We start from the raw sequence: 56905 nt of genomic DNA, 5'->3' as shown, positions 1-56905 counted from the left end.
GGTTCAGCAGATCCGTCGCTGATGCGTCGTCCGCAATTTCGGGCATCGGCCTATCGGATCAGGCTTGTGATATCAGGCCTGAACAATTCTGATAAAGCGTAGCCTTATGAGGTTTTTCAGAATTATGCTTTAGAGTATTTCACAGTCAAATGGAATTATCTCATAGTGCCATTATTGCCTGCACAGTCTTCACAAGCCATTAATTCCGGACTGTTTTCTTGTTAAATTGCGCAATTTACAGACATAATTACCAATTATGACAGGCGTCAGTCACGGGCATTTTCAAGCCGATAAATATGTTTTAAAGTTTCATTCAGCTTAAAGATTTACTTTCCGGGCAATATGCGTTTTTACAAATGCAGATTATGTTCCGATTTTTTTTACAGGATACCGGTTTCAAGCGCCCGTTACGGCCTGAAAACCGTGTTGAAAAACAAGCCGATTATGCAATTTGTCTGATTATGCGTTTATGAAACGCTGCAGAAATTGCATGATTCTTATAAGGACGATTAAATATGATGGATTGGCTGAGCGGGCTGGTGGGCGAAAATACAGCTCATATAATCAGCTTTATCGGGCTTTTTGCACTGTTTCTGGCAGGTGTTTTTGTTGTTTTTGCTGCTATCAAGCGCATGACAGCCGGAACCTATGTGACCAAAAACCATGATGCGGCTCCGCGCCTGACCGTAACTGATGCCGCCGCCGTTGACGGCCAGCGCCGCCTCGTTCTGGTGCGCCGCGATGATGTGGAGCACCTGATCCTGATCGGCGGACCATCCGATATTGTGATTGAGCAAAATATTACCCGCCATCAACGCAATCAGCCTGAACAGGCAGCGCCCCGCGCCCGTCCGCAGGAAGAACTGGCACCGGCTACTCCGGTTACTGCAGCAATCGTTGCTGCACCTGCTGCCCCGCAAATATCTGCGGCGATTGCAACACCGGAGCTCAATATTGCTCCGGCTGATATTATCTCAGCCGTACCGGCCTATAAGCCGGAAGCAGAAGCCGCACCTGCACAACAGCCGCGCCCTGCGGCTACCGCTGCTGCACAAACACCTGTTGCCGCGCCAAGCCAGCCATTGCAAACCCATGCGCAGCAGGTAGCGGCTGCCGCCCGCCAGCAACAGCAGCGTCAGGCTCCGGCTGCACGACCGGCAGAAACAGCACCAAAGCTGCATCCGGTTTATCCGCTGGGTCAGGTCTCTCGTGGTGTGGTTGCAGCAACATCCGGTCTGGCCGCAGCAAGCAATGCAGCGCAGCAGGAGCTGATTGCTGCTGCCAAGCGCGATAATCGCAGCGCCTCACCTTCGCTCGATGATGTGCGTCCGGGTCCTGATGCAAAAACGGCAGAAGGCACACCTCTGGTCTTGCAACGGGCAACTCCGCAAATCGCACGCCCTGCACAGCAGGAACCATCCTTCAGCGCCGCGCCTGCTCCGGCTGCCAAGCCTATAGCGCAGCCGAATTTTGAGCTTGACCTTGAAAGCGCGGTCGCAGATGCCCTGTCAGACAAAGATTTGTCATCTGACAACGAAATTTCCTTTGAAGATTTGCTCTCGTCCGAAATGGAACAGCATTTTGCAGGCACGGAAAAAGCAGAGCCTGCTGAAAAACCGCAATCGAGTTTGCCAGCCGGAATGCTTGATATTTCCCCGCGCAAATAAGCTCCGAAAAACAGATAATAAAAAAACGCAGCGCCCTCCAGCACTGCGTTTTTTAATTTCTCGCGAGTATGTGCGAAGCACAAAACCCTATAATTTAGTCGTCGCGATAAACTTTTTCACGACGCTCGTGACGTTCCTGCGCTTCGATCGACAAAGTAGCAATCGGACGGGCATCCAGTCGCTTAAGGTTGATCGGGTCGCCGGTTTCCTCACAAAAACCATAGGTTCCTTCATCAATACGAAGCAAAGCCGCATCAATTTTGGAGATTAGCTTACGCTGGCGGTCACGGGCACGCAGCTCGATAGACCGATCCGTTTCTGATGAGGCCCTGTCAGCCAGATCAGGATGATTAGCATTTTCACGCTGCAATGCTTCCAGCGTTTCGCGTGCTTCACGCAAAATGTCATTCTTCCAAGCGATTAGCTTGGCACGGAAATATGACTTCTGCCGTTCATTCATGAACGGTTCGTCATCCGTGGGCTTGTAGTTAAGGTCGATTAATTCACTCATTTTGAATCACCCCACACCTAGGAGACGAAGCGCCTTATAGGTCTATAAGCGACACGATACAACCTGAAAAAACAGCAGTTCAAGTATTTTCAACCTGCACCTGAAAAAATAGCCGCATTATCCTAAAGTCATATAAGCAGATATCTGCAAAATTTAAAATCGAAGATACCGCATCAACTTAAGTAAAACAAAATTTTCACATGTGACTATTTTAAAATATCAATGTATAAAAATAAAAACCTAAAAATTAACGATATAATTACTCAATATTATATCCTGACTTACAGAATTTTCGTTATCGCAAACACCGGATAAATTTCTTTTTTGATATATTTCCCTCTCAATCCGGCAATAACTTCAAAAACAATACGCTGCTGACATAACAAACAAGTTACCCGAAATCCGCTTTCGGCCCTTATTTTTAGCCTGTTCAGCACCCTATCTTTTCAGTGCAAAACCTGCAAAATTGCTCCCATGCGCACAATTTTATTCCTTCGCCATGCCCAAGCCGTTCTGCCTGACAGCAGCGGAAAAGATTTTGACCGGCGCCTGAATGCGGCCGGTGAGACCGATGCTGAAAATCAGGCAAAGCGCCTGATCAATGCAGGTATTCTGCCCGATTTTATCCTCTGTTCTCCGGCAGCACGCACGAGACAGACGGCAGATATTTTCAAAACTACCCTCGCTAATGCACTCCCCGCACATCCGGTCACGTTACACGAAGCACCCTCGCTCTATCGTGCAAATGCCGCCGGATACATTCAGGAAATCCGCAGTCAGATACCGGATACATCCCGATGCGCCCTGATAGTCGGACACAATCCGAGTATTGAAGATTGCGCATTACTGTTTGCGCGTAGCAGCCATCAGTTTGAGCAGCGGATCGGCTATGGTTTCCCTACTGCCGGACTGGCCGAAATTAAAACACAGGCAGATTTTTCAGCCTTCTCTCCTGAAAATGCACAACTGACAGCCCTTTATCTTCCGCATGAAGATTAAGGTCTTACCGGCTGTTTATAAAACATAATTGTCCGTGATAATGCGGATATAAATCAGCATAATAGTTTAACACCCTGCAATTACGGATTTCACATCCTATATTCAGGGAACTGCGTTAAACACCAGAGCGTATTGCGCTTAGCGAATATCAACAGTCTTTACGGGGGCATCTTTGGCCAGACTGACCACTTTAACAGATGAAGCCAAAATTGCTTTTGATACATTGATGGAGCGCACCGGCAGCTTGGTAACACCGTCACTGCGCCTTGGTGTGACAGGTCTTTCCCGTGCCGGTAAAACCGTTTTCATCACCTCACTGGTGCATAATCTGGTACAGGGCGGACGCCTGCCCTTGTTTGATGCCTATGCATCCGGCCGTATTGCCCGCGCCTATCTCCAGCCGCAGCCGGATGATGCCGTCCCGCGTTTCCAATATGAAGATCATCTGGCGGCATTGGTAAAAGACCGTATCTGGCCGGATTCCACCCGTGCGATTTCCGAATTACGCTTGACAATTGAATATCAGTCGGCTTCCTCATGGGGGCGCATGCTCTCTGCGGGCAAGTTGTCGATTGATATTGTCGATTATCCGGGAGAATGGCTGCTCGACCTGCCCCTGCTCGGCAAAAGCTACGCCGAATTTTGTCGCGATTCCTTTGCGCTCGCCAATGAGACAGCACATCTCGGCTTTGCCGGAGACTGGTTGCGGGAAGCTGCAACGGCTGATGCGCTGGCTCCTGCTGATGAAATGACGGCGCAACGGCTGGCACGCAGTTTCACCGATTATCTGCGCGCAGGTAAATCCGATGAACAAGCATTATCCACCCTGCCACCGGGACGTTTTCTGATGCCCGGCGATCTGGAAGGCTCTCCGGCTCTCACCTTTGCACCCTTGCCTGATCTGCCTGAAGGCAGTTTCAAAACCGGCTCGCTGGCGGCGATGATGGAGCGGCGCTATGAATCCTACAAAACCCATGTGGTGAAACCATTCTTCCGCGAGCATATTGCCCGTCTTGACCGGCAGATTGTATTGGTTGATGCGATGCAGGCGATTAATGCCGGTGGTGCTGCTGTACGCGATCTGGAGCGGGCATTGACCGAAATCCTCGCCTGTTTCCGTGCAGGACGCTCCAATATTTTCACCGGTCTGATCCAGAAGCGTATCGGCCGTATTCTTATTGCGGCCACCAAAGCCGATCATCTGCATCATGAAAGCCATAACCGGCTTGAAGCCATCGTGCGCAGACTGGTTGACCGCGCCGCCAAGAATGCGGACATGTCCGGCGCTGAGATTGATGTTCTGGCCATGGCCGCGGTGCGCGCCACCCGCGAAGCGACAGTCAACCAGAATGGTGATACATTACCGGTCATCGTCGGCACTCCGCTGAAGGGCGAAGTGATCGACGGTGAAGTCTTTGACGGCGAAACGGAAACTGCGATTTTTCCGGGTGATCTGCCGCACAATGTGCAGGCAATTTTTGACCAGCCGGAATTATCGCCACGCGACCGTGCGCATGAAGCACCGATCCGCTTCGTCCGTTTCAGGCCACCGGCGATTAAAGCGGATCTGGATGGTATTCATCTCTCGCTTCCGCATATCCGCCTTGACCGCGCCATGCAGTTTTTGCTCGGCGACCGGCTGGCATAAGGAGCAGTCATGTCGGATAAGCCAAGAAAACCCACGAGCTTTAGCGTTGAGTCGCAGGCCGGCATCAGCCAGCAACAGACAGGGGACAGCCAGCCGCAGGCACCACGCAAACCGGTCGCCATCCGCGACCTGTCTGCGGTCACGGCAGAACCGGTAGATATATTCGAGCAGGAGGCGATTGATGCCGGTGCGCAACTGACCCCGCCGCCTGCAAGTCTCCTCAAGCGGCGTTTTACTCTGCGCAGCGTGTTCTTCACCGCACTGGGTCTGTTAATCAGCTTTGCCGTCGGCATCTGGACTGAGGATCTGATCCGCGCCATGTTCAGCCGTGCCGACTGGCTCGGCTGGCTCACATTCGGCGTCGCGCTCATCGCGCTCGCTTCTCTGATTGCACTGGTCGTGCGCGAAGGACTGGCATTACGCCGCCTCTCCGCAGTACAGGAACTGCGTTTTGCAGCAGCAGAGGCCACCGAGCGCAATGATGCGGAGAAAGCCCGTAAAGTAACAGACAGGTTGCTGGAAGTGGCGGCCAGCCTGCCACAGACCGCACGCGGACGCACAACATTAGAAGCACTGCGTGGTGATATTATCGACGGACGCGATCTTATCCGCATTACTGAGCGGGAAATTCTGCATCCGCTGGATCGTGAAGCGCGGATGCTGATCCTCAACGCCGCGAAACGCGTTTCTATCGTCACAGCCGTCAGCCCGCGCGCTTTAGTGGATATTGCCTATGTGATCTTCGAATCATCACGGCTGATCCGCCGCCTCTCCGAGCTTTATGGCTGCCGTCCGGGTTCTTTAGGCTTTTTGCGGCTTGCCCGCAGTGTGATTGCCCATCTGGCGATTACCGGCACCATCGCCATGGGTGACAGCGTGGTTCAGCAATTGCTGGGTCAGGGTCTCGCCTCGCGCCTCTCTGCCAAACTCGGTGAAGGTGTGATAAACGGCATGATGACCGCACGGATCGGCATTTCCGCCATGGATATTGTGCGCCCGCTGCCGTTTGATGCGGAAAAACGCCCGAATATCAGTGACTTTGTCAGCGATATCGTAAAAGCCACAACTCAGAAAAAACCACTCTGAAACCTGTTTATCCCTTGTTTTAATCGTGCTAAGCATGTCGCAGCTAAATGGGTTCATTTAGCGTTTGCGAACATGCGACAATTAAAAAACTCTAGAGCGAACACCATGAATTTCCTTAAATTCAACACGCTCTAGAAACCAGCTGTTAACCATTCCGGCCGATTATAAGGGCTGGTTTTGGTATCTTGTTTGACAGCATTTCGCGCCCTGAAAAGTGATGATGCAGGTCCTGCAAAGAACTGAAAAGCCGCCCTCAAACTATCCGGAACAGAGTTCTGTTATGATTACACGTGCCACTGCCGCCTGCCTTATTTTATTCGCTTCTGCGGCCAGCACTGTTTCTGCGCACGCATCGGATAAAGACGAAGCTTTCTTCCGCAATGTCGAAGGTCAGTGGAGCGGCCCCGGTGAAGTTGTTGCCGGTAAATACAAGGGCACGAAATTCGTCTGCAACCTCTCCGGCACCACGCCGGATGGCAACATTGGCATGACACTCGACGGCACCTGCCGCGTCGGCGTCTTCTCGCAGCCGATGAAAGCAACTGTAGTGCGCACCGGCAAAAGCTATAGCGGCACTTTCAATGACGGCGCAGAAGGCAAAGGCCTGAATGTGACATCCGGTTCGGTCAACGGTAACCGCGTAGTGCTGTCACTGGCACGCAAACAGCTCAACGGCGCGATGCTGGCACGCGTCACCGACCAAAACACCATGAATGTTACCGTGTCGGTCAAAGTTGAAGATACAATGGTGCCGGTTGTCGGCATGAGCCTGAAACGCGTTGACGGCGGCACCGTCAGCAGCATTGCACGCAACTAGAACCCTGCCCCGACAGTTTCGCTCTCGGGGCATTTTTATATCAGGAACTCACTTCACAATCGCCAGCGTAAAACCGTCCCAGCCTTTGGAACCTACGGTTTGCAAAGCTGTTGCCTCAAGGCGTGGCTCGGCCGCCATCATATCAAAAAACCGCCGGACACCGATCACATTGGCATCCTCCGACTGCTGATCAGTCACAGCACCGTTGCGCACGACATTATCGCCGATAATAATTGTTCCTTTGTGGGAAAGTTTCAGCGCCCATTCCAGATAGACCGGATTATTCGGCTTGTCAGCATCAATAAAAATCAGATCAAACGGCGCGCGATCCTGCAATTGCGGCAAGGTTTCCGCTGCCGCACCAATCAGAATTTCTATCTTTTCCGCAACACCGGCGTCATCAATATTCTGCTGTGCGATTTCGGCATGTCTTGCGGAATATTCCAGCGTCACAACCTTACCGCCCTCAGGCAGCGCCCTCGCCAGCCAGATTGTGCTGTAGCCACCGAGAGTGCCGATCTCCAGCACATGTCTGGCATTGCACATTTGTGCAAACAGATTAAGCAGCTTTCCCTGATTGGCCGCCACATCATGGTTCGGCAGCCCTGCATCCGCATTGCGCTGCAACACGGCATCCATGACCGCATCTTCCGCAATCAGCTTCTCAGCCATATAGGCATCAACCTGTTGCCACTGATCTTCTGACTGGTACATAATCACTCCTGAATTTTGAGCAGTTTGATACCATGCCGAAAAGACAGCAGAATGACAGTAACGGGATTTTACAGCCCCGTATCCTGCCACCAGCGATGGCCATAGCTCAGGCGCTGTATCTCACTACTGTCAACTTTTTGCAGAAGGTCAGAGACAATCTCGCCGCGAATTTTCAACTCGGGAGCAATTGTTGCCAGTGGCACCAGCACAAAAGCACGCTGCTCAATGCGCGGATGCGGCAAAATCAGATCCGGCATCTCCAGCGCAAAAACGCTTTCATAAGCCAGCATATCAATATCAATCGTGCGCGGTCCCCAGCGCTCACTGCGCACACGCTTCAACCGCCGCTCAATCGTCTGGGTCACTTCCAGCAATTCCGGCGGTGTTAATATTGTCGAGATTTCAGCACAGGCATTATAGAACCAGTCCTGATCGGTATTTCCCCAAGGCGGTGTACGGAAAACCGGCGAAACGGTTATAACCCTGACATCCTGCCGTTCATCCAGCAGTTGCAGCGCCTGTGCCATTGTCTGCACAACATTTCCGATATTACCGCCCAGACACAGCCAGGCTTTGTGAACCTCGCGTGCTTTCATCTATGCGGCCACCCGACCGTCACTTCAACATAATCCAGCACACCGGCAACCGGCGCATTCGGTTTACGCACGGTAATCTCTGCATGTTGAATTTGCGGAAATGCATCGCACAGTGCTTTGGCTACATCCAGTGCCAAAGCCTCAATCAGATAGCGGCGGGTGCCCGTAATAATCTTCTCGATCATGGAGAAGACAATACCGTAATGCACTGTTTTATCAATATCATCATTATCCAGCGAGTCGCCCGGATCAACCGTCAGCGCGGCATCCACATAGAAACGCTGGCCGAGCTTTTCTTCTTCTTCAAAAACGCCGTGATGCGCAAAAAACGCGCAATTTTTCATACGGATCGTGTACAAAAAGCCCTCATTTCTTTACTTTTTCGTTATGAAACAGCTGTTCATAACCAAAGTTCATCATCGTCTGCCATTCATTCGTCAGCAGACTATACCGCAATTCTGAAAAACCGGTTCACGCTTTTTTTGTAAGAGCTGCGGCATTTAAAACCGCATCCGCCATCATCAGCGCATCACGGTTCAGTGCAACATTATGCACCCGAAAAATATCCGCACCGCTGAGACGCAGCATAACACTGGTTGCCGCTGTTGCCGCATCTCTTTCAGCGGCAATTTCACGACCGCTAACGGCACCGGTGAAACGCTTGCGGGAGGTGCCGACCAGCCATGGTAGGCCAAAACTCTGCAACTGTTCAAATCGTGCCATCAGCTCCACATTCTGCTGCGTGTCTTTGGCAAATCCAAAGCCCGGATCAAGCATGATCTGCCGCCGATCAACACCCGCAGCAGACGCGATTTCCAGAGAGCGCTCTAAAAACACATGCTGATCTTCAATCACATCAGCGGCAACATCTCTGTCCCGTCCGGTATGCATAATCACCAGTCCGGCACCGGTTTCAGCCGCAAGATTGGCAATATCAGGCTCTTTCTGTAATCCCCAGACATCATTCACAATATGCGCGCCAGCTGCGACCGCCAATTTTGCAGTCTGCGCCCGATAGGTATCGACAGAGATCAGACATCCCGTTTCCCGCGCCAGCGCTTCAATCACCGGCAATACGCGATCCTGTTCTTCCTGCGCAGTCACAGTCGCCGCATCAGGACGGGTCGACTCGCCGCCCACATCAATAATCACCGCACCGGCATGCAGCATGGCACGGGCAGAACTCAGCGCTGCATCGAGAGTCTTATGACTGCCGCCATCGGAAAAAGAATCCGGCGTAATATTGAGAATTCCCATAATTACTGACTGAACACCCGTTTCAAGAACGCGTCCGTGCGCCAGCCGCCATTCTCTTTTTATAGGGAAACTCTTAATCATATTCGGAATTAACCTTTTAAAATTGCTTTGCTTTCCAAACCAGCCATAAGTTCTTTACACATTTCATGGACTGATAAAAGCCAATGGCTGATAACAGCAGAATGCAGCAGAAGACAATTCTGCCGTAATTTGTGCTACAACCGGTAATTTCTGAGTGCTCATTCCGTGAGCGCCCGCAATAAAGGAACAGACAATGTCCGGCAAATTTCTCGCGCTTACCCTCACCGGTCTGGTTCTGTTATCCGGCACGCTCGCCTCTACAACGGCAGATGCGGCCTCAGTGACACGGAAATATCGCTATTTTCCGGTTTATGGCACGACAGCAGAGCAGCTGGACAAATCTCTGGCTAAGAACGGTCCGAAACTCAATAATGGTGGTGAAAGCCATCCGGGCGCGACAAAGATCGCTTTTGATGCCCGTGTAAAATACCGTTCCGACGGCAAATATTGCCGTGTCTCTGATGTGCGCGCCAATGTGACCGCCACTATTTCACTGCCAAGCTGGCAGAGCCGTCGCCGTGCCAGTGCCGACACAAGAATGGTCTGGGATGTGCTGGTGAAAGATATCCGCCGTCACGAAGAAAGCCATATCATCATCGCCCGCTCCCATGCTTCGGAACTTGAGCGGCAGATCCGCTCCATGCGTAATGAGCGTGACTGCGCAAAATTGCGCGCCAATGTCGACAAGATCACTGACCGGATTTTTGCCAAGCACGACAAAGCGCAGCAATATTTTGACCGCGTGGAAACCATTAATTTTGAATCGCGGTTTGAAAATCTGATTACCAAAAGCCTTGAGAAACGCCTGCGGCAACAGAAGAAATCCTGAAATTATCAGGTAATAAAAAAGCCCTGCATCACAAATGCAGGGCTTTTTTTATTTTAACTCACATTCAAGCGCCGACGTAAAAAAGTGTCAGGCCGTGGCGAAAATGGTGATTTTTGAGAACCGGCGCGGAGCGTACTTAAAGTACGTGAGCACCGGAAGCGTAAAAAATTGCCATTTGCAGACCGGCATGGCACTTTTTCATTAGCTAACGCCGAGCTTCTTCTGCAGGCTCGTCGACGAAGTCGTGTATTGGAACACAACGCGTTCACCCGGGCTGACGATGCGCTTGGCAGCCTGCGTCATCAGTGCGGCCTCATGGAAACCGGAGAGAATGAGCTTCAGCTTGCCCGGATACCAGTTGATATCGCCAATGGCAAAAATGCCAGGCTCGGAAGTTTCAAACTTCTCGGTATCAACGGTGATCAGGTTCTCGTGCAGGTTCAGACCCCAGTCAGCAATCGGACCGAGTTTCATGGTCAGACCGAAGAATGGCAGCATACGTGTTGCCGGCAAAACAGTTTCGCCGTCAGCACCTTTGATCTTCACAGCGGAGAGATCACCATCTTCACCTTCAAGACCGGATACCTGACCGACTTCAAAGCGAATCTTACCGGCATCAACCAGTTCGAACATTTTCTTCACGCTGTCCGGTGCCGCGCGGAACTCCGGACGACGATGCACAACGGTCATGCTTTTTACGATCGGCTGCAGGTTCAGCGCCCAGTCCAGCGCACTGTCACCGCCACCAACGATTACTACATCCTGATCGCGGAAGGCTTCCACACGGCGCACAGCGTAATAAACGCTCTTGCCTTCATAGGCTTCAATGCCAGGTACCGGTGGACGCTTCGGCTGGAAGGAACCGCCACCGGCAGCAATCACCACAACCTTGGTCTCAAAGACTTCGCCTTCGTCGGTTTCCACATGGAAAGAACCGTCTTCCAGACGCTCAAGCTTGGTCACCATACGGTTGAAATGGAACTGCGGCGAAAACGGCTTGATCTGTTCCATCAGCTTGTCGGTCAGCATCTGACCGGAGATTTCCGGCCATGCCGGAATGTCATAAATCGGCTTTTCAGGATAAAGCTCGGCACACTGGCCGCCCGGACGATCCAGAATATCAATCAGATGGCATTTCAGGTCATACAAACCCAGTTCAAAAACAGCAAACAGCCCGACAGGACCGGCACCGATAATGACAACATCTGTGCGGATAACTTCGCTCATATCTTCAATCTCACTGAATCATAACAGCTGCGCCAGCCATTACGATCTGTCACATTAATCTTATGCTCTGCCAGCTGTCACACAGAACATGCTCTGTAAGTGCTGCCCGCGGGAGAGTGGGGCAACATCAATACCGGAAACCCGCTGATCTCCGGCGATCCTGTGCAATGCATCTGAAAAACTCAGATGAAACAGCACCGGACAAAATTCAACACGAGTTCTATAGTCAAGTTTAATTCAAATGCCTATAGTTTTTGCCGAAATTGATTTCATTAAAAGCATTTTCAGCAAAAGTGGAAACCGGTTTTGCGTAGAACAATGCGTAAAAGCAAAGAATTAGAGCGGTTCCACCGTTTCATCATGACTGGGACCGCTCTAATACCTGATCTTTTTACAGGCATGTTACGGCACTCATTCTAATGCCTGACAAAAAAACAGAGATACAGACACAAAACTGTGTTTAAACCTCTGAATGCGGAATGATATTGCGCCAAAACAAATAAATAAAAAGCGGTCTGCCTTTTATGCAGACCGCTTTAGGAACCGTTACAAATTGTCCGGACAGGTCAGCCCTGACGCTCAGGCACCTGAACAACCAGACCTTCAAGCTCGTCGCGCACGATAATCTGGCAGGACAGACGCGAATTGCCGCGCACATCATAGGCAAAATCCAGCATATCTTCTTCCATCGGCTCAGGACCGCCAACCACATCTGTCCAGTCTTCATCGACATAAACATGGCAGGTTGCGCAAGCGCAGGCACCGCCGCATTCCGCATCAATACCCGGAATACCGTTGCGTATGGCATTTTCCATAACAGTGGAGCCGTTTTCAGCTTCAACTTCATTCCGCATCGCGCCGTCAGCAGAAACAAATGTGATCTTGGTCATGTAGTCATCCTGTAAAATGCCGGCAAAATCATCCGGTGCAGTGCAAACCGCAGCCGATAAAGCTGACACTCTGTAAAAATGTTCGTTGCAGGGCAGATACGTGCTGCAGCCAAGGAGTTCAAGCTGTAAACAGCACCTCCCTGCCCGTCTGCGTCAATTCGATCACTCAGGCACATTCCGAAAGCTGTGAAGCGGTGCTCGGCTGAGGCAAATAGTAAAACAAAAAGACGGAGCCTTTTGTCACTATATATGTTAATCATTTCCGAAAGATTGAGCGCTGTTTCACCGGTGCAGAAGCACTAATTTCTTGCCGGACTATGGCAAAATATGCCACAATTCAGGGCATATTATATTCATATCTGATGTCTGCTTAAAGATTTCCACAATTAGATAACGCTTAAAAAAGCCCGCATTTGCTTTGTTTTCAATGCCCCTACGAGTGCCGCGTTAACCTTATCTTTAAACATTTCATCAACCGCAATTTCCGTAGTTCCCATATGGCTCCGGAAGTTTTAACCTATAGACTGCGCAACGTGTCTTTGTATCTGCCGTTAAGAATTGAGCGGCAGCAATTCAGAGCATGGTTTTTGCGTTAAGTATGAGTACGGGGTAAAACGGCTATGGCACAAAATACAAAAGCGCAAAAGCTTGAGCTTGATATGGAACAGGCCCTCTCTGACGGGCTGGATCTGGATTTCAGCGACGACTTTGAGCTGGATTTGAATTTTGACGCACCTGAAGCAGAATTCTCGCTTGATGATCTGGAAAGCCAGATTTCACGCGCAGCAGAAGAACTGGCACTGGAACAGAACGGCGCTTCAACAATAGCCGCCGCTGCTGCAGGCACTGCCGTTGCCGCTGCCGCCGTGAAAGGCAAAGCTGAGACGCTGGCACAGCCAGAGCCGGAAAAGCCTGTTAAAGAGAAAAAAGCAGAAAAAACCGTTCTGCCTGCCGCACCGGTCACACCGGCTGCGCCTCCTGTTGTTACAGCCTCTGCCAATACCCCGGGCAGCGTGACTGTTTTACAGGCCGCAAACCAGCCGGAAGCCACAGCCCCCGTTCACAGTGTCAAATCTGAAGCAGTATCCGCACGCAGCGATGCAGAAATGCAGGCTGAAACTGTGCTGGCAGATCCTGTAGCTGCACGCCCTTCAGCCTCACAGGCCGCACCTGCTGCCGCAGCCTCCCCGTTTACACCGGCCAATGACGATCTGCGCAACGATAACTTGTTGCTGCGCCGCACCAATGGCCGCAATGCAAATGTGTTCTGGACAACCACAGCCATCAGCGCCCTCTGGACAGCAGGCGGTCTTACCCTTGCCCATGCGCTGAGCCCGCAGGGTCTCACCTCTTTCTCGGCAATCAAAGATTTCTTCGGCACTCCGGCCGGTATCGGCGTTGCAGCCGGTATTGCCGTGCCGGTTGTGATGTTCTGGGGCTTTGCCCAGATGGTACGCCGTGCACAGGAACTGCAATCCGCTGCCCGTCAGATGACTGCCGCCGCCATGCGCCTCGCTTCGCCTGAAGCCGCAGCCGGTGACCGCGTTTCCACGCTCGGTCAGGCCGTGCGCCGTGAAGTAGCAGCAATGAATGAAGGTATCGAGCGCACACTCGCCCGTGCTGTTGAACTGGAAACTCTGGTTCAGACCGAAGTGCATCAGCTTGAGCGCGCTTACAGCGATAATGAAGTGCGCATCCGCGCATTGATTGCCGAACTTGGCAATGAGCGTGAAGCGGTCATCAGCCATGCAGAACGCGTACGCTCCTCGATCTCCGGTGCCCATGAGCACCTCAAGACTGAACTGTCTTCGGCCAGCGATATCATCCGTGACAATGTTCTCACCGTTTCCAGCGAGCTGACCTCTTCCCTGTCCCATGCAGGTGAAACAATGATCAGCCGCCTGAATGAAAGCGGCGCGGCCATTTCCGAGGCGATTGATACCCGCAGCACAGATATTTCGACACGCATCAGCTCTTCGGGCGGTGATTTTGTTGAAATCCTTGATACACGTATCGCCACATTGGAAGAACGTTCACGCGGCCTCACCGAGACCCTGACCGAAGCGCTGGATGCACGTACATCCAACATCGCTTCGCTGCTCGGCGATGCAACCATGAATATGGTCACCGAATTCGATCAGCGTCTGGCCAATCTGAACGCCACACTGGCAGAACGCGGCCATTCGCTGCTCAATGAATTTGAAGGCCGCGCACAGGCAATCGACAGCAGCACTGAGAAACTCAATGCCGCTCTGGAAGTCCGTTCGCGTCAGATCAATGAAAACCTGATTGCCCGTACCCGTGAGATTGCAGAAACCTTCTCCGGTGTGCGTTCGTCCATCAGCACTGTAGTTGACGAAACCAAAGACAAGCTCAACGGCGAATTGTCAGGCATTACAGATTCTGTTGCCGGTCTGCTCAATGACCGCGCCGGTCACTTCATCGCTCAGATTGCTGACAGCCGTGAATCCCTGTCATCGACACTCTCCGGTGAAGCTGACCGCATTGCAGCTGCAATGCAGCAGCACAGCCAGACGATTACAGAGCGTGGTGCCGATATTGAACGTGCCATTGCAGGCAATGCAGCCAATCTCGACCAGACTGCCAGCCAGCATGCCGCTATTCTGGAACAGCGCACCAATGATATGCGTGAAGCAATGGCTGCCCATAATGCCAAGCTCAACGATATTTTTGCGGAAGAGGAAGGCCGTTTCGAAGGCCGCACCTCAGCTCTCAAGAGCTCGCTCGACCAGCAGCATGCGGAATATGCGCGGGCACTGGATGAGCGTAATCAGCAATTCTCTGACAGCCTGCAGAACAACAGCGCTGCTGTCAGCTCGCTGCTGAATGAACATATCAATACTGTCGGCGACCGCGCCTCGCAATTGCAGGCAGCGATGCTGAGCGGTTCTGAAAGCCTTGATGCCAATCTGCGTCAGCACAGCGATACGCTGGTACAGCGTACTGTTGCCCTGCAGGATGCTGTTGCCAATGCAACCGGCGTATTGCAGAGCTCTTTTGACAATCAGACCGGTATTATTGAAGAACGCACCTCCACCATGGAACGCGCTCTGAGCATCGGTGTGGACAATGTTCGTAAATCGCTGGAGCAGAGCGCTTCGGTGGTTGCCGGAACACTGCGTGAGAAAATCACAGAAGCTGCCGGTTCGCTTACTGCAGAAGCTGCCAAGGCCGGTGATGCACTGCATGGCTTTGGTGAAAACTTCAATGACCGCCTGATTGAAAATCTGGCCGGTACAGAAGCCCGCCTCGGCGAACGCGCCAGCCAGATTGCATCCGGTCTGGAAGCGATTGAAACCCGCCTCACCGGCGAACTCAGCGGCATTGAATCGCGCATTGCGGAAACCGCATCGCGCACCAGTGACGTGCTCGGCTCCCATAGCGAAGCTTTCAGCGCCCGTGTTCTGGAAAACCTGTCCGGCACAGAAGCCCGCCTCACTGAACGTGCGGAAGCCATTGCTTCCGGCATCAATGATGTAAGCAACCGTCTGACCGGTGACCTCAGCGGCATTGAAACACGGATTGCGGAAACCGCATCCCGCGCCAGCGATGTTCTTGGCTCCCATAGTGAAGCTTTCAGCGCCCGTGTTCTGGAAAACCTGTCCGGTACCGAAGCACGCCTGACTGAACGCGCTGATGCGATTGCCATGGGTCTTGGTGAAATCGGTTCGCGCATTACCGGTGAACTCGGTGTGATCGAAGCCCGTATTTCTGATGCGACACAGAATACCTCTTCCACACTGGAAGAACGTACCCGTGAGCTGAATGCGGTTCTCGCAGCCCGCTCGCAGGAAATCACCCGTATTCTGGCCGATACCGCAGAACCTCTGGTACAGCGCCTTGCCGATAGCGGTCAGGGTCTTGCAAGCCAGCTGGAAGAAGCAACCCATGCAGCAACCGACCGCCTGCGTTCGGAAAATGCAGCACTGGTCAATGCACTGGCCAGCCGTACGGCTGAAACCATTTCTGCGGTGCAGGAAGCCAAGTCCAGCCTGTCCGATGGTGTTGGCGGCCTGATTGATCGTCTGGCAAGCTCCAATGCGGAACTTGGTCAGCTGATCGACAAAGCCACACTCAACCTTAACGATATTGATACACGTCTGGTTGAAACAACGTCGAACTTTGCTGACAGCACCAACAAGGCTGCGCAGATCTTCTCCAGCTCCAGTGTTGTGATCGATAATAACATCGGCGCCCTGCGCTCGCTCTCCGGCAACACGCTGTCGCAGATTGCGGATATCGCCAAGCGTTTTGAAGATCACAGTGCGGTTCTGTCCCGTGCATCTGACCTGATCAACACAGCTCAGAATGGCCTGACTGACACATTGTCCGACCGTCAGGATGCTCTGGAACGTCTGTCTGCCGGTCTGCTTGCCAAATCTGAGAACATTGAGAAAGTAATGCAGGGCTTTGAAACCCTTGTTACTTCCGCTCTGGAACGCACAGAAGGCCGCACACGCAACTCGACCGAACAGCTGCGCGCTGCCATTTCCGAAGTTGTGGAACAGGCCAGCCAGAAATTTGCAACAGCAACGGATGAAATCCGCCGTTCGGCCGCTGAAATCCGCGGTGAACTGGATGCAACCCGTGGCGAGCTGAAGCGCGGCGTATTGGATATGCCGGCGGAAGCCAAGGAATCCACCACTGCAATGCGCAAGGCGGTTTCCGAGCAGATCAATGCGCTGAAAGAACTGGCATCCATCGTCAACAAATCCGGCCGTCTGGTCGATGTGGGCGACAGCCGTGCAGACCGCACTATTGCAAAACAAACAGCCGCAGCGCAGCCTGCTCCGGCCTATGTTGCACCAGTGGTCACGCAGACTGCGGCTCCGGTACAGCAGCCACAGAGCTACACAGTTTCCGCAGCACCTGCTCCACAGGAAAGCGCACGCGGCGGCTGGGTTTCCAATCTGCTGGCACGCGCTTCCGCAGATGAGGAAACAGCTTCGGCACCGCGCAACCAGAGCAATGTAACACCGCAGCGTTCAGCCGCCCATGTGGTCGACAGCCTGAACTCCCTGTCGGTTGATATTGCCCGTGCGATTGATCATGAAGCATCGGTAGAGCTTTGGGATCGCTACCGTCGCGGTGAACGCAATGTCTTCACCCGCCGTCTCTACACTCTGAAAGGTCAGCAGACTTTTGAAGAGATCAAACGCAAATACCAGATGGATGGCGATTTCCGCCGTGCGGTAGACCGCTACATGGATGATTTCCAGCGCCTGCTGGAAGATGTTGCCCGTAATGATCGTGATAATATGGTCACCCAGACCTATCTCACATCAGATACAGGCAAAGTCTACACCATGCTGGCACATGCATCGGGTCGTCTGCGTTAACCGGATACCACATTCAGAAAGGCGGGATTTTTCCCGCCTTTTTTATTTTCTGACGCCCCCTGACAAAGCGTCTCAGCTGCTCATAATTTTACCATACCGCTCTTGCCAAATGACGGGGCAGAGCTTCTATAGTGAGTTCTACAGAATTACATTGCGGCATGTCATTTGCTGCTCACAAGCATATATACCGGAGGAACTATGTCTCAGACTGCACCGCGCTATCCAGATACCCAGCTTTTGATCAACGGCGAATGGCGCAATGCGCAAAGCGGGCGCACAATTGATGTGTTCAATCCGGCCACCGGCGAAGTGATCGGCAAGGTTGCCCATGCTGAGAAAGTTGATCTCGACGCTGCACTGGATGCCGCCGCCAAAGGTTTTAAAATCTGGAGCGCTAGTTCGCCATTCGACCGTTCCAAATTCATGCGCCGCGCGGCAGATTTACTGCGTGAGCGGGCAGATGCCATTGCACCGATCCTGACCCTTGAGCAGGGCAAGCCGGTAGCGGAAGCCAAAGGCGAAATCCTTGCCGGCGCAGATATTATCGACTGGTTTGCTGAAGAAGCACGCCGCACCTATGGTCAGATCATTCCAGCGCGAGCCGCTGGTGTATCGCAGATGGCATTCAAACTGCCGGTCGGCCCTGTAGCGGCCTTCACACCATGGAACTTCCCGATCAATCAGGTGGTGCGCAAGCTCTCCGCTGCCATTGCCGCCGGTTGCTCAATCATTGTCAAAGCGCCGGAAGAAACACCGGCCTCACCTGCCGAACTGATCCGCGTTTTTGTTGATGCCGGTATTCCGGCCGGTGTGGTCAATCTGGTCTATGGCGTACCGTCAGAAATCTCCGAATATCTGATCCCACATCCGGTAATCCGCAAAATCTCGTTCACTGGCTCTACACCAATCGGCAAAATGCTGGCCGGTCTTGCCAGCCAGCATATGAAACTGTCGACCATGGAACTCGGCGGCCACGCACCGGCGATCATCTTTGACGATGCCGATGTGGAAGGCGCGGTTAAAACACTGGCTATGTCCAAATTCCGCAATGCCGGTCAGGTTTGCGTTTCGCCGACCCGCTTCCTCGTGCAGGAAAAGGTCTATGAGCAGGTCGTTGAATCCTTCACTGAAAAAGCCAAAGCCATCAAAGTCGGCAATGGTTTTGACGAGGGTGTGCAGATGGGGCCGCTGGCCAATGAACGCCGTATCCCTGCCCTTGAATCCCTGATTCAGGATGCCGTGGACAATGGCGCGCGTCTGATGACCGGTGGCCGCCGTATAGGCAATGTCGGCAATTTCTTTGAGCCGACCGTGCTGGCCGATGCACCTAAAACCGCACGTATCATGAATGAAGAGCCTTTCGGCCCTGTGGCTGTCTTCTCTTCCTTCAAAACACTGGATGAAGTGATTGATGAAGCCAACCGCCTGCCATTTGGTTTGGCGTCCTATGCCTTTACCCGTTCCGCTGAAAATGCACGCGAACTGGGCATGCGCATTGAGGCTGGCATGACAACAATCAACCATCTCGGCCTCGCGCTGCCGGAAGTGCCGTTCGGCGGCATCAAGGATTCCGGCTATGGCACAGAAGGCGGCTCAGAAGCGATCAATGCCTATCTGACCACAAAATTTGTGACCCATCTGGTTATCTGACATTATTTTATTGCCAGACATTACGCCCCGCCGGTGATCACACCGGCGGGGTTTATTTATCCTCATGACTAATAAAATTATTCAGAATTCGTTTGATCTTTCAGATTGTTGCGTTACGCTCCTGACCGAGCCGGCCAAAAACAAAAACACGGCCGCGTGAATGAGGGGAACTACAGCATGACACTGATGACAACAGTCAAAAAACACAAGCTGAACAAGCTCGCACTGGCGCTGGCATTCAGCACAGCTTTAACAGGCTCAGTGCTGATGGGCGCAGCCAATGCTGCCACACCGGCAGATACGCTGGTGATCGCCATGGCGACCGATGATGTGATTTCGCTGGATCCGGCGGAATCCTTTGAAATTACCACAGCAGAAATTCTGGCCAACAGCTATGGCCGCCTGCTGCGCACAGACTATAAAGACCCGTCCAAGCTGGTCGCTGATATTGCCGAGAGCTGGGAAGTTGCTGAAGACGGCAAGACTTTCACCTTTAAAATCCGCAAAGGTCAGAAATTTGCCTCCGGCAATCCGATTACCGCACATGATGCTGCTTTTTCGCTGCAACGCGCGGTGAAGCTCGATCAGAGTCCTGTTTTCATTCTCAGCCAGTTCGGCCTGACCAAAGACAATGTGGATGAGAAAGTCTTTGCCAAAGATGATGACACGCTGATTTTCACCTCGGAAAAAGCCTTTGCACCAAGCTTTGTTTATAACTGTCTGACTGCCACAGTCGGCTCTGTTGTTGACAGCAAGCTGCTCAAAGAACACGCGAAACCGGTCACACCGACTGCGGATTCCAAAGCAGATAATGATTTCGGCCATGAATGGCTGAAGCGTAATTATGCAGGCTCCGGCGCTTATGCAATCAAGGACTGGCGTCCGAATGAAATCATTATGATGGAGCGCAATGAGTCTTACGACGGTGAAAAACCACCGCTCAAGCGCATTATCTATCGCTATGTGAAGGAAAGCGCATCGCAGCGTATTATGCTGGATGCCGGTGATATTGACATTGCCCGTAATCTCGAACCGGGCGATCTTGAGGCCATCTCCAAAGATGAGCGCTTCCACACGGCCAGCGCGCCGAAAGGCACCATCTATTATTTCAGTCTCAACCAGCAGAACGAGACATTGTCCAAGCCGGAAGTCCGTCAGGCTGTAAAATATCTGGTGGATTACAGCGCTATTCAGTCCACCCTGATTAAGGGCATCGGCACGATCCACCAGAATTTCCTGCCCGCCGGTATGCTTGGTTCAACGGACGAAAACCCGTTCAGCCTCAATGTTGAAAAAGCCAAGGAACTGCTGGAAAAAGCCGGTCTGAAAGACGGTTTCACCATTACCATGGATGTACGCAACACACAGCCGGTCACCGGTATTGCAGAATCCATTCAGCAGACTTTTGCCAAAGCCAATATCAAACTGGAAATCATTCCGGGCGACGGCAAACAGACACTCACCAAATATCGCGCACGCAAGCATGATATTTATATCGGCCAGTGGGGCATCGATTACTGGGATCCGCATACCAATGCCGATACATTCGTGACCAATCTGGACAATAGCGACAATGCGGTTTCAAAAACCAGTGCATGGCGCAATTCGTGGGAAATTCCTGAACTAACCCAGAAAACGCTGGCCGCTGTTATGGAAAAAGACGCTGACAAGCGCGCACAGCAATATCTGGATCTTCAGAAAGAGTTCCGCGATACCAGCCCGTTCACCATGATCTATCAGCTGAACGAAGTGGCGGTTGTGTCCAACAAGGTGAAAGATTTTATCATTTCACCGGATACCAATTATGTGCTGAAAGCCTCAAAAGAATAACCAACAGAAACGGCCGCAGACTTATATCTGCGGCCGTTTTCAAATCCTGTTGCTAAGAGGTCGCCGTTTAGCGCACAACTAATATAGCCGTTTTGGTATGTGTCAGCACTTCACTGGTCTGGCTGCCCAGCAATAAGCGGCCGATACCGCGGCGGCCATGGGATGTCATCACAATCAGATCAACATCACTGTGCTGGCTGAAATCGATAATCGCCTCGGCAGGCCAGCGCTCATCAATATGTTTCAGCGTGGCAGTAATACCGGCTTTGGTGGCCGCCTCACCAGCCGCTTTGAGAATATCCTGCGCCTGTCGCGCCTGATTTTCATTATAGATTTCGATATCTTTCGGGCTGGCAATCCAGCCTGCGCTGCTGGCAGTTGCCATCATCGGAAAAGGCTCGGTCACAGTCAGAATAGTCACTTTGCTTCCAAGTTTAGAGGCCAGTTGCAGCCCCTGTTCCAGACCTTTTTGTGCAAGCTCAGATCCGTCCGTAGCAATCAAAATATGCTTATACATTATGCTGTCCCTGCCCCGTTAAATGACCTGTCTTCAGTGAAGCCGGAGCCAAAGCATCAGTAAACCTCACGCTGAAGCAGATTTTATCTTAAAACGCATAATACCATGTGTGAAGCCGGATTCCGCACAATGCGATCAACAAAATAGCGCAAAACGGCAGAGATCCAAGAATTACCGGCAATTACAACTTAAAATAATAAAATATTGTGATACCATCATTTCAGTAACATGGTAAAATTATCATGTTACTTCAAAGATAATAACTTTGAAGAAGGCAGACTTTATTCCGGAAAGGTACTCAAACGCTGCAGGAGAAATAAAATGAAACTTATTTCTAGAATTTACGATCATTACGGCTCTGCAAAACAGGTCGTGCATAATCTTGAGGCTGCAGGCTTTCCTCACTCTGACATTGTCATTGTCAGCCGCAAATTTGCGGAAGAAGATACAACCATGTGCGATGAAATCGTCAACTATGCCGGTATCGGCACTGTGATTGGCGGTATTGCCGGTTTGATTACAGGTTTCGGCCTGATCGCGGTGCCGGTTGTCGGTTCTGCGGCTTTAACTGCCGGCTGGCTGGTTGCCGCTTCGATCGGTATGCTGACCGGCGCGGCCATAGGCGGCATTATCGGCAGCGTTATCAGTTCCTTTGCCTCTCACGGCATCAGCAAGGAAGATGCCCGCCTGTGCATTGAAGCCTCCAAGCTCGGCAATACGATTGTCAGCCTGCGCCTGAAAGGCGGAGCCGGAAACCTCACTGAAACACAGGTCAGCCAGATTATGGATGTTCAGGGGGCAATGACTGTTGACCAGTTCCGCGACCGTATCCAGCAACAGCGCAATGCGAAAAATGCGGGTTCCTATACAGGAAAACCGGTTCACCGCACCTGAACTGACAGCGCGACTATGCTGGCTGAGCTTGACGTGATGCCGGTATAACCGGCATCAGATAATGAATAGGCTATCCTTTTTTATGGAAAGCCTCCGGCAAGCTCATCGCATTTTTCTGGCTCGTAAACAGCACGGTCGGATCAATACGCCCGACACCGCGATAAGGGCTGGTATGGATCGCCAGAATCCACATACTCATCGTTGCAGTCACAATATAAATGGCGAGCGCTTTGCGCCCTGCTTTCGGCCTGTCCGCATGAACAGAGGCTATAACGACCAGAGTCAAAACAGTCAGGAAAAATACCAGATACCACTTGTAATGATTGACAGAGCTTGATCCCAACGCAAGACGCGCATTACGGGCATCCTGCATTTCATCAAAATCCCGCACCATCTGCGACATCAATGCCCCCGGTATATCGCCGCGTGCAAGGCTGATCATCGAGACACGGATATTCTGCAACGCCTCCTCAACCGCGCGGGCGGGCTGGGTATTGTAGCCTTTATGCCATTCCTCAGAAATCACTGTTACACGGTAAACTGTGAGCGCCTTGAGCAAAACCGGATCATTCAGAGCCTCCGGCCGCGCCATACCGATCAGACGGGTGATAGATGAGCGTTCTTCGCTAGCGGCCTGATCTGCACGGCCATTCACCGTCCAGATATCAGCAGCGACAAAGCCCAGCGCCAAAGCCCATGCCGTTGCAATTGTGCCGACAAATGCTGCGATCGGCAGCGTCAGAATATCTTTCGATGCCTGTCTTGCGAAAATGCGCAGAAACACCAGTCCGACTGCATAGAAAATGATGCCACAAATACAAAACAGCAAGAACATCAAAGCTGGTGATATACCGAACAAATGGTGCATTCTGCCCCCTCCGAGCAAATAACGCGCAAACTATAATAGAAAAAGTCCGGAGTGCTTTTGCGCTCTCTTCACTGTTTGCACAATATACTGCCGTACATTAAATAACAGTTCAATGCCAGAGCATGTCTCGCATAGGTGGGTACTGATTTGAGTACCAAGCCATGCGTAAAAACAAAGAATATCTCATCCCTTTTTATCCGGCATAACCGGCTTGCTGGCGCATATAATCTCGCGGAGAACTGCCGAGCATACGCTTGAACATTGTCGTATAGGCCGCAGCACTTTCATAACCGGTATCGAAGGCAACCGATGTAATCGGCTCACCGGAAGCAAGCTTTGGCAGTGATGCGAAAATACAGGCCTGCTGACGCCATGTCACAAAACTCACACCGGTCTGCGCACGGAACAGCCTTGTAAAAGAACGGCGGCTCATACCCATTTTCTCTGCCCAGCTGTCAATATCCGCAGCCGGATCAGGCGCTTTTAAAAATGCTTTGCACAATGCAGCCAGTGCCGGCTTTTCCGGAAACGGCAGTCCCAGCTCACGCACCGGCAGGCGCTTAATCTCATGGAGCAGCAGGTCAAAAAGCAAGCCACTGCGCTCATCATCCGCATCAGGTTTTTGCAGCTTCACTACCTCTGCGAGCAGGCTGCGCACCAGCTCATTAACCGACAACACGCAAGGATGACCGCTATGGTCATAGTCGCGCATATAGACCGATTGCATTTCAACACCGGAGAACATTTCAACCCGATGTTCGATACCGCGCGGAATAAGCAAAGCATGATCCGGCGGGATCATCCAGCGCCCGCGCTCAGTTACAACCAGTGCAACGCCTGAACGCGCATAAAGAAACTGCGTTCGGGAATGGCGGTGCATCGGGATCAGCAAGCCGCCCGGATATTGTCTGGCAAGGGCTACAACCGGATCAGCGGCATGTTCGATCAGATGAAAACCCTGCGAAATCAGTGTATTTATATCATCAGGACTATTTAAATGCATGATTTGGCCCAGTTAAGAAACTTTACGTCCTTAGCACGAAAGCAGGCCAGAGAAAAGCGGACTAAGCAGAATGCTGCCAGTCAGAGAAAAATCAAAAAGCGGCATCCGGTCAGATAAGGCACAGAGCATCATCTTTATCGGCGCTGAACGCTACATGAAATATTGACCTCTGACTTACAGAAAGAATGCATATATCCGGCTGATGCCGGACAGCGCGTGACTTCAAAAAAGGCATAACATATCCGGAGCACTTGCAATGACGACCGTGACCAGCCAGTCACCAAAAATAACTGAAGCCACAACTGTTTCACTGATTGTGGTTGTCAGCTTCTGCCACATGTTCAACGATATTATGCAATCGCTGCTGTCAGCGATCTATCCGTTGATTAAAACCAATTATAATCTGGATTTCCGTCAGATCGGCTTCCTGACCATGACCTTCCAGATCACGGCCTCCCTTCTGCAACCGGTCATCGGCATTATCACCGACCGCTGGCCGATGCCTTATTCTCTGCCGCTCTCCAGTGTCAGCACATTCACCGGCCTTTTGCTGCTCGCCAATGCCGACAGCTATACGGTGCTGCTGATCGGCTCCAGCCTGATTGGTCTGGGATCGGCGATCTTTCATCCAGAGGCTTCACGTGTGGCGCGTATTGCCTCCGGTGGTCGCCACGGCTTTGCCCAGTCCCTGTTTCAGGTCGGCGGCAATTTCGGCTCGGCACTCGGCCCTCTGCTTGCCGCTTTCATCATTCTGCCAAATGGTCAGTCGAGCGTTGCATGGCTGGCAATCATTGCGGTTTTCGGCTTTATCGCGCTGACCCGCGTCAGCCGCTGGTATGCTGAGAAACAGCGTCAGAGCAAAAACAAACCTGCTGCAGACCGCACTCTGCCGCTGCCGCAGGGACGCGTGATGTTCGCCATTTTGGTTCTGGTGCTGCTCACCACGACCAAGAATGTGTATATGGCCAGTATTTCCAGCTATTTCACCTTCTTCGTCATCGAGAAATTCGATGTCACGGTACAAAATGCCCAGCTGATGCTGTTCCTGTTCCTCGGTGCATCGGCAGCCGGTGTTTTCATCGGTGGTCCGATCGGTGACAGAATGGGCGCCCGTTTCGTCATCTGGTTCTCGATCCTCGGCGTTATTCCTTTCGCCCTGATGATGCCTTATGCCAACCTGTTCTGGACCTGTGTTCTGGCCGTTGTCATCGGTATTATCTTCTCCTCGGCATTCTCCGCAATTGTGGTCTTTGCACAGGAGCTGGTACCGGGACGTGTCGGCATGATCGCCGGTGTATTCTTCGGCTTCGCATTCGGTGCGGGCGGTATCGGGGCTGCATTGCTCGGCGATTTTGCCGACAGCCACGGCATTGAATATGTCTATTGGCTGTGTTCATTCCTGCCACTGCTCGGCGTGCTGACAATCTTACTGCCGCGCCTGCCGAAAAAAATGGCCGCATAATCGGCCTAGAAAAGAGAACGGGGAAGACCTTACGGTCTTCCCCGTTTTTTTATCTCAATCATTCTTCCGGAGCGCACTTTTCCGTCGGGACCTAATCGCCGGAAAAGCAAAACGGGAACCGCCGCCTGCTCCGGAACAAAGACCGGATATTATTTTTTGATGCTTTCCAGCAGCTCGTCATAAGCCTTGCAGGCTTCATTCATATCAGTGGTACCCTGATATTTGGTCTGCATTTCCTGCGACTTTGTCATAATTTCCTGAGCGCGGCTCGGATCTTTCGTCAACACTTCCTGAATTGCAGCAGTTAAGTCTGTTGCTTTCTTGGTCAGTTCTTCCTGCGTGCAGGCAGATGCTGCGGAACTTGCAGCAGCAGAGATGAGCAGTGCAGAAAAGGATGCAGCAACCAGTGTTTTGAATTTCATAGAAGTATCTCTCTTTATGATCTGTCGATAAACGAGCAATATTTTATGCACCGGCAGCTTATGTTGGTGTTTTTATCTTTCAAAATAACAAATTATTTTCACTTAAAACAAAAACCACCTGCCAGTGACAATATTTCCATTTCTGCCAAAAATGGATTATAGAAAGCAACAGGACTATGGGGGGAGCAATATGTTGCGAGTGGTGTTTTTGTCTGTTTCGGTACTGGGTATGACGACGAATGTCTGGGCACAGCCCATAGATACATACTGGGCACGCTTGAGCAAACAGGATCATTACAACTCATCAGGCGTGGCGCTGAATTCCGCAGCCACGATTATCCGTCAGGATCGTGCCAATTTTTACATTTTTGGCAAAATGGATCCGGAAGATGAATCCGATGTGTTTTTCAACGACAAGGCGAACCGCGCAAAGCTGGAGAAAATGCTTTCCGAAGGCTCACTTTCCGACCGCGACCGCGCAATTATTGAAAACGGCACACCGCTGATACGCGTGGACATTCATCCGGAACATGTCGAAGTCACTGTCGCGCAGGACTAGAGCGTGTCGCGTTTAATTGCACACGCTGCGCTTGCTCTAAACAGATTTCAGGTCTTTCCAGAAATAGATCGTACCGGTCAAAGTGCCGAAAGGATCGAGAGCGAAATCCGGCACCTCGCCGACCCGTTTAAAGCCCAGCCGCTCATAAACTGATACCGCAAGACTGTCGCTTGCCGTATCAAGCATCAGATGTGTGCGGCCATGCTGCAATGCCAGAGCTTCCGCAGCCTGCATCAGCAATGTTGCCACACCGCGCCCGCGACAGGAGACAGAGGTCATCAGCTTGCTGATCTCCGCACGATGCGGCTGGTTCGCGGTCTGCACCAGAACCAGACTGACTGTACCGGCAAGCTTCTCACCGTCAAAAGCACCGAGAATAATCCGCTCTCCGTTCTGCGCAGAGTTCATCGCACCCTCCCAGAATGCCTCTGCCGTTTCCGGCTCAAGAGGATGCATGAAGCTGACAGACCCGCCGCTGGCGACTGTTTCAACCAAAAGATCGCGCAGCTGTGCGATACGTCTATTATCATAAGGCAGAGGTTTAATTTCGAAGCCAGTCATAACCATCAGCTTTCACAAGAATGAAAATCCGCATAAATTATTTTGAGCGCAATCCTGCTGTAAACAGCATAAATTACTAGTTTTAAAAAAATCAATAAATATTTGAATTATCTAATTTAAAACAGAGCCAATATGCTCTCAAAATAAAAAAGCAATTTAAAAAACTTGCCCTCATAATCGGGCAAACTTGCTGGTCATAATTAGGAAAGCTGCTTAAGAGCAACCTTAGCAATGGTCTGGGGGCTGATGTGTATCAAATTCTTTTAAAAGCAACATTCGTGACTGCCTTGGTCGTCGCGTTGAGCCAGATATTTTCATTCAGCATCCGTTATGCATCCGGCCAGCCCTTCACTGCTTTTGTCTTTCTGATGAATTCAATTATGCCTGTACTGACCGGCTTTCCGATCAGCATGTATATTTTCATACAAAACGCCAAACTGAAAAAGACATCAGACGAGCTGACAGAGGCTAACAGGCTGTTGCAGATACGCGCCGACACTGACAGCATGACCGGTCTTCTGAACAGAAATGCTTTTCTCGAGCAGGTCAAACACGCCAACAAAAACTGCACGCAAGCAGCATTGCTGGTGATAGACGCCGATAATTTTAAAAACATCAATGATCTTTACGGTCATCACGCCGGTGACAAAGCTCTGACTGCAATTGTCAGCGCGCTCCGCTCGCCATTGCGGGTGGATGACCTTATCGGCCGTATCGGTGGTGAAGAATTTGCCGTATTCCTCAGCAATACCAATATGGCTGAGGCGCAGAATATTGCCGAGCAATTACGCAAGAGCGTTGAGGCAATCAATTTCATGCCCCTGCCGGATCAGCCTTATCCGCTGACAATCAGCATCGGCATCGCCCTTTCCTCCGGCATTGTGACTACCGCACAGCTCATCCGCATGGCAGATCAAAGCCTGTATCAGGCAAAAGCAAACGGCCGTAATCAGGTGGTGCTCAACCAGCAAAGCCTCGGCCACAACCGCAACACCACCGGTTAAGCCGAGTGCATGCGCACGGACATATCAAGCCACAAAAAAGACCGTTCGCAATGTCTGCATAACGGTCTTTTTCGTTTGAGTGCTAGTGAAAGTGCTTATTCGAGCCCGAGAAACTGAAACGGCTCTGTTTCCTTAAACTGCTCATTCACATTGCCGGCAAAGACATTGGTCTGATTTTCACCCAGATCGAGTTTTTTGACCTTACCGGTCTCAGCGGAGAAGTCCATGCCTTTCAGATCGACCCAGAATGTATTGGGTGTGAGTGCAGACTCAAAGAAATAAAGTTTGCGCTTCTGATCGGCCACAGTTCTCCAACGTGTGGAAGAGATATTCGGCTGATCCGGTGTGGTAATACCATATGGCACCGACACATTGCGAATAACGCCAAACACACTTGCCAGCGCCACATCCGGATTTTCGCTCTTCGGAATGGCATTAATATAGAATGATGCGCGGGCAAAACGGTCTGCGGCACGATTGGTGCCCGGCAGCATGACTGTGCCGCCGATCTGCTGCCAATAGCTGTTCAGTGCCAGCTGCTGGTCAAAAGTCGGGGAATTCGTCATGACCTGATATTTACGGTTGTGATGAATAACCTGCTTGCCGTCGATATATTCGATAATTGCGCTGTCACCACTCGCATCGGAAATGGCCAGATGCAGCGTTGCCAGTCTGCTTTCACCCGGAACCTTATCGGTAACAATCGTATAAGGCTCGGTCTTCAGCGCGGCAACGGCTTCTTCCACCGTTGCATAATTATCAAGCACATATTGCGCCCAGGCAGCAATTGTCAGGCCGGGCTTGTCTTTTGTAAATTCCGGATATTCAGATTCTACCAGCCATAAAACGCTGGCAGAAAGCCCGACTTCATTCATGCCGTCTGTGGTTGCAATATCATAGCCCGAAGCGATGACGCTGCCATATTTCGATGTCCACTCAATCGAGTTTTCACCGGCCTCGCCATTCCGCTTCATGCCCTTCGGAAACAGCCAGAGATTGGTCGCAACATCCACTTTCCAGTCCATGGAACGTGCCGTGATCACATCATCATTTGCACCCTGATAGACGACACGGGTGCAGGCTTCCGCGATCAGCGGCGAAGCGAATAAGGACAATGCAACTGTTTTAGCCACAAGCGCGGAACGAACCGCTTTACGGTGCAGAAACATCAGAAAACCCCGCTTTTTGAATAAGATCAGAACCGCATGGACAGACCGAGAACCGGCCCGTGCTGCACGACATCCCATTTAAAAGTGTGTCCGGTAAAATCATCACCCTGATAATCCTGCGACAGAACGCGGTAGCCAATGCGCAGATTGGTCGGGCGGTCAAACAGGAAAGTCCGGTAGCCGAGATAGGCCTGCGCATTCACGCTGAGTTTGGAGCCGACGCCAAAACCGCCGATATCAGCCTCACCGGACAGATTCCAGCGCTCGTTCATGTCAGTTTTCAGGCGCACACCGATAAACGGATCTGTCCATTCTGCTTTTTTGGTGACACTGAATCTTCCGACAGCAAGATCAGCTTTGATCTTTGTCCAGCGTACACCCACTGTCGGCTCGACTGTAAAACGCTGCGGATCGTTGAAAACGGTTACGCCGCCCAGTTCCTGCTCATAAACGCGATAGAATGCACCACCGGCAATCGAGGTTGTCTTCACATTCAGAGCCAGCTCATTGGCGAACAGGTTTTCATCCTGTGTGGTGGAAACATATTGACCGTCGATATAAAAACCCAGCGGGCCTTTAACAATCTCAACATTTCCCATCACCGCCATATCAAGATTATCAAAAATCTCGGAGAACGGGATATTCACATCCGTATGAATACCGGCCAGAGCAGATTTACCTTTGAGCGAAGCACCCCAGACATAAGGACTGACGATAATCTTCCAGCCATCTTCGGCAATATATTGCGGCTGAGCCACATCGGCAGCCATTGCGTTACACATCATAGCCAGACCGGAAAGCGCTGAAGTCGTGAGAAGTGCAATATTACGCATAAGCAGGCATGCCCCTTGCCGATAAATTAAGAATCTATTGAGAAAATAGATGATTATGGCAGCGGGTCAACTTCCGTCCGAAGTATTCAGCTGGCATTTCCAATAAATAACATGATAAGACAAAAATAAATTGTGCAACCGGATTAAAAAAGCTGCAACAGCAAGCAATGTTCAAACGGTTTTTATTTCCAGATCATAGACCAGCACACCACCTGTACCGCCCTGCGCCGCAGCCACAATTTTCGCGCCGGTTTGCTGATGCTCAGGATCAGCAAGATAGGTATCACGGGATTCAGCATCAGCAAAATCCACAATAAAACCTTCCGAATAACCTTTATCCATGCCGGTTTCAGGGCTGACATTCTTACCAAGATGCACGGCGAGGAGCCCTTTTAAGCGAAATTTTAATGCCACGATTTCTGCAAAAATCGCATCCTTCTCAGCCTGTGAAACCGATGCTTTAAAGTGAATGAAGACACAGTGACGGATCATAAGGTTGCCTATCTAATTTGTGTGCGTGCACGCGGACGGTAATCATTGCGCTCATCAGCAAAAATCACGGCAGGCAGCGGCGGTAAACCGCGGATAATATCCGCTGCTTTTTCCCCCACCATAATGGTTGGCGCATTGGTATTGCAGGACGGCACGCGCGGCATCACCGAACTGTCACAGACACGCAGTCCCTCCAGCCCATGAACTTTAAGATCAAGACCGACAACGGCATCTTCACCCGTTCCCATTTTGCAGGTGCCTACCGGATGATGATCGGTTTTCGCATTGGCACAACCATAATCAAACAAGTCCTGATCGCTCACCACCTGCTTACCCGGTAGTTTTTCCGCCAGAATAAAAGGTTTCAAAGCCGCCTGATCGAAAATTTCGCGTGCGATTTTCAATCCCTCAATCGACATTTTAACATCATGGGGATCAGACCAGTAATTCGGGTCAATCAGCGGCGCAGCCGCCGGATCAGCAGACCGCAACCGCACCGTGCCGCGCGAACGTGGATGCAGATAGGCGGAATTAAGCGTGACACCGGCATTTTTAAGTTTTGCAACACCGGCTTCGATACCGGAGCCGAGGCCAAGATGAAACTGAATATCCGGCGAACGTGCTTGCGGGTCTGCATACCAGAAACCGCCGGTCTCAAACAGGCTGGATGCGACAGGCCCTGAGCGGAACAACATATATTCCAGCCCTGCCCACAATGTGCGATGCAGCTTGGCGACATTGTCATAGGTATGATCGCCCGTGCATTCTGAAATCACAAACAGGTCAAGATGATCCTGCATATTGGAACCCACACCGGCCAGATCGTGCTGAACCGCAACACCGGCAGATTTCAGATGATCCGCAGGACCAATGCCCGATTGCAGCAATAGTTTCGGCGAGCCGATAGCACCGGAACACACCAGAACTTCGCGCTCAGCGCGGATAATCTCTGTGCCTTTGGCAGTGACAATTTCCACACCAACTGCCTGTGATCCCTCCAGCACAATGCGCGTTACGGCAGCACCGAGCCGGATTGTCAGGTTCTTGCGGTTTTTAACCGGCTCAAGATAAGCAAGTGCTGCCGAAGAGCGGCGGCGGTTACGTTGCGTCAGCTGATAAAACCCGACACCGGCCTGTGTCTTACCATTAAAATCATGATTATAAGGAATACCAAGCTCCTGCCCCGCGCGGATATAAGCATCGCAAATCGGCAAGGCAGAAACCGGCATCGACACGCCAAGCGGCCCGCCATAGGCATGATAATCATCAGCAAAACGCTGATTATCCTCAGCACATTTGAAATATGGCAGAACCTCGCGATAGCTCCAGCCTTTGCAACCGTCTTCTTCAGCCCAGAGATCATAATCCGCCGCATTACCGCGTGTATAAAGCTGGGCATTAATCGTCGAACCGCCGCCGATGACTTTAGCCTGCGTATAGCGCAGCACCCGCCCCTTCATATGTTTTTGCGGAACAGTCTCCCAGCCCCAGCTGGCAACACCTTTGGTCATCTTGGCAAAGCCTGCAGGCATATGAAACAACGGATTGCGATCGCTGCCACCGGCTTCCAGCAGCAAAACTTTAACATCAGAATCTTCTGACAAGCGGTTTGCCAGAACACAACCGGCAGGCCCCGCACCGGTGATAATATAATCATAATGCATGGTTCTGATCCTTAAATCAGGTCATTTCAGAAATGCACGTCAGAAGCGCGCAATTGACAGGCCGCCATCCGCAGCAATCACTGTTCCCGTGGCAAAATGCATGGCACCGGAAGCAAGACCGGCACAAATCGCTCCGATATCCGCCGCCTCTCCCCAACGTCCGACCGGCACCAGTCCTTCAGCAATCAGCGCATCATATTTTTCTGAGACTTTTGCAGTCATATCTGTGCGGATAATGCCGGGACGAACCTCAAAAACCGCAATACCACTCTGAGCAAGCCGCAAAGCCAGCCCCTGACTGAAAGCCGATAAACCTGCTTTGCTGACACAATAATCCAACCGCTCGGGTGAACTGGCAGATGCGGAAACCGAGGTAATATTAATGATTGTACGGGGTTTCTGACTGTGCTTCACCGCCAACATTGAGCGTACAACAGCCTGCGTAAAAAAGATTGTACCCCGCAGATTAACATTCATGACCGTGTCAAATTTCTCCGGAAGCAACTCCAGAAAATCCCCGCGTATAACCGAGCCGATACCCGCATTATTCACAAGGCAATCAATTGTGCCAAAGTGCTGAAATATCGCATCAACCGTTGTTTGATGCTGACTGATATCAGACAAATCCGACTGCCAGTAATGCGCATCGGCACCCAGCGCACCGAGTTCCGCGAGTACAGGATCGTCAGTCTGAACGGCCTCTATTCCGGTGACCGCTATATCAAATCCCGACTGCGCAAGCGCTTTGGCAGTCGCGAAGCCAATACCGCGACGGCCGCCGGTAATCAAAGCAACAGGACGCTGTGCAACTGTCATGACTGCAAATCCTTTGCAGAAATATGTGCGGCCACCCGCAATGCCTGTGCAGCAATTGTGAGTGCAGGATTAACCGCCGCAGATGTCGGCAGAAAAGATGCATCAACCACAAACAAATTGGGATGGTCATAGGCACGGCAAAAAACATCCAGCGGTGCCTGTGCCGGATCACTCCCCATCCGCACCGTTCCGCATTGATGTGACGGTGTACGCTTGTCAAAAACACGGGACAAAACGAGCGGAAAGCCAGCCGCCTTCAGCACTGTCTTCAGCTTTTTCACCAGATCAAGATGCGCCTGCCAGTTGGTACGCTGCCACTGCATGATGATGCGTTCGCCATCCACCATAATCCGGCTGTCCGGATGCGGAAGATCCTCGCTCATCGCGTAGAAATCGATGGCATGGGCGGAGAGTTTGTTCAGCATCCATAGCGGTACTTGCGGCAGGCTGGCTTTGAGAATCTGCCCGGAAACACGTCCCAGAAGCTGCACATTCCCTAAAGGTGCGCCACCCTGACCATCGGAAAGATAGAAGTCATTGAGGCCGAAAGTCTTTTGATAAACAGACGTGTTTTTATACCATGGCGACACGGCCAGAACCGCACTCGCATTATGGTTCATGAAGTTACGACCAACCTGCCCTGAGGAATTGGCCAGTCCCTGAACGTGCTGCGCATTGGCTGAGCGCAGCAGCAAAGCGGCAGATTGCACCGCCCCCGCAGACAGGATTACCAGTTTCGGTGTCAGGCGATGCTCAGTGCCGTCTTTCACATAGCAGACACTCTCAATATGCCTGCCGTCAGCCGCCGTGTTCAGTTTTGTCACCCGTGAACCGGTTTGCAAACGGATATTGGAATGCTGCAAGGCTTTGGCCAGCGCAGTCGTTTCGGCATCCATTTTGCCGTCATCGCAATTGGGATGCGCATCCCACGGCGTTTTCGCCTTGCGCAACCAACGCTCCACATCCACACCCAGAGGCAGTGAAAAAGGCTGCAAACCATTAGCCTTCAGCCGTGCCCTTACCTTAGCAATTGCAGGCTCTTCAGGCACAGGCGGAAAGGCATAAGGCTGAGAATGTTTCGGCTCAGTCGGATCGTCACCCGCAGCGCCCCGCACCTGATAAAGCTGCTCGGCTTCAGAATACCACGGCTCAAGCTCTTCATAGGCGAACGGCCATGCAGGAGACACGCCCTCCCTGTGTTGCATCTCCTCAAAATCCTCGGCACGGTAACGCAACAGCACCGCACCATAGAATTTTGAATTGCCGCCGACATTGTAATAATTACCGGGATTAAAAGCTGTATATCCGCCTGCACGGGCGCTTTTCTCATACCAAAACTCGTCTGGCCGGAAAAAGCCGCGCTGAAAAATTGCAGCCTGATCGCGATTTTCCGGTCTGTCCGGCAAATGCCCGCCAGCCTCAAGGATCAGAATATCAGCGCCGCTCGCCGCCAGCCCCGAAGCGATTGTTGCCCCGCCGATACCTGAACCGATAATGACAATATCCGGCTGCCTGGATGAGAAAGTACCCATGCACTTATCTCACGCAATACGCTGTTGCGTTTGCGGATCAAAGAACACGGCTTTATCCAGATTAAAGGCCAGCCGCGCGGTCTGCCCTGCATGGATATGCGCATCTGCCCGCAATCGCGCTACCACTTCCTTACCGCCGAGCTTGGTCACGGCAAAAGTGTCCGATCCGGCTGGTTCCACAACCTCAATGTGGCAGTCACCTTCCGCGATAGTGCCCGCATTACGGTCTGTGCCGTCAGGATCAGTCAGCGCCTCAGGACGAATACCGAAGACCACTTGTTTACCAGCATAGGCGTCCAGTTCCTTCTGTCTCGCAGGCACCGGCAATTTCAGCGGGTCGCTATCTGGCCGTTCGAGTGAAATCTGCAGCCCCTGCTCACTGTTTTCTACGGTTGCGGTCAGCAAATTCATAGCTGGCGACCCCATAAAATCCGCTACGAACATATTGACCGGACTGTTATAAATTTCTGCCGGAGTGCCGAATTGCTGCAGAATTCCGTCTTTGAGAACGGCAATTTTTGTTGCCAGTGTCATCGCTTCAATCTGGTCATGGGTCACATAAACGATTGTGGTTTTCATACGCTGATGCAGACGTTTGATCTCGGTGCGCATATCCACACGCAGCTTGGCATCAAGATTGGATAATGGTTCATCAAACAGAAAGACCTGCGGATTGCGCACCAGCGCCCGCCCCATTGCCACACGCTGGCGCTGACCGCCGGAGAGCTGGCTGGGTTTGCGATCCAGTAAATGCCCGATCTGCAGCATTTCCGATACGTCGCGAATGACCTTTTCACGTTCATCTTTCGGAACGCCGCGCACTTCCATGCCGAATGCGATATTTCCGGCAACCGTCATATTCGGATAAAGCGCATAGGACTGAAATACCATGGCAATATCACGTTTGGACGGCGGCAGATCAGCGACCGCTTGACCATTAATAGCAATATCACCCGCGCTGATCGGCTCCAGTCCGGCAATCGTGTTGAGCAAAGTGGATTTTCCGCAGCCGGACGGCCCGACAAGCACCAGAAAACCGCCCTCCTCAACCTCAAGACTGATATCTTTGAGAATTTCTACCGCGCCGTATGACTTGCGAAGGTTTGTAATTTTAAGAAATGACATGAATTATCCCTTCACAGCACCGGACATCAGACCACGTACAAAATAGCGGCCGGAAACGATGTAAACGATCAGCGTAGGCAGCGCCGCGAGGATCGCCGCTGCAAAATGAACATTATATTCCTTCACCCCTGTTGAGGATGAGACAAGATTATTCAGCGCCACAGTCATCGGCGTGGATGACGCGCCGGAAAAAGACGCACCGAACAGAAAGTCATTCCAGATATTCGTGAACTGCCAGATCACCGAAACTACGATAATCGGCCCTGAAGACGGCAGCAGAATGCGCCGGAAAATCTGCATGAAACTTGCCCCGTCGATCTGGGCGGCACGCACCAGTTCTGTCGGAAATGCCTCGTAATAATTCCGGAAATACAGAGTTGTGAAGCCAAGACCATAGATGACATGCACCATGATAAGCCCCCAGATTGAACCGGAGAGCCCCAGCATTCCGAGAATACGTGCCATCGGGATCAGCACAATCTGAAACGGAATGAAGCAGGACAAAAGCAGCAATCCGAAGAAAATATTCGAACCGCGAAAACTCCATTTGGTCAGCACATAGCCGTTGAGCGCACCGACTATGGTAGAAATCGCAACAGCAGGCACCACCATCAGAATGGAGTTGATGAAGAACGGTTTCACGCCGGTTGGCTGCACACCGATCTGCGCTGTAGACCATGCAGACAGCCACGGCTCGATTGTCCAGCTTTGCGGCAGATTGAGCATGCCACCCTGCCGGATTTCCTCCAGCGGCTTGAAAGAATTGACCACCATCACATAAAGCGGCAGCAGATAATAAACAGCGAAGATCAGCAACAGCGTATAGATCAGCGCCCGCGTCAGCCTTTTATGCGAAATGGCATTTTGCGGATTGTCAGAACCACTCATCAGCGCTTCCCTCCGCGAATTTCCGCATAAAGATACGGGATGATGATCGAGAAAATCATCGCCAGCATGATAATCGCCGATGAAGCACCGATCCCCATCTGATTGCGGGTAAATGTATAGGAATACATAAAGGTTGCCGGCACTTCGGTTGCCTGTCCGGGGCCGCCGCCGGTCAAAGCAACAACAAGGTCATAGGCCTTGATCGCCAGATGCGCGAGCACCACAAAAGCCGATAAAAAGACCGGCCGCATCATCGGAATAATAATCCGGCGATAGGTCGTGAATGTCGATGCGCCGTCTATCTGCGCGGCCTTGATGATTTCATTATCCACGCCGCGCAAACCAGCCAGAAACATCGCCATAATAAAACCGGAAGACTGCCAGACAGCTGCAATCACCACACAGTAAATTGCGTAATTACGATCTTTAATCCAGTTGAAGTGAAAGCTCTCCCAGCCCCAGACCTGCATCGTATGTTCAAGCCCGATACCCGGATCGAGAAACCACTTCCATGCCGTGCCGGTTACAATGAAAGACAGCGCCATCGGATAAAGATAAATCGGGCGCAGAAAACCTTCACCGCGTATCTTCTGATCCAGCATAATCGCCAGAAACAGCCCGATTACCGAGCAGATAATGATATAAAGCGACGCAAAAATCGCCAGATTGGAAATTGCCCGCCACCAATGCGGCAGCGCCCAGAGCTTGGAATAATTCTCCAATCCTACGAAATTATAGGATGGCAGCATCTTACTGTCTGTCAGCGACAGAAGCCCCGTATAGGCAATGAAGCCATACACAAAAATCAGGATAATAAAAAAGCTCGGAGCCAAGACAAGTTTTGGCAACAGCTCCTGCAACCAGCTGCGGCTATTCATGGTCAATCACCACACTTGGCACATATCCGGCCAGACAACCGGACAGGCGCTTAAAAAAATTCAATTTCAAATGCTGTCAATAAATGACCGGTCACAATCGGTGCCGGATCACAGAGGCTGCGCAAAGGCAGCCTCCGGTTTTGCAATCAGTTTACTGAGCGGCGGCAACGGCTGCCACAAGCTCTTTCACAGCTTCTTCCGAAGTCAGTTCACCATTAAATTCGCGGGTTACAACGTCGTAAATCGCATTTTTAACAGCAGCAGGATTGGCATAGCCATGCGCCATGGAACCGAGCATTGTGCCCTTCTCACTAGCTTCCTTCACATCAGCGATTGCCTTTTTACCGCAGGCATCAAAGGCGGTATCCGGTACATCGGTACGTGCCGGTGCCGAACCTTTAACGACATTGAAAGCGGACTGGAATGTCGGGCTTTCAATCGCGGAAGCCATTTGCAGCTGTGCCGGAACTTTGTCTTCCGCAACTTTGAACATCGCAAACATATCGGAGTTGAAAGTTACAGCGCCCTGTGTCCCCGGATAACGCATACAGACGAAATCCTCGCCCGGTTTCTTACCGGCTTTGACAAATTCGCCCTTTGCCCAGTCACCCATAAATTGCAGACCGGCCTTCCCCTCAATCACCATCGCTGATGCCAGATTCCAGTCACGACCGGAGAAATTATCGTCCACATAGGAACGCAGCTTGGTCATACGATCGAAAGCCTGTTTCATCGTATCACTGCCCAGTGCTTCCGGATCGAGATCAATAAAGGCTTTTTTGTAGAAATCCGTGCCGAATGACAGCACCACGGCATCAAAAATCGTGCCGTCCTGCCATGGCTGACCGCCATGAGCCACAGGGGTAATGCCCTGTTCTTTAAACTTATCCAGCAGTGCAATCAGCTCATCCCAATTGGCCGGTTCTTTGCCGCCTGCCTTGTCGAGTGCTGCTTTGTTGATCCACATCCAGTTGGTGGTGTGAACATTCACCGGAGCGGCAATCCAGTGACCGTCATATTTGGCAAATTCCTGCAACGGTGCAGGAATAACCTTTTCCCAGCCTTCTTTACCCGCAACTTCATCCAGATTGCCGAGCGCGCCTTCTTTTGCCCAGTCACGAATATCAAAACCGAGCATCTGTACGGCGGTCGGCGGATTTCCCGCGGTAACACGGGCACGCAGAACGGTCATCGCTTCTGTACCGCCGCCACCGGCAACCGGCATATCCGTCCAGCCGATGCCTTTACCTTCGAGATCTTTCTTCAATACATCCAGAGCTGCCGCTTCGCCGCCGGCTGTCCACCAGTGCAGCACCTCTACATTCTCCGCAGCCTGAGCCGCACCTGCCATAAAACCTAAAGCCATTGCTGTTGTTGTCATAAACTTGCGCATCGTATTCCTCCCGTTTGCAAGTTGTCAGCAGCGGAATCCTCCCGCTTGGTCATTACGTGCTGTCCTCCCGAACAGCATAAATTTTCGGCTCGCAAGATTGATCGGGCTATTCTTTTACGACCAACCGTCAGGCGAAATAGGACGTTACAATTCTCCGTTCGTCAAGCAGTGTTCTGCAAAATTCAAATCGATTAAAATATTATTCTTCAGCCGCGCTCCCGTCACGCACCCAAAGCGTTTTTCGTGAGCCGATATGCATATTCAGAGTTTTTGTTTCCGTATAATCTTCAACAGCATGACGGCCAAGCTCTCTGCCCTGTCCGGATTGTTTATAGCCGCCAAACGGCAATTCCGATGCGCCATCCATAAAAGTGTTCATCCAGATTGTACCGGATCGCACTTTGCGCCCCACAGTCAGACATGTATCGAAATCACGGCTCCAGACACTGGCAGACAGGCCATAATCTATGGAATTTGCAATATGAATTGCCTCTTCCGCAGTTTCAAATGTCAGCACAGACAAGACAGGACCGAACACTTCCTCACGCGCCACGGCCATATCCGGCGTAACGCCCGACAGCAAAGTCAGCTCCATATATTGGCCGCTGTCAAATTCCACGGTTCCGCCGCCGGCACTCAGTGCAGCACCATCCGCTTTGGCACCGGATATATAGGTTTTGATTTTCTCCAGATGCTGCTCGCTGATAATTGCACCGACCTGCGTTTGCGGATCAAGCGGATCACCCAGTCTCACCTTTTTTGTAAGATCAATAATGCGGGAGATCACATCATCCGCAATATCTTTATGCAGAATCAGACGTGAACCCGCATTGCAACATTCACCGGCATTGAAATAGGCGCCAAACACCGCAGCATCGATAAATGCATCCAGATCAGCATCAGGAAAGACAATTTGCGGGTTCTTACCGCCAAGCTCCAGCGATACTTTTTTCAGTGTCTGAGCTGCATTCGCCATAATCAGACGGCCGACACCGGTTGAACCGGTGAAAGACACCATATCCACATCAGCATGTGTGCTCAGCAGTGCACCCGCACCGGCACCTGTACCGGTGATAATATTCACAACACCGGCAGGAACACCTGCTTCGGTCAGAATTTCACCCAAGATCAGTGTGGAAGCTGATGTCATTTCCGAAGGTTTGACCACACAGGAACATCCGGCAGCAAGAGCAAAAGGCAGCTTCTGGCTGATAATCAGAAACGGGAAATTCCACGGCGTAATCATCGACACAACGCCGATTGCCTCGCGCAACACAACGCCCAGCGTGCCGTCACCGAGTGTATTATAACTCTCACCATGCAAATCACGGGCAAGTGCCGCCGCATAGCGCCAGATATCAACAGCACCGGCAATCTCGCCCCGCACCTGACTGATCGGCTTTCCCGCCTCGACAGCGTCCCAGAAACTCAGTTCTTCTGCGCGCGTCTCAATCATATCCGCGATTTTCAGCAGGATATTGGAGCGTTCGGCACCGGTTTTGCTATTCCATATTCCTGTATCGAAGCTCTGTTTTGCAGCAGCAATCGCATGTTCTGCGTCAATATGACTGCCTTCAGGATAACGGCTCACCAGCACTCCGTGCCCCGGTGCAATGCGTTCCAGCATCCTGCCGGAGGCTGCGGCCACCCATTCGCCATCAATCAGCATTTTAAAATCACGAACAACGATATCTGCCGGAGGCTTGGGCGCAATCAGAACGGCCATTACCATTCTCCTTTAAAATTTGCCGGACGTTTGCCGCTGAAAGCCGCAACTCCTTCTCTGAGATCACCGGTTTTGGCGGCCAGCATGGAACCAAGTGTTTCAACCGCTGCGCCATTATCCTCGCCATTGGCAACGCCGATCATCAGCTTGGATATTTCAAGCGCCGCAGGTCCGCGCGTCACAATACGTGCTGCATAGGTCTTGGCAGCCTCCAAAGCTGAGCCGCTTTCAACAACCTGATCCACCAGCCCAAATTTGCAGGCTTCTTCAGCACCGAACATCTCGCCGCCCAGCACCATACGCCGGATAATCTGCGCACCAAAACGCTGCACCAAACGCTGTGTGCCGGACCAGCCGGGAACCATGCCGAGTGATGTTTCAGGCAGGCCGATTGTAACATGCTTTTCGGCAATGCGGATATCCGCAGCCCCGGCAAGTTCCAGCCCGCCGCCAAGGGCATGACCATTTATCGCGGCGATCAGCGGCATCCGCAATGTTGCCAGCCGCTCAAAAACCCGATGACCGAAACGCACCCATTGATGGCCGAATTCATTGGCCTGCATCGCGCCCCATGCTTTGATATCACCACCGGCAGAAAAGGCCTTGCCCGCGCCGGTGAGAATAACAACCCGCACGGCACTGTCCGCCTCAACCACATCACAGGCCGCGGATAATTCCTTCAGCATTTCAATATCAAATGCATTGAGCTTATCCGGCCGTGTGACAGTGATCGTGGCAATGGCACCGTCACAGGAGGTTATGATACGCGGCTCAGCCATGATCTGCCCCCTCGATCTGCTCTTGCAAGATACGCTGCGGTTTTTCCGGCAAAGTCAGACCAAGAATCTCATCCCTGAATAAAGCGGCATCCATCAGTTTCAGTTCCGGCGAAATGATGAGCGGAAATTCCGACTGCTCCAGAATATGCGCCTGCAAATCCACACCCGGTGCAATTTCCGTGAGCATGATGCCCTGTGGTGTCAGCTTCATCACGCAGCGTTCAGTCACATAGGTAATATCCTGTCCCTGCGTGACAGCACGGCTGCCGGAAAATGTGACATGCTCCGTCTCATTGACCAGCTTCTTCAGCTTGCCTTCTTTTTCAATAACCAGCCTGCCGCCCTCAATGCCGAGCTTTGCACCTGCATTGAACATGCCGGAAAAGACAATCTTCTTTGCCCGCGCAGTAATATCGACAAAACCACCGGCGCCCGCTGTCACATGCGGGCGGAAAGACAACCGCGATACATTGACGGAGCCGTCACGCCCGATCTCAAGAAAAGACAGCAGCGAGGCATCAAAACCACCGCCCTGAAAATAGGTAAACTGATAGGGCGAAGGCATATAGGCATCAGCATTGGAGGCGCAACCGAATGCAAAATCCAATAGCGGTACACCACCGACAGCGCCCTGCTCGATCACCCACGTGACAGAGCCGTGCAGCCCCTCTTCCATCAGAATACGCGGCACATTAGCTGAAATACCAAAACCGAGATTAACGCAGCTTCCCGCTTCAAGCTCCTGCGCAACACGGCGAGCAATGACCTTCTGCACATTGAATTCCGGCACGCGGAAACTCTCCAATGGTCTGAAAATCTCACCGGAAATCGCCGGATCATAAACTGTCTGCGTTGTCTGTTTCTGCTCCGGATCCACAATAATATAATCGACCAACATACCCGGAACACGCACATCATGCGGTTTCAGCGAGCCCTGCTTGGTAATGCGCTTCACCTGCGCGATAACAATGCCGCCATTGTTACGGGCGGCCAATGCCTGATCCAGCCCACCGAGAGTGGCTCCCTCATGCTCATAAGTGAGATTGCCGTGTTCATCAGCCGTTGTTGCCCGAACGATGGCAACCTGCGGTATGATATTGGGAAAATAGAGCCATTCTTCATCCGCAAATTCAATCTTGCGCACAACCGGCTCCCGCTGTGCTGCCTCGTTCATGGCGCAGCCTTGCCGGTCAGGATCGACAAAAGTGTCCAGTCCGATTTTAGTTATCACACCAGGTCGTTTGGCAGCAGCCTCACGATGCATATCAAACAGAATGCCGGAAGGTACATTATAGGCAGGAATTTCATTCGCACCGATCATCTGCCAGATCAGCGGCGGTTCTGCCGATGACGGGCCGGACGGATAAGACCCGCCGATAATTTTCGCCAGCAGACCTTTTTTGGCAATATGATCGATGCCTTTAATACCGCTCATATCCCCAGCCGCAATCGGATGCAGCGTCGTGAGATTACGCGGATGGCCTGTTGCCTCAAAGTGCTCACCGATAGCTTTGAGCATCAGATCAGGGCAACCAAGCCCGCTTGATGAGGAAACGGTAACCACTGCATGATCGGGGATCAGAGCCGCAGCCTGTGCGGGAGTAATATGCTTGCTCATATTATCACTCTCCCAAACCGGTTCTGATTTGCACGGCACTGCCGCTTTTCACGGATTGCGCCACAGCAAGCGCGGTTGCCAGTGACCAGACACCATCGGTCCCACTTGCAGAAACTGCGCCTTTACCCTTGACCGCGTTGTGAAATGCCTCCAGCGCGGCTTCATAAAGATTGCGCTGCTCCAGCGGCAAAATCTGCTCACCTTCCGCATTGCGCAAAATGACAGAACCAACCGGCTTCTGCGTCATCACATTACGGGCAATCAGTGAGCCTTCTGTGCCATGGACTTCAAAACCTGTTTCGGCAAATTGCGTGGTGAAACCATCATGAAACTGAGCCAGCACGCCGGATTTAAAACGCAAGACACCCATCACCGCATCTTCCAGCCCTTGTTTTCCCATCCCGCCGGACTGACCGAAAGCCACCGCCTCAACCGGATCATCATTCAGCACAAAGCGCAGTGTGTCCGCATCATGCACGGTTATATCGAGGATAACACCGCCACCGGCCTGCGGCCTATCAAGTCGCCAGCCCTGCAAATGCGGCGGCAGATAAACGGCATGAAAAACCCGTGCGGAAAGTGGTTTGCCGATCCTGCCTGCAGAAATGGCATCACGCATGGCACGATGACTGGCAGCATTGCGCAAATGATGATTGGTGGCAAAAACCACCCCCGTCGCTCTGGCCGCCTCAACCATGGCACGGGCATCTTCAAGGGAAAGTGCCAGCGGTTTTTCACACAGCACATGTTTGCCTGCTTTTATCGCGGCGATAGCCTGATCGCGATGCAACTCATTTGTTGTCGAGATATAGACAGCATCGGTTTCCGTATCATTGACCAGCGCATCAAGCGTGGTGACAGATCGGGGAATTCTGTTCTCTTCCGCATAGGCGGCGCCGCGCTCAGCACTGCTGCTCATCACGCTGACAACCTCACCACCCGTTGCACGGATTGCATCAATCACCCATTCTGAGGCGATTGTACTTGCGCCGATAAGACCCCACCGCACTGTCATCCCGTAATCCTCCGCTGTTCCCCTTGCCTTGTCGCACCGCAGCTTTCCCGCACGACTAGGCGCACGGAACTGACAATCGCCTCGGCTTCCGGTTGCCCTGCATTGATTTGCTTGAGCAGTAACTGTGCCGCCTTTTGCCCCATGCCCTGCGGATCGACGGAGACCGTGGTAAGTGCCGGAACCGCAGATTTGGCCTCAATCACATCATCAAAACCGATAACGGCAAAATCAGCACCCGGCTCCAAGCGCTGCGCCCGCAACCCGTCACACACACCGAATGCCACCGCATCATTGAAACAAAGCGCGGCTGTCGGTTTGTCCGCAAGCTGCATTGCGCGCATTATGGCATCCACACCACCGGCGCGGGACGGCGCAGAACCGATAACCAACGCCTCTTCAAGCACAATGCCTGCCCGTTGCAGAGCATCCGCATAACCCTGATAGCGCTCAGTAAACACGCCCGTATCAGCAAAACCGCCGAGAAAAGCGATGCGGCGATGCCCCAGCGCCACCAGATGCTCAACCGCAGCCATCGCCCCGCCGTGATTATCCGACATCAGAGAAGAAACTTTGGCACCAGCCACATTGCGCACAGTCGCAACTACCGGAATTCCGCCGGCGATCAGCGGCTTCAGATCAATGGCTTGCGTGCCGCGCGCAGGCGACACAATCAGTCCGGAAATACCGTGCTCACGCATAGAGGTAATAACTTCGCGCTGACGATCCGGACTTTCTCCCGTATGCGAGAGAAACTGCACATAGCCTGCCGACTGCACCACCATATCAACCCCGACCGCAAGCTCTGCGAAGAAGCTGTTGGTCAGATCATTGACAACAAGGCCGATAATTTTTGAATTGGAGCCGGACTGGCGCAGATTGGCCGCGCCGCGATTATAGACATAACCAAGCTCGCGGATAACAGCGGTCACTTTAGCTCTTGTGGCCTCATTCACCAGCGGAGAATTTTGCAAAACAAGCGATACGGTCGACTTGGACACGCCCGCAGCCTGTGCAATTTCAACAACGGTGACACGCTTTTTATTCACGGCATTCTCCCTGTCTCCCCTCATAAAATTAGATCGTTCCAAATTTGTCAAGTGAAGATTAATCCGGAAAATCGATGCAAATTGCCTGTTGCATCTGTAAAAAATTGAATTACTCTTTCAAAAATTGGAACGATCTAAATTTTATCGCTTTTCCGGAGATTACAGCACCATGGCAATGTTGCGGCTTCCGAATGCAGACGGCACTATCACAGACTATCATCTGACAGGCACTGTCGTGCCTCGTCCGCAATCAGTGCCGCAGTTCAATCGCATCGCTTATGCTGCCGCCCATATCGTCTCCGATCCGCTGCGTGAAACTGATCCGTGGAACCACCCTGCCATAGACTGGGACGCAACCATGGCGTTTCGTCACCATCTCTGGAGTCTCGGCTTCAAAATCGCCGAAGCCATGGATACATCACAACGCGGTATGGGGCTGGACTGGAACGGCGCACAGCAACTCATCCGCCGCTCACTGGAAACCGCCCGTACAGTCAAAGGTGCAGATCTCGCTTGCGGGATTGGGACTGACCAGCTGGCACCAGCTGACGCCAGATCTCTTGATGATGTGATCAGAGCCTATGAAACCCAGCTGGAATTTGTGGAGAAACATGGCGGCCGCTCCATTATGATGGCCAGCCGCGCTCTGGCATATATCGCCCGCAGCCCCGATGATTATGCGCTTGTCTATAATCGTATTCTCTCTCAGGCGCAGAACAAAATTGTCCTGCACTGGCTGGGTGAAATGTTTGATCCGCAACTTGGCGGTTACTGGACGGGTCAGGCAGACAGTCCCTTTGAAGATGCACTCACAAATGTTCTGGCGATTATCAATGATAACCGTTCCCGTGTTGAAGGCATTAAAATCTCATTGCTCGACAGTGCCTGCGAGATTGCACTGCGCAATCGCCTGCCTGAGAATGTACTGTGCTTCACCGGCGATGATTTTAATTATGCAGAACTCATTGAGGGAGACGACAATCGCTACAGTCATGCCCTGCTCGGCATTTTCGATGCTGTCGCTCCTTCCGCCTCCTATGCGCTGAGTGCGCTTGCAGCCGGTGACAATGCAACATTCCGTTCGGTGATCGAGCCGACCGTGCCCTTATCACGTAAAATTTTTGAGGCACCGACACAATATTACAAGGCAGGCGTTGTATTTCTGGCATGGCTCAACGGCCATCAAAATCATTTCACCATGCCTGCTGGTATGCAATCGGCACGCGGCCTGTTGCATTACACCGATATTTTCCGGCTGGCAGATCAGGCCAATGTGCTCAACAGGCCGGATCTGGCCATCCGCCGCATGCAAAACTGGCTCAGTATACAAGGCGTGAAATAAGTCTCTTCAGAGCGCCGTGCGCCCTATTTGGCGCACAAAGGTCGCTCTAATACTTTATATTTGCAGCATAATTTCACCTTAAACCGATTCAAGTTTAAGGAATTATGCTGTGAAATCCTGCTCTCTGTTCAATTGACCCTGCGTTCCAAACGGCTATAAAGGCGGCTTTCTCAAAGATGCCTCCCCAATATCTCTCGGGCACAGATGCAAGGATTTGAACAATGACTGCGGGAAATCACTCACCCTCGGAGAAGATAACCCTCGGCCTCGATTTCGGCACAACCAACACTGTTATTGCCGTGGCAGACGGTAATGGCATTGCCGAAGTTATGAGCTTCCCGAAAGATGATGCTATCGTTTCAGCCTATCGTTCCGTGCTGTGCTTCTGGCAGGATGGCAATAAAGGCCATCGCAATGTCGAGAGCGGCCCGTGGGCGATGGATCGCTTCATTGCTGATCCGCATAATTGCCGTTTTCTGCAATCCTTCAAATCCTTCGCCGCGAGCAAATCCTTCACCGATACGCCGGTCTACGGCAAGCGCTTTAAGTTCGAAGATCTGTTACAGACTTTTCTGGAAACACTGGCTGAACGCCTCGGAGACAGACTACCCTCCCGCGGCAACAAAGTCATTGTTGGCCGTCCGGTTACTTTTGCAGGCCATAATCCTGATGAAGCTCTGGCAATGGCGCGCTATGAAAAAGCACTGCGCGCCTTCGGCTTCACGGATATTCATTATGTTTATGAGCCGGTTGCCGCGGCATATTTCTATGCGCAGAAGCTGACAGATACATCGACGGTGCTGGTTGCCGACTTTGGCGGCGGAACAAGCGACTTTTCGATCGTAAATTTTGAGGTCGGCGCAAGTGGTTTGACTTCAACACCACTCAGTCAGGTTGGTCTGGGCATTGCCGGTGATACATTTGACTACCGCATCATTGATAATGTGGTCTCTCCGAAACTCGGCAAGAAGAGCAATTACAAGTCTTTTGGCAAAGTACTGCAGGTTCCGAACCATTATTTTGCGAATTTTGCCCGCTGGAATACCCTGTTTCTGATGAATTCCCCGTCCACACTTCGGGAGCTTCATGAGCTTGCATCGCAGGCAGAACATCCGCAAGCCCTCAACCACTTCATTGAAATGATTGAAGGCGATTACGGCTTCGAGCTTTACCGCGTCGTGTCTGATGTCAAAGCAGGCCTGTCCTCATCCCAGACATCCGATCTGCAATTCAAAGCCGAGAACTTTAAAATCGAAGCCCAAATTCAGCGTTCGGATTTTGAAAAATGGATTGCCGAAGATATGCAGGCGATCTCCGCCTCCGTTGACAGCGCAGTACGGAATGCCGGTTTGCAAGATAAAGATATTGACCGCATCTTCCTCACGGGCGGCACATCCTTTGTGCCGGCAATTAAAACCCTGTTCTCGCAACAATTTGAACATGCGGATGTTTCCAGCAGCAACCAGTTCGACTCCATTGCCACCGGCCTCGCACTGATCGGTCAGAGCAATGATATTGAACGCTGGTCAGTCAAGTTCTGATTGATCCTGATCAATGTAAAGAGCGCAGACTCATGCGAAGAATCCTTCAACAAAATAAATCAAGGAAGGAAACAGCATGTCCAACACACCGCATACACTTGGCGAAGAATTTCCGGGCAAACTGGATGAAATTCATGCCCTGAAAGCCGCTGATCCGCGCTTTGCCAAAGTGCTTGAGGAATATGACGACGTGAATGATCAGATTCACCGCGCAGAGACAAAGATTGAACCGACCAGTCAGGACAATGAAACAGCTCTGCGCAAGCGTCGTCTTGCATTGAAAGACGAGATTGAACAGGCACTCAGCCAGCAGGCCTGATATCTCGCATAGCGACTGAAAACACAGTCCTCAGGAGCATTTTCAATCTCAACCATTGAAAATGCTCTTTTTTTGACCGGCCAATTATTTTCTACAATTGATAGCGTGCCCTGTCCGAATCGCTCTACTCTGCTGCAAGTACATAGCGCAGGACGACCTGCGCCGGTGTAACCCACGGGGACGACCCCGCCTGCCAGGGAGTACATCATATGGCCGGACCAATTGAACAATTTCAAATCAAACCACTGGCAGAATTTGGTGAAGTCGGCGGCTTTCAGATCGCATTTACCAATTCAGCCCTGTTCATGCTGATTGCCACAATCGGCGCCGGTGCCTATTTGTTTTTATCGGCACGCGGCAGAACCCTTATCCCTGACCGCTGGCAATCCTCGTCCGAAATTTTATATGAATTTGTGTCCACGACATTGCGGGATAATACCGGTGAAGAAGGCAGACGTTTCTTTCCGCTGGTTTTTTCCCTCTTCATGTTCATTCTCACGGCCAATCTGCTCGGAATGTTCCCTTATGCCTTCACTGTAACAGCGCATATTATTGTAACATTCGGCCTTGCCATGACCGTTTTCCTGACCGTGACAATCTATGGCTTTGTGCGCAACGGAACCAAATTTTTCCGCCTTTTCATGCCGTCAGGCGTGCCGCTTATTCTGGCACCGATCATTGTGCCGATTGAGATTATGTCTTTTCTCTCAAGACCGGTCAGCCATTCGGTTCGTCTCTTCGCCGTTATGCTAGCAGGTCATATTACGCTGAAAGTTTTCGCAGGATTTGTTGTCTCGCTGACAGGCCTTGGCACATTGGGCGTTATCACCGCCATTCTGCCGCTGGCAATGACGGTTGGTATCACCGCTCTCGAATTTCTGATGGCAGTGATTCAGGCCTATGTCTTCACCATGCTCACTTGCATGTATCTGAATGATGCATTGCATCCGTCCCATTAAAATATCAGAGACTTTCAGCCGCCGCTTACTCCGGCGGCTGAACCGGCTTCACATCTTCCAGTACAAAACGCAGCATATCTTCAACGGCATAAGGAAGCATTGATCCGTGACTTTCACCGGCGAACTGATGGAAGCTTGCTGAAACGCCAGGCAACGCAACCAGCTCCTGATAAATATCCCTGCCATTCGGTCCGCCACGCAATGCCTTCAGCTGCGCAGCACGATCCTTGTCAACGCCCTCACGCATCACTGACTTGCCTGCCGTTTCAATCAGCACTTTGACCGGCTTACCCGTCTCTGTTGCCTGCTCAATGAAACGATCCTTCTCTTTCAGAATTGAGCGGTTATTCCACCAGATAGACGGATCAGCGGCGCTATAAGTCTGAAAGCTTCCTCTTTCACTGAAAAGCGCATACAGCGTGAATAAGCCCCCGAGTGAGTGGCCGAACAGGGTCTGATTGTTTTTATCAACGGCAAAGCGCCGCTCTATTTCCGGTTTCACTTGCTGTTCAATGAAATTCAGGAATGCGGCATTGCCTCCGGTGCGCGGCAGATCAGCATCATTTCCGCGCGCAGGGATCAGCTCCGCAGGTGTTTCCGGTGTCAGATCATAATATCTGGAGCGCACAATATCTTCGCGCGATTGTGTCGGATAACCGATACCGACAATCAGTGCGCGCAATTGCGGCCTTTTTTTCACCACATCCACGGCCATCGGAAAGGTCGAATTGCCGTCAATCATATAGATGACCGGCATGTGCTTGTCATTTTCCGCAGTTTTTGGCGCAGCAACAAAAATCCGGTAATCAATCCCGTTTGCACGCATATCAAAAACTGAAGTCACCGGATCACCCTGCTCTGCCGCCATCACATTGGCCATTCCATAAAGCTGCATCGCTAAAAAACTGCCAAGAAATGCAATGAGATAAAGTAGTTCAGACGTTTTATTCAAAATACGCATCAGTACCAACATTCATTTATTATCGGGCATTATCTGGTCATGGCAAATTACAGGCCGGATTGAAAACATGACAGCCTGAAATTCATACTGCAGAACATTACAAATTTGTAATTGGCTTGTTCATATTCAGTACACATTTACAGCTAGATATTACTCCTATGCCAATTAAAGGCTCAAGTTAATTTGTGACGGAGTTATAATTACCATGAATACAAAAACTTTAATTCTTGCACTCGTTGCTTCATCTGTACTCGCATCACCTGTTCTTGCACAGGATGCATCGAAAACGAATACTGAAAAAACTGTTGAACAGACCTCCAAAAAGCCTGAGCGTGAGCCGATTGATCTCGCAAAATTCTCCCGCATGGATGAGTTAAAAGCGGCCGACACCGACAAGGACGGCATCCTCTCCCGCGAAGAAATTGAAGCCCATGCTCTCAAAATGATGGTGAAACGCTCGGCAGACCGCATGGAGCGCCGCCTTGATGTGAATGGCGACGGAAAAATCTCGCTTGAAGCCGTTGAGAAAAAACGCGCAGAACGCTTTGCCGAACTGGATAAAAACAAAGACGGCAAACTGGACCGGAGCGAGTTAAAAGCCGGTAAGCGCCATGGCAAAGACGGACACCATGGCAGACATGGTCAGGGTGAACATCCGAAGCCATAAAACCAAAAGCCCGGCTCAATGCCGGGCTTTCTTTTTTGCCGAGCAAAAACCCGTCCCGCTCATCAAAAAGTGAAATTTTTAGTCATTGATTTTCTTTTTATTTTAGTACCAAATTATAGAAACAGGAGAGATATCATGCCTTTTCAAAAGACTGATTATCTTGGAATTTACAAACCTGAACAAATAAAGACGCTTCAGACCGCCTATAATGAGGTCTGCGAGATTCTCGGTTATTGCCCGACAACGGACGAGAATAAAGATCAGTTAGCGCGCACAGTCATTCGTATTTATGAAAGCGGAATAAAAGACCCGAAGGAAATCGCCGGATTGATCGCCCGCATTGAAAATCTCCGCTCCTGAACCTGCTCTGCTTGATCCTAATCAATGCACCACTATCACTTGCGCGATAAAACCTCCCTGCAATCTTTGAAAGAACTGACCGCTTCGGAAATTGCCGCTTGTGCAGAGAACAGCCTGCGAATGCAGCTCACATCTGCCTGCAGCTTTTCACGAAACCGGCCAGAGACAAAGGCACAGAGCTTCTGGTTCATATTGAGAACCACTCTCGGAGGGACAAATGTCGACTAATTTCCATCTGGCATCAATGATCGGCTCAATCGCATTTATTGTTCTGGTCGGCTCAGGATTCATTGTCGTTCTGACAGTGCCTTCTCTGGCACAAAAACCTGTTTATCCGATGCTGGCGGTTGTCGGTGCGGCTCTGCTCATCACACCGGTTATCGGGTGGTATGTTGCAACCCGGATACAACGGTAAGTCCCTGTATTCTGCAGGTGAAACATAAATATCGCATCTGCAGAATATGCTTCAAGAATGTGAGAGCATATCAGCAATCACTTGCTAAATTTCCGCTTGCCTGAAATGCTTGATTTATCCTGACATTGCTCCTCAGATCTTGCCCTGAGAACCATGTCAGCGGAACCATTTCTTTGTGGTGACGTTGATATGACAGAGCATAAGGGAGGCAATGAAATGTCCACTCGTTTTCAGATTGCCGTTTTACTCAGCCTGATGATTAACGCAGTTCTTTTCGGAATTGGGATGATCATCGTTCTCACAATCCCTGATCTGGCGCAAAACGCCAAATATCTTATTCCTCTGGTTATTGGCTGCAGTTTTCTGATTACACCATTTATCGCCTGGTTTATGGCACCGCGCATGCGAAACCGGTACTGGCAGAACAGAAACCACAAAACCGGAAGTTTTTGATAGTTACAGGTCAGGGTCTCAAACAATAAGGGTCTTACCATGCGTATGTTTATAATTGCTGTGGCCGCCATTGTTGCACTTTCCGGCTGCACAACGACAGAAAAAGATCTCAGCGTTGGTACAGCGGCAGGCGCAGTCATCGGCGGCATTGCCGGCGGCGGCAGAGGCGCATTGATTGGCGCAGGTGCAGGCGCTCTCGGTGGTCTTCTGGTTCGCAATCTGCGTAACGGTTATTGTGAATACCGTAACAGCCGTGGCCAGATTTATACCGCACGCTGCAAATAACAGCGCAACATAGTGCCGGCCAGAACTGGCCGGTATGCACGACCTGAAAGCGGCCTCTGCAAAGACGGCCGCTTTTATCTTTGCTGTCGCCTCCTGAAAATGAGATACACCCGCACAGATATCTGTCTGCCCTGCACTTCACAGCGAACGGTCTGTGCTTTAATTTCAGCACTTCAGAATACGGGAACAGAAGTCCCGCACTATAAAATCAATGAATAACGGCTCTCAATGTCATCATTTGCACCCAAAACACCAGGCAGAACCGTTATTGAAATTCTGAAAGTCATGTTCATTACCATGCCCATGACGGCAGTGGTTATGTTTGCCGTGATTGGCACATTGATTTTCATCAATAAATATTATCCGGATTCGACGATTACCTTAGAAGATGTGATGAATTACGTCACCGTCGGCATCACAGTTCTGCTGACAATGCCGCTTATGCAACGCGGCATGCACCGGTATTTTTGGTATGTGCAGAATAATCCAAACTCAAAAATTCCGCCTTGGGGCACAGCGGTTCCGCCGGTTCCTGATGTAAAAAATCCGGCAAGCATTCATCTGCTTCGCATCGCTCTGTATCTGTTCGCAATCATTTCATTATTGCTGATCTTTGCGCCCTTATCCCATCAGAAAGCCCTGTTTCGCACAACAATGAGCGTTCCGGGCATTCACCGGAATTTCTTTCCGTTCTTACAGATCGTAGCCTATTTTTTGATTTTCGGTTTCTTATTGCTGATCGCTTTTGCATCAACAAAATATAAGAAATATCTGGCAACAAGAGCAGTTACAGAAGCGGATATGCTTCGTTATAACCTGAACGAATGCTGGCTCTTCGCCTTCTCCGTCACCTATGTTCTGACAGGATTGCTGTGCTTTATCTTTGGCGCCATGATAATTCGCACACTCACTTAAACAGTTATTTTAAAATCACACCCGCATTTAAAGACAATACACATATTGCATCAGAATATCGCAAGTAGTGATTTAGAATGCATCAGTTTCCAAGATAATCTTTGGCCTGAACCGGTATTACTGCCGATTCCCGAGCAGAATTTATACTGAAAGAGACACCTGCTCTTTATCAGGATCAGGCAGTTAATAAATCTCATTCACAGATCAGAGAGATACACCGATGAAAAGCATTTTAGGTATTGCTCTTATTGTTGCTGCAACAACAATAGCTGGCTGCTCGAAGGAGCCAGCATGCACACCGGAAATAATTGCCAAGAAAGCGCAGGAACTGAATGCTGCCTTACAAGAGTCGATCATGAAAGACCCGACTAAAGTGCAGGAATTGTCGGCAAAAGTTCAGGAACTTGCCACAAAATACAATGGCGCTGATGATTCTCAGGCATGTAAGGCATATGATGACTTACTGTCTGCTATAAAAGGCTAAAATATAACGGGCTCCTTATCCTCTAAGGAGCCCGCTTTCTTGAAATACAGCTATATAGATAAGCCCCGCAGCGTGAGGCTTGATCTGAGCTGATATCAGGCCTTTTTGCGCTGACGGGTAGAAAACAGCACCAAAAGCCCTGCTGCAAAACCATAGGCAGCCCATTTATAAGGCAACAGATCAGCGATTTCGCTGCGTATAGCACGAACGGCTACAGTACCGGGACGCGTTTCTACGCCCGTTTGGCCATCATTGCGCGCCCGTTCAATTGTCTGCGGTGAAACAACCCACTCTGCATCCGTATATTTATCATAGGCCATAAAACCGAAACCGACGATGAGTGCCACGACGACTGCAGCTATCAGGCGAGTTCGAATATTCATCTGCGATCTTCCATGATTTAAACAATAGTTGTGCAGTAAATTCATCAACAAGAAGTTTTCAAGATATCAGTTCGTCTGAGTTACTTTTGACAATCATTAAGAACCAAAAAAGAATATAATACCGGCATATCCTCGCAGAAAATCCCGCATCTGAATGCGAGTATTTTGTTTATAAAAAATATATCAGCTTAAAATTATTGTTTTAATTATAAAACCAACCTAAGCACTCCCGCAGATAAGCGCTTATTATATCCGAGTGCTTACGCGCCCGATAAATAAAGAAAGTTACAATATGATCATACGTCTATCAAAAATCTTTATGGTGATGGCAATTGCCCTATTTGCATCCTTGGTAGCATTTGGCAACATCACAGATTACGGCTCAAATTTTGCATTTGTGCATCACGTATTCCTCATGGATACAATCTTTCCTGATGCAACAATCAAGTACAGAGCCATTGAATCTGAATGGCTTCATCACGTAGGTTATATTGGCATTATAACCCTCGAAACACTGACGGCCATTATCTGCTGGGTTGCAGGTTTCAAACTGCTTGCAGCACGCAATGAACCTGCCAAAGTTTTCAATAAAAGCAAAAACCTTGCAGTTGCAGGTCTCACCCTCGGCTTTCTGACATGGCAGGTCGCCTTTATGTCGGTGGGCGGTGAATGGTTCGGAATGTGGATGTCCAAACAGTGGAATGGCGTACCTGACGCATTCCGCTTCTTCGTGACCATCATTCTGGTTCTGATTTATCTGGTTCAGCCGGATAAAGACGACGAATAAGATTTAAATAACAGTCCTGCCGCAGCCATATATGCGGCAGGACTTTGCTTTTTCTCAACAAAAGCCTGAACTGACGGTCACGTGCAATACAGCCCGCATTCAAGACTCCGAATGGCCGCCATATTTGATGCTATAATCAGGCTATATTTTGCGAAGACTTATTGCTGGCAGATATCAATCCGCTGGCAGCATCTTCGGGTTCCAGACTATTTCCCATAAATGCCCGTCGGGATCAGTAAAATAGCCTGCATAACCACCCCAGAAAGTCTCCTGAGGTGCCTTAACGATTTTTGCACCTGCACGCTCAGCTTTGAGCATTACGTCATCGACCTCTTCCCGCAGCAGAACATTATGCCCGATACTGACAGCGGTAGAACTGACCGGATGCTTCGGTAATCCGCAGTCATTGGCCAGATCATCCTGCGCGAAAACAGCGAGTTTCAGGCCAGCGGAGAGATCAAAAAAAGCCACAGCACCATGTTCGAATTCACACCCGAAAATGCCTTCAGACGGCAATTCCAGCCCATCATGATAAAATGAAAAAGAATGTTCGAGATTGGCCACACCGAGTGTGAGAACAGAAATACGTGGTTTCATATCCATACCCTTCCTATTTAGCGTCCGCACCATACGGACACTTCAATAGTCATGGGCCGTCAGCTTTTGTGACAGAAGGACCCGCAAAGCGGGAGCCGGGCCAACCTTCCCGAACCTAACCTGTTTTTGACCGCCTGATGATAACTGCAGGCCAAATACAGGTCAATATTCGCGTTTTCAGAGCCAAACTGCTGCAAGGTCTGCAACGAATTTCCATTTACAAATAAAGCACGAATACATGCGCACCAGCACATAATTTGCACTTAGCGAAAGCAGCCGACTACAAGAATCATGAATATTCAATGAGCATTTCAAGTCAAAATGCGACATGCCTGTCCGCTAATTATTTTACAGACAGCGATATTCCGGAAAAATTCAAGAAAGCTGACACGTGATGAAAAACACTGCTTTCAACTTATTGTGAGTAAAGAAAAGTGCTGCCAGTCATTGAAAATAGCGCTGTAATAAACACGTCACAAATATCATAAAAACCAACGATAATCATCTCGAGCAACATCAATGTAAGCAATTGATTTTATTAGTAATTTTACAACACTCCATATTCATGACACTAATTTTAAGGTAAGACACCTCTTTAAAAAGGTCTCATTCGATCAGGTATTTTTCCACGCTAATCTCACAACAATTTTACCATTCACTAAATTGTGACCAAAAAGATACAGGGTCATTTTTATGTGATATTTCAGTAATTTTTCATATTTCCAACTCTTCCCACCTTCCATATCAACCGCAGCGCAAGATGTTTCCGAATCTCAAAATTGGAAAGTCTCAACAATCAATCGCTTACGCGGGAGAATACACAATGACCATTAAGAGCCTTCTTCTCGGCTCCGCTGCAGCACTCGTTGCAGCAACCGGCGCTCAGGCTGCCGACGCCATCGTTGCACCAGAACCAGAAGCAGTAGAATATGTGCGCGTTTGCGACGCTTACGGCGCTGGCTACTTCTACATTCCAGGCACAGAAACCTGCCTGCGTCTTTCCGGTTATGT

The 56905-nt window shown here is 51.0% G+C and carries 56 protein-coding genes; 26 read left to right on the top strand and 30 right to left on the bottom strand.

The window, feature by feature from the left end; genetic code table 11:
- Positions 1-515 precede the first annotated feature (515 nt).
- A complete protein-coding gene (locus JNC80_RS15805) occupies positions 516-1667 on the top strand; it encodes a flagellar biosynthetic protein FliO (protein ID WP_376710840.1) in 1152 nt (383 codons plus the stop codon).
- Between the two features lie 94 nt (positions 1668-1761).
- On the opposite strand, the gene dksA is transcribed toward JNC80_RS15805, so the two are convergent.
- Entirely contained in the window at positions 1762-2178 is a 417-nt protein-coding gene (gene dksA, locus JNC80_RS15800) for an RNA polymerase-binding protein DksA (protein ID WP_022709440.1), read from the bottom strand.
- 474 nt (positions 2179-2652) lie between these two features.
- On the opposite strand from dksA, the gene JNC80_RS15795 reads away from it, so the two are divergent.
- From JNC80_RS15795 to JNC80_RS15780, 4 genes are all read left to right on the top strand, one after another.
- The gene (locus JNC80_RS15795) at positions 2653-3177 is read left to right on the top strand and encodes a SixA phosphatase family protein (RefSeq protein ID WP_376710839.1); all 525 of its coding nucleotides are present in this window, start codon (positions 2653-2655) and stop codon (positions 3175-3177) included.
- 172 nt (positions 3178-3349) lie between these two features.
- Entirely contained in the window at positions 3350-4825 is a 1476-nt protein-coding gene (locus tag JNC80_RS15790; RefSeq protein WP_151159089.1) for a YcjX family GTP-binding protein, read from the top strand.
- A gap of 9 nt (positions 4826-4834) precedes the next feature.
- Positions 4835-5911, top strand: coding sequence for a YcjF family protein (locus JNC80_RS15785; RefSeq protein ID WP_376710838.1), 1077 nt, complete (start codon positions 4835-4837; stop codon positions 5909-5911).
- A gap of 280 nt (positions 5912-6191) precedes the next feature.
- Positions 6192-6728 (top strand): hypothetical protein, encoded by a 537-nt coding sequence (locus JNC80_RS15780; protein WP_028233258.1) that lies wholly within the window; start codon positions 6192-6194, stop codon positions 6726-6728.
- 48 nt (positions 6729-6776) lie between these two features.
- Here the strand turns inward: JNC80_RS15780 and JNC80_RS15775 are convergent, their stop codons facing one another.
- From JNC80_RS15775 to folP, 4 genes are all read right to left on the bottom strand, one after another.
- Positions 6777-7442 carry an O-methyltransferase gene (locus JNC80_RS15775; protein ID WP_376710837.1) on the bottom strand — a complete coding sequence of 222 codons (666 nt, stop codon included), beginning with the start codon at positions 7440-7442 and terminating at the stop codon, positions 6777-6779.
- A gap of 68 nt (positions 7443-7510) precedes the next feature.
- Positions 7511-8038 (bottom strand): 2-amino-4-hydroxy-6-hydroxymethyldihydropteridine diphosphokinase, encoded by a 528-nt coding sequence (gene folK / locus JNC80_RS15770; RefSeq protein ID WP_075654932.1) that lies wholly within the window; start codon positions 8036-8038, stop codon positions 7511-7513.
- Positions 8035-8397, bottom strand: a complete 363-nt coding sequence (folB, locus tag JNC80_RS15765; protein ID WP_022710840.1) for a dihydroneopterin aldolase — start codon at positions 8395-8397, stop codon at positions 8035-8037. Before folB ends, folK begins: the two co-directional genes overlap by 4 nt.
- Positions 8398-8509: 112 nt before the next feature.
- Entirely contained in the window at positions 8510-9376 is an 867-nt protein-coding gene (folP, locus tag JNC80_RS15760) for a dihydropteroate synthase (protein WP_376710836.1), read from the bottom strand.
- Between the two features lie 193 nt (positions 9377-9569).
- Between folP and JNC80_RS15755 the strand changes: the two genes are divergently transcribed.
- Complete coding sequence (locus tag JNC80_RS15755; RefSeq protein ID WP_075654930.1) at positions 9570-10205, top strand: DUF922 domain-containing Zn-dependent protease; 636 nt, start codon at positions 9570-9572, stop codon at positions 10203-10205.
- 201 nt (positions 10206-10406) lie between these two features.
- Here JNC80_RS15755 and JNC80_RS15750 read toward each other — a convergent pair whose 3' ends face one another.
- Together JNC80_RS15750 and JNC80_RS15745 are read right to left on the bottom strand one after the other, a co-directional pair.
- Positions 10407-11432 (bottom strand): NAD(P)/FAD-dependent oxidoreductase, encoded by a 1026-nt coding sequence (locus JNC80_RS15750; RefSeq protein WP_022710837.1) that lies wholly within the window; start codon positions 11430-11432, stop codon positions 10407-10409.
- A gap of 566 nt (positions 11433-11998) precedes the next feature.
- The gene (locus JNC80_RS15745; protein ID WP_028233614.1) at positions 11999-12322 is read right to left on the bottom strand and encodes a 2Fe-2S iron-sulfur cluster-binding protein; all 324 of its coding nucleotides are present in this window, start codon (positions 12320-12322) and stop codon (positions 11999-12001) included.
- A 659-nt stretch (positions 12323-12981) separates the two neighbouring features.
- Between JNC80_RS15745 and JNC80_RS15740 the strand changes: the two genes are divergently transcribed.
- The 3 genes from JNC80_RS15740 to JNC80_RS15730 all read left to right on the top strand — a co-directional run bounded on the left by JNC80_RS15740 (position 12982) and on the right by JNC80_RS15730 (position 21162).
- Positions 12982-17682 carry an apolipoprotein A-IV repeat region-like domain-containing protein gene (locus JNC80_RS15740; protein ID WP_445482811.1) on the top strand — a complete coding sequence of 1567 codons (4701 nt, stop codon included), beginning with the start codon at positions 12982-12984 and terminating at the stop codon, positions 17680-17682.
- 198 nt (positions 17683-17880) lie between these two features.
- Positions 17881-19332, top strand: coding sequence for an NAD-dependent succinate-semialdehyde dehydrogenase (locus JNC80_RS15735; RefSeq protein WP_075654928.1), 1452 nt, complete (start codon positions 17881-17883; stop codon positions 19330-19332).
- A 186-nt stretch (positions 19333-19518) separates the two neighbouring features.
- A complete protein-coding gene (locus JNC80_RS15730) occupies positions 19519-21162 on the top strand; it encodes an ABC transporter substrate-binding protein (protein ID WP_376710900.1) in 1644 nt (547 codons plus the stop codon).
- Positions 21163-21229: 67 nt separating this feature from the next.
- Here the strand turns inward: JNC80_RS15730 and JNC80_RS15725 are convergent, their stop codons facing one another.
- Positions 21230-21679: a universal stress protein gene (locus tag JNC80_RS15725; RefSeq protein ID WP_075654927.1), complete on the bottom strand. Its 450-nt coding sequence runs from the start codon at positions 21677-21679 to the stop codon at positions 21230-21232.
- Between the two features lie 321 nt (positions 21680-22000).
- Here JNC80_RS15725 and JNC80_RS15720 point away from each other — a divergent pair, with 321 nt between their 5' ends.
- The gene (locus JNC80_RS15720; protein WP_022711693.1) at positions 22001-22573 is read left to right on the top strand and encodes a hypothetical protein; all 573 of its coding nucleotides are present in this window, start codon (positions 22001-22003) and stop codon (positions 22571-22573) included.
- A gap of 70 nt (positions 22574-22643) precedes the next feature.
- Here JNC80_RS15720 and JNC80_RS15715 read toward each other — a convergent pair whose 3' ends face one another.
- Both JNC80_RS15715 and JNC80_RS15710 read right to left on the bottom strand, forming a co-directional pair.
- Entirely contained in the window at positions 22644-23441 is a 798-nt protein-coding gene (locus tag JNC80_RS15715; protein WP_306400994.1) for a bestrophin-like domain, read from the bottom strand.
- A gap of 193 nt (positions 23442-23634) precedes the next feature.
- The gene (locus tag JNC80_RS15710) at positions 23635-24444 is read right to left on the bottom strand and encodes an AraC family transcriptional regulator (RefSeq protein ID WP_022711695.1); all 810 of its coding nucleotides are present in this window, start codon (positions 24442-24444) and stop codon (positions 23635-23637) included.
- Positions 24445-24700: 256 nt separating this feature from the next.
- Here JNC80_RS15710 and JNC80_RS15705 point away from each other — a divergent pair, with 256 nt between their 5' ends.
- Positions 24701-25906, top strand: a complete 1206-nt coding sequence (locus JNC80_RS15705; RefSeq protein ID WP_075654926.1) for an MFS transporter — start codon at positions 24701-24703, stop codon at positions 25904-25906.
- Positions 25907-26055: 149 nt separating this feature from the next.
- On the opposite strand, the gene JNC80_RS15700 is transcribed toward JNC80_RS15705, so the two are convergent.
- Positions 26056-26328 carry a hypothetical protein gene (locus JNC80_RS15700; RefSeq protein WP_075654925.1) on the bottom strand — a complete coding sequence of 91 codons (273 nt, stop codon included), beginning with the start codon at positions 26326-26328 and terminating at the stop codon, positions 26056-26058.
- Between the two features lie 190 nt (positions 26329-26518).
- Between JNC80_RS15700 and JNC80_RS15695 the strand changes: the two genes are divergently transcribed.
- Positions 26519-26887, top strand: coding sequence for a hypothetical protein (locus JNC80_RS15695; RefSeq protein WP_139316356.1), 369 nt, complete (start codon positions 26519-26521; stop codon positions 26885-26887).
- A 36-nt stretch (positions 26888-26923) separates the two neighbouring features.
- On the opposite strand, the gene JNC80_RS15690 is transcribed toward JNC80_RS15695, so the two are convergent.
- Positions 26924-27448, bottom strand: a complete 525-nt coding sequence (locus JNC80_RS15690) for a GNAT family N-acetyltransferase (RefSeq protein ID WP_376710835.1) — start codon at positions 27446-27448, stop codon at positions 26924-26926.
- 380 nt (positions 27449-27828) lie between these two features.
- On the opposite strand from JNC80_RS15690, the gene JNC80_RS15685 reads away from it, so the two are divergent.
- Positions 27829-28452, top strand: coding sequence for a GGDEF domain-containing protein (locus JNC80_RS15685; protein WP_376710834.1), 624 nt, complete (start codon positions 27829-27831; stop codon positions 28450-28452).
- A 95-nt stretch (positions 28453-28547) separates the two neighbouring features.
- Here JNC80_RS15685 and JNC80_RS15680 read toward each other — a convergent pair whose 3' ends face one another.
- The 15 genes from JNC80_RS15680 to JNC80_RS15610 form a co-directional block, all read right to left on the bottom strand.
- On the bottom strand, positions 28548-29621 hold the full coding sequence (locus JNC80_RS15680) for a linear amide C-N hydrolase (protein WP_075654922.1): 1074 nt from the start codon (positions 29619-29621) through the stop codon (positions 28548-28550).
- Between the two features lie 26 nt (positions 29622-29647).
- Positions 29648-30454, bottom strand: coding sequence for a porin family protein (locus tag JNC80_RS15675; RefSeq protein ID WP_376710833.1), 807 nt, complete (start codon positions 30452-30454; stop codon positions 29648-29650).
- 171 nt (positions 30455-30625) lie between these two features.
- Positions 30626-30946 (bottom strand): Dabb family protein, encoded by a 321-nt coding sequence (locus JNC80_RS15670; protein WP_376710832.1) that lies wholly within the window; start codon positions 30944-30946, stop codon positions 30626-30628.
- Positions 30947-30954: 8 nt separating this feature from the next.
- On the bottom strand, positions 30955-32610 hold the full coding sequence (locus tag JNC80_RS15665; RefSeq protein ID WP_376710831.1) for a GMC family oxidoreductase: 1656 nt from the start codon (positions 32608-32610) through the stop codon (positions 30955-30957).
- Between the two features lie 39 nt (positions 32611-32649).
- Entirely contained in the window at positions 32650-33426 is a 777-nt protein-coding gene (locus JNC80_RS15660; protein ID WP_376710830.1) for a 3-ketoacyl-ACP reductase, read from the bottom strand.
- Positions 33423-34958, bottom strand: coding sequence for an FAD-dependent oxidoreductase (locus JNC80_RS15655; protein ID WP_376710829.1), 1536 nt, complete (start codon positions 34956-34958; stop codon positions 33423-33425). The genes JNC80_RS15660 and JNC80_RS15655 overlap by 4 nt, the downstream gene beginning before the upstream one ends.
- 9 nt (positions 34959-34967) lie before the next feature.
- Entirely contained in the window at positions 34968-36083 is a 1116-nt protein-coding gene (locus JNC80_RS15650) for an ABC transporter ATP-binding protein (protein WP_376710828.1), read from the bottom strand.
- Positions 36084-36086: 3 nt separating this feature from the next.
- A complete protein-coding gene (locus tag JNC80_RS15645) occupies positions 36087-36971 on the bottom strand; it encodes a carbohydrate ABC transporter permease (RefSeq protein WP_022709424.1) in 885 nt (294 codons plus the stop codon).
- Positions 36971-37849, bottom strand: coding sequence for a carbohydrate ABC transporter permease (locus JNC80_RS15640; protein WP_022709423.1), 879 nt, complete (start codon positions 37847-37849; stop codon positions 36971-36973). The genes JNC80_RS15645 and JNC80_RS15640 overlap by 1 nt, the downstream gene beginning before the upstream one ends.
- A 151-nt stretch (positions 37850-38000) precedes the next feature.
- A complete protein-coding gene (locus tag JNC80_RS15635; RefSeq protein WP_075654915.1) occupies positions 38001-39242 on the bottom strand; it encodes an ABC transporter substrate-binding protein in 1242 nt (413 codons plus the stop codon).
- A gap of 199 nt (positions 39243-39441) precedes the next feature.
- A complete protein-coding gene (locus JNC80_RS15630) occupies positions 39442-40968 on the bottom strand; it encodes an aldehyde dehydrogenase family protein (RefSeq protein ID WP_376710827.1) in 1527 nt (508 codons plus the stop codon).
- On the bottom strand, positions 40968-41747 hold the full coding sequence (locus JNC80_RS15625; RefSeq protein WP_376710826.1) for an enoyl-CoA hydratase/isomerase family protein: 780 nt from the start codon (positions 41745-41747) through the stop codon (positions 40968-40970). Before JNC80_RS15625 ends, JNC80_RS15630 begins: the two co-directional genes overlap by 1 nt.
- Positions 41740-43365, bottom strand: a complete 1626-nt coding sequence (locus JNC80_RS15620) for an acyl CoA:acetate/3-ketoacid CoA transferase (RefSeq protein ID WP_376710825.1) — start codon at positions 43363-43365, stop codon at positions 41740-41742. Before JNC80_RS15620 ends, JNC80_RS15625 begins: the two co-directional genes overlap by 8 nt.
- 4 nt (positions 43366-43369) lie before the next feature.
- Positions 43370-44380, bottom strand: coding sequence for a Gfo/Idh/MocA family protein (locus JNC80_RS15615; RefSeq protein ID WP_376710824.1), 1011 nt, complete (start codon positions 44378-44380; stop codon positions 43370-43372).
- Positions 44377-45426: a LacI family DNA-binding transcriptional regulator gene (locus tag JNC80_RS15610; RefSeq protein ID WP_376710823.1), complete on the bottom strand. Its 1050-nt coding sequence runs from the start codon at positions 45424-45426 to the stop codon at positions 44377-44379. Before JNC80_RS15610 ends, JNC80_RS15615 begins: the two co-directional genes overlap by 4 nt.
- Before the next feature lie 169 nt (positions 45427-45595).
- Between JNC80_RS15610 and JNC80_RS15605 the strand changes: the two genes are divergently transcribed.
- The 4 genes from JNC80_RS15605 (at position 45596) to JNC80_RS15590 (ending at position 49587) form a co-directional block, all read left to right on the top strand.
- Positions 45596-46768, top strand: coding sequence for a dihydrodipicolinate synthase family protein (locus JNC80_RS15605; protein ID WP_376710822.1), 1173 nt, complete (start codon positions 45596-45598; stop codon positions 46766-46768).
- 221 nt (positions 46769-46989) lie between these two features.
- Positions 46990-48309, top strand: coding sequence for an Hsp70 family protein (locus tag JNC80_RS15600; RefSeq protein WP_376710821.1), 1320 nt, complete (start codon positions 46990-46992; stop codon positions 48307-48309).
- Between the two features lie 76 nt (positions 48310-48385).
- Positions 48386-48628, top strand: a complete 243-nt coding sequence (locus JNC80_RS15595; protein ID WP_028233253.1) for an HP1242/YdcH family protein — start codon at positions 48386-48388, stop codon at positions 48626-48628.
- A 209-nt stretch (positions 48629-48837) separates the two neighbouring features.
- Complete coding sequence (locus JNC80_RS15590) at positions 48838-49587, top strand: F0F1 ATP synthase subunit A (protein ID WP_022709414.1); 750 nt, start codon at positions 48838-48840, stop codon at positions 49585-49587.
- A 25-nt stretch (positions 49588-49612) separates the two neighbouring features.
- On the opposite strand, the gene JNC80_RS15585 is transcribed toward JNC80_RS15590, so the two are convergent.
- A complete protein-coding gene (locus JNC80_RS15585) occupies positions 49613-50539 on the bottom strand; it encodes an alpha/beta hydrolase (protein WP_376710820.1) in 927 nt (308 codons plus the stop codon).
- Between the two features lie 214 nt (positions 50540-50753).
- Here JNC80_RS15585 and JNC80_RS15580 point away from each other — a divergent pair, with 214 nt between their 5' ends.
- From JNC80_RS15580 to JNC80_RS15550, 7 genes are all read left to right on the top strand, one after another.
- Complete coding sequence (locus tag JNC80_RS15580; protein WP_075654906.1) at positions 50754-51215, top strand: EF-hand domain-containing protein; 462 nt, start codon at positions 50754-50756, stop codon at positions 51213-51215.
- Positions 51216-51233: 18 nt separating this feature from the next.
- Positions 51234-51575 carry a hypothetical protein gene (locus tag JNC80_RS15575; protein WP_376710819.1) on the top strand — a complete coding sequence of 114 codons (342 nt, stop codon included), beginning with the start codon at positions 51234-51236 and terminating at the stop codon, positions 51573-51575.
- Positions 51576-51792: 217 nt separating this feature from the next.
- Positions 51793-51990, top strand: a complete 198-nt coding sequence (locus JNC80_RS15570; RefSeq protein WP_121993107.1) for a hypothetical protein — start codon at positions 51793-51795, stop codon at positions 51988-51990.
- A gap of 153 nt (positions 51991-52143) precedes the next feature.
- Positions 52144-52443, top strand: a complete 300-nt coding sequence (locus JNC80_RS15565; protein WP_245257277.1) for a hypothetical protein — start codon at positions 52144-52146, stop codon at positions 52441-52443.
- A gap of 39 nt (positions 52444-52482) precedes the next feature.
- Positions 52483-52728, top strand: coding sequence for a YMGG-like glycine zipper-containing protein (locus JNC80_RS15560; RefSeq protein WP_022709409.1), 246 nt, complete (start codon positions 52483-52485; stop codon positions 52726-52728).
- A 228-nt stretch (positions 52729-52956) separates the two neighbouring features.
- Positions 52957-53643 carry a hypothetical protein gene (locus tag JNC80_RS15555; protein ID WP_376710818.1) on the top strand — a complete coding sequence of 229 codons (687 nt, stop codon included), beginning with the start codon at positions 52957-52959 and terminating at the stop codon, positions 53641-53643.
- Positions 53644-53863: 220 nt separating this feature from the next.
- Entirely contained in the window at positions 53864-54127 is a 264-nt protein-coding gene (locus JNC80_RS15550) for a hypothetical protein (RefSeq protein ID WP_022709407.1), read from the top strand.
- 95 nt (positions 54128-54222) lie between these two features.
- On the opposite strand, the gene JNC80_RS15545 is transcribed toward JNC80_RS15550, so the two are convergent.
- Positions 54223-54510: a hypothetical protein gene (locus tag JNC80_RS15545; RefSeq protein WP_376710817.1), complete on the bottom strand. Its 288-nt coding sequence runs from the start codon at positions 54508-54510 to the stop codon at positions 54223-54225.
- Positions 54511-54802: 292 nt separating this feature from the next.
- Between JNC80_RS15545 and JNC80_RS15540 the strand changes: the two genes are divergently transcribed.
- Entirely contained in the window at positions 54803-55297 is a 495-nt protein-coding gene (locus tag JNC80_RS15540) for a DUF2165 family protein (protein WP_022709405.1), read from the top strand.
- 174 nt (positions 55298-55471) lie between these two features.
- On the opposite strand, the gene JNC80_RS15535 is transcribed toward JNC80_RS15540, so the two are convergent.
- Positions 55472-55894, bottom strand: coding sequence for a VOC family protein (locus JNC80_RS15535; protein WP_376710816.1), 423 nt, complete (start codon positions 55892-55894; stop codon positions 55472-55474).
- An 823-nt stretch (positions 55895-56717) separates the two neighbouring features.
- Between JNC80_RS15535 and JNC80_RS15530 the strand changes: the two genes are divergently transcribed.
- The coding region (locus JNC80_RS15530; protein ID WP_376710815.1) for a porin at positions 56718-56905 on the top strand (188 nt) is incomplete at its 3' end.

The organism is Pseudochrobactrum lubricantis (assembly GCF_041929865.1).
Taxonomy (GTDB): Bacteria; Pseudomonadota; Alphaproteobacteria; order Rhizobiales; family Rhizobiaceae; genus Pseudochrobactrum; species Pseudochrobactrum saccharolyticum.
This window is presented reverse-complemented; position numbering and strand designations above follow the sequence as displayed.

What these genes read in the sequence shown, in the direction of transcription:
- JNC80_RS15805 (WP_376710840.1), top strand. Translation starts at nt 516, where the DNA reads ATGATGGATTGGCTGAGCGGGCTGGTGGGCGAAAATACAGCTCATATA.
- dksA (WP_022709440.1), bottom strand. Translation starts at nt 2,178, where the DNA reads ATGAGTGAATTAATCGACCTTAACTACAAGCCCACGGATGACGAACCG.
- JNC80_RS15795 (WP_376710839.1), top strand. Translation starts at nt 2,653, where the DNA reads ATGCGCACAATTTTATTCCTTCGCCATGCCCAAGCCGTTCTGCCTGAC.
- JNC80_RS15785 (WP_376710838.1), top strand. Translation starts at nt 4,835, where the DNA reads ATGTCGGATAAGCCAAGAAAACCCACGAGCTTTAGCGTTGAGTCGCAG.
- JNC80_RS15780 (WP_028233258.1), top strand. Translation starts at nt 6,192, where the DNA reads ATGATTACACGTGCCACTGCCGCCTGCCTTATTTTATTCGCTTCTGCG.
- JNC80_RS15775 (WP_376710837.1), bottom strand. Translation starts at nt 7,442, where the DNA reads ATGTACCAGTCAGAAGATCAGTGGCAACAGGTTGATGCCTATATGGCT.
- folK (WP_075654932.1), bottom strand. Translation starts at nt 8,038, where the DNA reads ATGAAAGCACGCGAGGTTCACAAAGCCTGGCTGTGTCTGGGCGGTAAT.
- folP (WP_376710836.1), bottom strand. Translation starts at nt 9,376, where the DNA reads ATGATTAAGAGTTTCCCTATAAAAAGAGAATGGCGGCTGGCGCACGGA.
- JNC80_RS15755 (WP_075654930.1), top strand. Translation starts at nt 9,570, where the DNA reads ATGTCCGGCAAATTTCTCGCGCTTACCCTCACCGGTCTGGTTCTGTTA.
- JNC80_RS15750 (WP_022710837.1), bottom strand. Translation starts at nt 11,432, where the DNA reads ATGAGCGAAGTTATCCGCACAGATGTTGTCATTATCGGTGCCGGTCCT.
- JNC80_RS15745 (WP_028233614.1), bottom strand. Translation starts at nt 12,322, where the DNA reads ATGACCAAGATCACATTTGTTTCTGCTGACGGCGCGATGCGGAATGAA.
- JNC80_RS15740 (WP_445482811.1), top strand. Translation starts at nt 12,982, where the DNA reads ATGGAACAGGCCCTCTCTGACGGGCTGGATCTGGATTTCAGCGACGAC.
- JNC80_RS15735 (WP_075654928.1), top strand. Translation starts at nt 17,881, where the DNA reads ATGTCTCAGACTGCACCGCGCTATCCAGATACCCAGCTTTTGATCAAC.
- JNC80_RS15730 (WP_376710900.1), top strand. Translation starts at nt 19,519, where the DNA reads ATGACAACAGTCAAAAAACACAAGCTGAACAAGCTCGCACTGGCGCTG.
- JNC80_RS15725 (WP_075654927.1), bottom strand. Translation starts at nt 21,679, where the DNA reads ATGTATAAGCATATTTTGATTGCTACGGACGGATCTGAGCTTGCACAA.
- JNC80_RS15720 (WP_022711693.1), top strand. Translation starts at nt 22,001, where the DNA reads ATGAAACTTATTTCTAGAATTTACGATCATTACGGCTCTGCAAAACAG.
- JNC80_RS15715 (WP_306400994.1), bottom strand. Translation starts at nt 23,441, where the DNA reads ATGCACCATTTGTTCGGTATATCACCAGCTTTGATGTTCTTGCTGTTT.
- JNC80_RS15710 (WP_022711695.1), bottom strand. Translation starts at nt 24,444, where the DNA reads ATGCATTTAAATAGTCCTGATGATATAAATACACTGATTTCGCAGGGT.
- JNC80_RS15705 (WP_075654926.1), top strand. Translation starts at nt 24,701, where the DNA reads ATGACGACCGTGACCAGCCAGTCACCAAAAATAACTGAAGCCACAACT.
- JNC80_RS15700 (WP_075654925.1), bottom strand. Translation starts at nt 26,328, where the DNA reads ATGAAATTCAAAACACTGGTTGCTGCATCCTTTTCTGCACTGCTCATC.
- JNC80_RS15695 (WP_139316356.1), top strand. Translation starts at nt 26,519, where the DNA reads ATGTTGCGAGTGGTGTTTTTGTCTGTTTCGGTACTGGGTATGACGACG.
- JNC80_RS15690 (WP_376710835.1), bottom strand. Translation starts at nt 27,448, where the DNA reads ATGACTGGCTTCGAAATTAAACCTCTGCCTTATGATAATAGACGTATC.
- JNC80_RS15685 (WP_376710834.1), top strand. Translation starts at nt 27,829, where the DNA reads ATGCCTGTACTGACCGGCTTTCCGATCAGCATGTATATTTTCATACAA.
- JNC80_RS15680 (WP_075654922.1), bottom strand. Translation starts at nt 29,621, where the DNA reads ATGTTTCTGCACCGTAAAGCGGTTCGTTCCGCGCTTGTGGCTAAAACA.
- JNC80_RS15675 (WP_376710833.1), bottom strand. Translation starts at nt 30,454, where the DNA reads ATGCGTAATATTGCACTTCTCACGACTTCAGCGCTTTCCGGTCTGGCT.
- JNC80_RS15670 (WP_376710832.1), bottom strand. Translation starts at nt 30,946, where the DNA reads ATGATCCGTCACTGTGTCTTCATTCACTTTAAAGCATCGGTTTCACAG.
- JNC80_RS15665 (WP_376710831.1), bottom strand. Translation starts at nt 32,610, where the DNA reads ATGCATTATGATTATATTATCACCGGTGCGGGGCCTGCCGGTTGTGTT.
- JNC80_RS15660 (WP_376710830.1), bottom strand. Translation starts at nt 33,426, where the DNA reads ATGACAGTTGCACAGCGTCCTGTTGCTTTGATTACCGGCGGCCGTCGC.
- JNC80_RS15655 (WP_376710829.1), bottom strand. Translation starts at nt 34,958, where the DNA reads ATGGGTACTTTCTCATCCAGGCAGCCGGATATTGTCATTATCGGTTCA.
- JNC80_RS15650 (WP_376710828.1), bottom strand. Translation starts at nt 36,083, where the DNA reads ATGTCATTTCTTAAAATTACAAACCTTCGCAAGTCATACGGCGCGGTA.
- JNC80_RS15645 (WP_022709424.1), bottom strand. Translation starts at nt 36,971, where the DNA reads ATGAGTGGTTCTGACAATCCGCAAAATGCCATTTCGCATAAAAGGCTG.
- JNC80_RS15640 (WP_022709423.1), bottom strand. Translation starts at nt 37,849, where the DNA reads ATGAATAGCCGCAGCTGGTTGCAGGAGCTGTTGCCAAAACTTGTCTTG.
- JNC80_RS15635 (WP_075654915.1), bottom strand. Translation starts at nt 39,242, where the DNA reads ATGCGCAAGTTTATGACAACAACAGCAATGGCTTTAGGTTTTATGGCA.
- JNC80_RS15630 (WP_376710827.1), bottom strand. Translation starts at nt 40,968, where the DNA reads ATGGCCGTTCTGATTGCGCCCAAGCCTCCGGCAGATATCGTTGTTCGT.
- JNC80_RS15625 (WP_376710826.1), bottom strand. Translation starts at nt 41,747, where the DNA reads ATGGCTGAGCCGCGTATCATAACCTCCTGTGACGGTGCCATTGCCACG.
- JNC80_RS15620 (WP_376710825.1), bottom strand. Translation starts at nt 43,365, where the DNA reads ATGAGCAAGCATATTACTCCCGCACAGGCTGCGGCTCTGATCCCCGAT.
- JNC80_RS15615 (WP_376710824.1), bottom strand. Translation starts at nt 44,380, where the DNA reads ATGACAGTGCGGTGGGGTCTTATCGGCGCAAGTACAATCGCCTCAGAA.
- JNC80_RS15605 (WP_376710822.1), top strand. Translation starts at nt 45,596, where the DNA reads ATGGCAATGTTGCGGCTTCCGAATGCAGACGGCACTATCACAGACTAT.
- JNC80_RS15600 (WP_376710821.1), top strand. Translation starts at nt 46,990, where the DNA reads ATGACTGCGGGAAATCACTCACCCTCGGAGAAGATAACCCTCGGCCTC.
- JNC80_RS15595 (WP_028233253.1), top strand. Translation starts at nt 48,386, where the DNA reads ATGTCCAACACACCGCATACACTTGGCGAAGAATTTCCGGGCAAACTG.
- JNC80_RS15590 (WP_022709414.1), top strand. Translation starts at nt 48,838, where the DNA reads ATGGCCGGACCAATTGAACAATTTCAAATCAAACCACTGGCAGAATTT.
- JNC80_RS15580 (WP_075654906.1), top strand. Translation starts at nt 50,754, where the DNA reads ATGAATACAAAAACTTTAATTCTTGCACTCGTTGCTTCATCTGTACTC.
- JNC80_RS15575 (WP_376710819.1), top strand. Translation starts at nt 51,234, where the DNA reads ATGCCGGGCTTTCTTTTTTGCCGAGCAAAAACCCGTCCCGCTCATCAA.
- JNC80_RS15570 (WP_121993107.1), top strand. Translation starts at nt 51,793, where the DNA reads ATGTCGACTAATTTCCATCTGGCATCAATGATCGGCTCAATCGCATTT.
- JNC80_RS15565 (WP_245257277.1), top strand. Translation starts at nt 52,144, where the DNA reads ATGTCAGCGGAACCATTTCTTTGTGGTGACGTTGATATGACAGAGCAT.
- JNC80_RS15560 (WP_022709409.1), top strand. Translation starts at nt 52,483, where the DNA reads ATGCGTATGTTTATAATTGCTGTGGCCGCCATTGTTGCACTTTCCGGC.
- JNC80_RS15555 (WP_376710818.1), top strand. Translation starts at nt 52,957, where the DNA reads ATGTCATCATTTGCACCCAAAACACCAGGCAGAACCGTTATTGAAATT.
- JNC80_RS15550 (WP_022709407.1), top strand. Translation starts at nt 53,864, where the DNA reads ATGAAAAGCATTTTAGGTATTGCTCTTATTGTTGCTGCAACAACAATA.
- JNC80_RS15545 (WP_376710817.1), bottom strand. Translation starts at nt 54,510, where the DNA reads ATGAATATTCGAACTCGCCTGATAGCTGCAGTCGTCGTGGCACTCATC.
- JNC80_RS15540 (WP_022709405.1), top strand. Translation starts at nt 54,803, where the DNA reads ATGATCATACGTCTATCAAAAATCTTTATGGTGATGGCAATTGCCCTA.
- JNC80_RS15535 (WP_376710816.1), bottom strand. Translation starts at nt 55,894, where the DNA reads ATGAAACCACGTATTTCTGTTCTCACACTCGGTGTGGCCAATCTCGAA.